Below are 57,671 nucleotides of genomic sequence, written 5' to 3'. Positions count from 1 at the left end.
GGAATCTGGGAAGCTTCCGCGATGAAGGGAGCGGACAAGGTGTCCGTTCAGCTCGACTATCAGGGAAATGTTACAAAAAAGGCTATGTAATTTAACTTGAAAAATCATTTAATTAAGGGAGATTAAAATGCGAACCGTTACAGGTCTGTTTGATGTTTATTCATCAGCTAAGGTAGCTGTTTCAGAACTCGAGTCTGCTGGTATTCCATCGTCCGACATCAGCATTGTTTCACGCGACCATGAGAAAGAAAGCAATGCTGCTGAAGGTGCTGGCGTTGGTGCAGGTATCGGTGCTGCAGTCGGTGGTGCGGGTGGATTGCTGACTGGTCTCGGCATTATGGCCATTCCAGGTGTCGGACCTGTCGTTGCGGCAGGTTGGTTAGCGGCAACACTTACTGGCGCAGTTGGAGGTGCCGTTGTTGGTGGTGCAGCAGGCGGATTAATCGGTGCATTCACTGAAGCGGGAGTGCCTGAAGAAGACGCACATCTCTATGCAGAAGGTGTAAGACGTGGCGGCACTGTGGTCACTGCAAAAGTGCCTGACGATCGCTACGCAGAAGCAGAGGCTATTCTCTCCCGTGCAAATCGCGTCGACCTTGTAGAGCGCCGCCGCGTTTATACCGAAGATGGGTGGCAGCGATTTGATACGGCCGCAGCACCATACACGGCTGATGAAGTACAACGTGAGCGCAGTCGTTATCTATAAAGCACGCGATCATAGACCATATCGATGGTCAAAAACTTCTGACCATCGATATGAAATAGAGAGTTGAAGGCTTCTTGGTCAATTCTCATACCAATCTTCAGTCGCTCTTATACCGAAACCATCAATTGATGCTTCTTATGACTAAGAGCGGTGAAAAGTTATCAGGAGAACCTATTATGGATCACAGTAAACATACGCGCCTTTTATCAACAGAGCTGACACCTTCCATTCTGGAGGGGGCAGTTGTTTATGGAGCCGATGATCAAAAAATCGGTAAAGTAGATCACGTCCATGGTATGGGTTCTGCAAGTCAAGTGATTGTTGATGTGGGAGGTTTTCTTGGTATTGGAGCTAAGCCCGTGGCGGTAGCTTTAACCGATCTTGATTTCATGCGCGATGAAAGCGGAAATGTTCACGCTGTGACGAACTGGACCAAAGACCAGCTAAAAGAAATGCCAGAGCATCGCGATTAATCGCTACAATTAAAAACCCGGCCTATTGCTGGGTTTTTCATTTAAAAGGTCTCTTGGCACGCGGCTACATAGTGTAATTGAATTTATTGCGATTATTTGAATAATCAAGAAATTCATCCCATCCAAATACAAAATATAGTTCTCATTATTACGTAATAATAATAATAAATTTTATTTAAAAACAAGTAATAACTAATTATTTGTATTTTTCCTGATATAAAATTGTTAGATATTAGGTGAGATAAATTTTATAAATTTGAACTTATAGACTTAAGAAATTAATTTCTACAATTTGTTGATATCCATTTTTTCAGCCCTACAATTATATACTGACAGATTTGCAGGCAGGTATGTCCATACGAAAGGAACCGCTGATGAAGAGGTTATTGCGCGCCGTTTTGACAGCGGCCACTCTGGTTCTGGCTTCAGCGACATTTCACGCTGGCGCGCAGACACCGCCCGATGTTCTGATCGTCGGGCAGATTGCTGAACCGCAATCGCTTGACCCACACACGGTCACGGCGACCAATGATTTCCGCATCCTTGTGAACATCTATGACGGTCTGGTGCGCTATAAGGATGGCACTCTGGAAATCGAGCCGGCGCTTGCTGAAAGCTGGACCATTTCGGACGATGGCAAAACCTATACATTCAAGCTGCGACAGGGCGTGAAATTCCACGACGGTTCGGATTTCAACGCGGAAGCGGTCAAATTCAACTTCCAGCGGATGCTGAACAAGGATCATCCGTTCTACAATACCGGCCCGTTCCCCCTCTCCTTTAACTTTGAATCCATTGAAAGCGTCAATGCCGTGGATGCAAACACAGTCGAGTTCAAGCTGAAAGAGCCGTTCGCGCCCTTCCTGTCTAACCTCGCCTATCCAACCGGCCTCATCGTTTCGCCAGCCGTCGTCGAACAATATGGCGCTGAATTTGGTCGCCATCCGTCGGGCACCGGCCCATTCAAATTTGCCGAATGGCAGTCTGGCCAGCGCGTGGTCGTCGAGCGTAATCCCGACTACTGGGATAAGGCTTCGACCTTGAATGCAATTGTTTTCCGTCCCATCACCGACGCCAATACGCGCGTTGCTGAAATGATGGCAGGTGGCATCGACATCATGGTCGAGGTGCCGCCGGATAATCTCGTAACCTTCAAGCAGGATGCAAATTTCGCCGTCGCAGAACAGGCGGGGCCGCATGTCTGGTTCAGCATTCTCAACACGAAAAGCGGACCGTTCGCCGACAAGAAAGTTCGTCAGGCTGCAAATTATGCAGTCAACAAACAGGGCCTTGTCGATAATGTCCTGCAAGGTTCTGCAACAGTCGCGGCTGGTCCCGTGCCGCCTGCATTCAACTGGGTTGATGATAAGACCGAGCCCTATCCTTACGATCCGGAAAAAGCCACGGCCTTGTTGCAGGAAGCAGGCGCGACCAATCCTGAACTTACATTCTATGTGACAGAAGGTGGCTCGGGGATGCTTGACCCGATCAATATGGGCGCAGCTATTCAGGCTGATCTTCAAGCCGTCGGTTTCAAGGTGAAGATTGAAACCTACGAGTGGAACACCTTTCTTGGTCGTGTGAATTCCGGCCTCGATGGCAAGGCAGACATGGCTGAAATGGCATGGATGACCAATGATCCAGACACGGTTCCATTTCTCACGCTTCGCACAGAAGCCCTGCCGGACAAAGGCGGCTTTAACTCGGGCTATTATTCCAATCCGAAAGTCGATGAACTGCTGACCAAGGCCCGCACATCGACCGATCAGGCAGAGCGCGGCAAGCTTTACGGCGAGATCCAGTCTATCGTGCACGACGATGCGCCATGGCTCTTTGTTGCCAATTGGAAACAAAACGCTGTCACCACAGCTGCAGTTCAGGGCTTCAAGCTCCAGCCGTCATTCCTGCTGCATCTCAAAGATGTAACCAAACAATAAAGCTTTGTGCCAGAGGTCAAAGGCCGCTGGCACAATCTTGCCTGCGCATTTTAATCAGAAGCGAAACCCGGTTTTGCACAAAATGCGCCCCAGATGAAGCGGAGGAGGGCCAATGCCAGCCTATATCTTCAAGCGGCTCATCGCAGTCGTTCCCGTACTTTTCGGGCTGTCCATCATCGTGTTTTTGGTGATGGCATCAATTCCCGGCGATACTGCCACAGCGCTGCTCGGCTCTTATGCAACGCCGGAAAATGTCGAGCGTATCAATCGTGATCTCGGCCTCGACAAACCACTTGTCCAGCAATATTTCATCTGGATCGGCAATCTGTTGCACGGCGATTTCGGTCGCTCCTTCGTGCTCAATCGTCCTGTTCTTGATGAGGTGCTGGAACGCTTTCAGGCAACGCTCATTCTGGCAGGAGTTGCTCTCGTGCTCTGTTCGATCTTCGGACTTTTCGCAGGCATTGTCTCAGCCGTTCGTCAGTTTGGCTGGGCAGATCGCACTATCACTTTCATCGTTCTGGCAGGCATTTCGATCCCGTCATTCTGGCTTGGCCTTCTACTGATTTATCTCTTTGCAGTGCATTGGCGCATCCTCCCGGCATCAGGCATGTATGCCGTCTATGGCGGCGGTGACCTCAAGGACCTTATCTGGCATCTGATCCTGCCAGCATCGACGCTTGCCGTCGTTGCTGCCGGTGTGATTGCCCGGTTGACGCGCGGCGCAATGCTTGAAGTGCTGCGTCAGGATTATATTCGCACCGCACGCGCCAAAGGGCTCAATGAGCGTCGCGTAATTTACGGCCACGCCTTTCGTTCAGCCCTTGTCAGTGTCATTCCCGTTATCGGCATTCAGGCAGGCTTCGTGCTGGGCGGTGCGGTCTATATCGAGACCGTGTTTCAATGGCCCGGTATCGGCGCCATGCTTGTGAAGGCAATTTCGACCCGCGACATCCTGCTTGTGCAGGGCGGCGTGCTGATCGTGGCGGCCAGCTATGTGCTGTTCAATCTGCTCGCCGATGTCCTTCAGACCATCCTAGATCCGAGGATACGCACATGAGTGCCGTTTCGGAAACCTACGCGCCAGCCACTTCTGCACGCCTGTCGTCATGGCGTCTGCTGATGAGCAATCGTCTGGCAGCTTTTGGCTTTTTTCTGCTCGCGCTCATCTGCGTGCTGATAATACTCGTGCCAATCCTTCCATTACCCAACCCGAATGCGACAGCACCTGCAAACCGGCTGCAACCCGTCTTCTCTGCAGGTCATCTGCTGGGCACAGACCAGCTTGGACGCGATATTCTGAGTCGCCTTCTCTGGGGCGCACGGGTCTCGGTCGCGGTTGGCTTTGCAGCCACGCTGATTGCCGCCGTGATCGGATCGGCTGTCGGCATCGTCGCAGGCTATGCAGGCGGGCGCACCGACAACTTTATGATGCGCGGCATCGATATGCTGATGGCCTTCCCCTATATCCTGCTGGCTCTTGCAATCGTTGCAGCGCTCGGACCGGGATTGATGAATGCGCTTTATGCAATTGCTGTCGTCAATATCCCGTTCTTTGCACGTAATGTGCGCGGCACAACACTCGGCCTTGCCAATCGCGAATTTGTGGATGCTGCCCGGCTTTCTGGCAAAGGGCACATTTCAATCCTGCTTACCGAAGTGTTGCCCAACGTTTTGCCGGTTATCGTCATCACCATGTCGACCACGGCAGGCTGGATGATCCTTGAAACGGCAGGCCTCAGCTTTCTGGGTCTTGGAGCGCAGCCGCCACAGGCTGATCTTGGCTCTATGCTCGGAGAAGGCCGCGCGCAGATGTTCACGGCACCACATGTTTCCATCGTGCCGGGCCTGATGATCTTTCTGATTGTCATCAGCCTCAATGTGCTGGGCGATGGCATCCGCGATGTGCTTGATCCCCGTTTGCGCTCCGGTGCTCTCGCACGCCCAGGCTCGGTAACGGCAATCGCCAGGAACAGAACCGTGCCCAAGCCAAGGACGCTGGATGCAGCCCTCGCGGTCGAAAAGCTCGAAACAGGCTTCGTCAACAATGGCATCTACACGCCTGCGGTCAACAGTGTTTCCATGCATCTTAATCGCGGTGAATGTCTTGGCCTGATTGGCGAAAGCGGCTCAGGCAAAAGTGTCACCGCACTCTCCATCATGGGGCTGGTGGCCTCACCACCCGGTTTGATCCGCAACGGCGCCATCTATCTTGACGGCGAAGATGTACTCGACATGAGCGAAACCGAACTGACCGCCATGCGCGGCAGCAAGGTCGCCTATGTCTTTCAAGATCCGTTGACCACGTTGCACCCGATGTATTCAATCGGCAAGCAAGTTGAAGAGGCAATCGCTGCGCATAAATCGATCAGCGCATCCGAACGCCGGGCGGAAGCTATCGCCTTGCTGGAGAAAGTGGGTATTCCGGATGCAAAGGAGCGTGCAGATCATTACCCGCACCAGCTTTCCGGTGGTCAGCGTCAGCGTGTCGGCATAGCCATGGCACTTGCAAATGATCCCGACATCATCATCGCTGATGAACCGACCACCGCACTTGATGTGACCGTACAGGCGCGCATTCTTGAGCTTTTACGCGATCTCCAGCGCGAACGCGGAATGGCGCTTTTGTTCATCACTCATGACTTCGGCGTCGTCTCCGAAATCTGCGATCGCGTTGCCGTCATGAAAGACGGGGTGATTGTCGAGACAGGGACCGCCAGAGAGGTGCTCGCCAATCCGCAACATAGCTATACCAAGGGGCTGATTGCCTGCGTGCCGGAACTTGGCAACGGCAAGGACTTCTATGAGCGCGTAGCAAAGCTGTTCAGTCGCAAACAGACGGAGGCCGCCACATGAGTCAGGCTGCAATCAGCGTCCACAATCTGAGCAAAACCTTTGGTGGCGGACGCACATTTTTCGGCAGACAGCGCCATGCTGTTGAAGCGGTCAAGTCTGTGTCGCTCAATCTCGCGCGCGGCGAAACACTGGCAATTGTAGGCGAAAGCGGATCAGGAAAAAGCACGTTGGCGCGAATGCTGGTGGGGCTTACAGAGCCGAGCGAGGGCACGATGAAAATCGCCGGGCAGGATGCCAGCGCGCTTCGCCGCTCTGGTCCGCGGGCTTTTGGCAAGGTGATCCAATATGTGTTTCAGGACCCGGCGGCGTCGCTTAATCCGCGCAAGACCATCCGGCAGATACTGGAAACACCCCTGAAACTGCTGGGTGAACTTGATAGTCAAATGGGCCAAAAGCGGATGGAAGAACTGCTCGATGCCGTTAAGATGCCAAATGATACTCTTCTGCGCTATCCGCATGAATTTTCCGGCGGGCAGGCACAGCGTATCGCCATTGCCCGCACACTTGCAGCAGATGCCGAAATCATCGTGCTGGATGAGCCGGTAAGTGCGCTTGATGTCTCCGTTCAGGCGCAAGTGCTGCTGCTGCTCGATGAGCTCAAACAGCAGTTCGGACTGTCCTATCTCTTCATCAGCCATGATCTTGCGGTGGTGGAAGCCATCAGCGATCGCGTTGCTGTCATGTATTATGGAGAAATCGTCGAGGAAGCGACCGCCGGGGACCTTTTTGCGAAGCCACAACATGCCTATACACGTCAGTTGATAGACAGCGCGCCGCGCATGAAAAGAGATTAGCAGACAAGTAGAAAAATTAGGAATAATAGTCTTATGGAATTTAGGTTACAGATGAGAGATCGACGGCGTGACGTTTCACATGCCGCTTCAGAATGAAATACCGGCATTGAATTTCCTCCTTAAGCCCACCATTTGGTAAGCGATGCCAAAAGAAAAAGAAGGCGCAAGTGTCGCCACTGAGTTGATCAAAACATGGGAGTTGCCGTTATCGGCGACACTCGGTTCTTCTGTACGCGCTAAGGGTATTTTACAGGACATTAGGGCCAGACTTCCCATAACGGTCCGCAAAGCCCTTACTCTGGACTCAAAAACACTTATCTTGACTGCATCCTACAATTTGCGAACGACTTTCCGTGCTGCAATAACGATTGTGGATGAAGCGCTCAAAAACATCGCTGTTTTACCCATTATTCCGCGTGAAATTGAAGATATTCTAGTAATCACGAGTACGGAAAGGCGCAGATGGTTAAATGATGGGCGCCTGTCGAGCGCAGGGACCCGCACAGTCCGATTAAGAGGTCGGGCAAAAAAGATAACCTTCCATGTTTTTGATATCGAGTTAATCGAAGATATTCTGGATCGCGATATGGTAATGATTTGGCGTGAAGAAGATTTGGTGACTGCGTCTGAAAACAGGCGACGCGCGGCAATGAAAGCGAAACTTCTCCGGGCTACTAAAATTAAAAAGGCTAGTGCACTTAATTCGGAAGCAAACATTGCAGAACCGAAACTGCAAGGCTGGGATGAGTTTAATCTGGATGGATTTTTAAAGTAAAAATCAATTCGATAAATGCTCTTCGTGTTATATTCTGAATGCCGCTTCGCTTACTCAAGACTTGTTAATATTTCCCGATCCAGCTCGTTGCTCCCTATGTAAATTGTTCTTCACACGATATTGAATCAAGCGCGGTTGGCACTAAGTCATCAGTAATATCATTGGATGGCAAAAATGAAAAGCAAAGCATTCGCAATTCTATTGCTTTCTGCTCTTACAGGGTGTGTCGGCAATGATGCCCTCAATAATCAAACACGCATTGTTCCGGTAGAAAACTTTGAAGCAAATCGCTATCTCGGAAAATGGTATGAGCTTGGTCGCATAGAGAATAGCTTCGAGCGTGGCATGACAAAAACAACTGCCCATTACTCGTTGAATAAAGACGGAACAATCAAAGTCATCAATGCGGGTTTTGATCCTGCAAAGGGGGCATATCGCAGCGCTATCGGTAAAGCAAAGTTCGCCACTACACCAAATGTAGGCGCACTCAAGGTCTCGTTTTTCGGACCGTTTTACGGTGGTTATAATGTGGTCGCACTCGATAAGAATTATCAGTGGGCAATCATAGTTGGTCCGAACCCTGATAAATATTTTTGGATTCTCTCGCGGAAACCCAAGCTGAATAGTTCTCTTAAAAGCAAGGCATTATCTGTTGCAAAAAATATGAGAATTAATCCTTCAAAAATAATTTGGGTCTCACAAAATTCGGCTATTAATTAAATAGTATTTCCCGGTTTTTTATCTGTACTATGGAGCAAATAAAAATATGGTATATAGACTTGGAAGCATGAGGACAAAATATTATTTTCTTACTCCGAAGATACCGTTGAATTTTTCTCAATCTCCTTAGCGATATGATCCTTACCGTTAGAGAATAATGCAAGTGTGACAAGAGCAAAGACCATTATAATAATTGCCACATCGAAGGCATTAACAGCGCAAGCGATGCCAATGGCACCGGTAGACCAGAGGCTTGCTGCAGTAGCAGTTCCCTTAACTGAGGTACTCAGGCGCAAAATCGCTCCGCCACCTATGAAACCCATGCCTGTAATAACCCCTTCTATGATGCGAGCCATCGCTTCTGGATTATCCGCAGTTAAGCCTTCAGTGGCTTGCACAAAGCCACAACTCGCGACTGCCACAAGCGGAAATGTTCTGAGACCTGCGCTGCGTTCCTCTCGCTCGCGATGCCAACCAATTGGCAAAGCTAATATGTACGCAGCAGCCAAGGTTATAACATGCGGCCAGACATTAAAATTATCCGCATTCAAGACTTCATGAAGTGCCGATTGAAACTGATCCATCATTTTCCCACACGCGACTATTTCGCGTGCTTAACGATTATTTTTGAATAACGTTCCATCATTAAGAAGTGGTTCGGTTTGTCTGAACAGTTTCGGGCGTTTTGTTAAGTGGACTTCCGCCTCGCTTATGCCGCCACCATCATTGGTGTCAGCGCGTTAAAGTAGACCTGATCCGGTGTTTGTCGGTCAAGCGATGAATGTGGGCGTCGGCTGTTGTAGAAATTCAGATATCTGCCGATGCCAGTGCGGGCCTCGGACACGGTTTTGTAGGCGTGAAGATAAACCTCTTCGTATTTGATTGATCGCCAGAGCCGCTCGACAAAGACATTGTCCCGCCACGAACCCTTGCCATCCATCGAGATGGCGATCTCTGCCTTTTTCAACACGTTAGTGAAGTCGATGGACGTGAACTGTGATCCTTGATCGGTGTTGAATATTTCCGGCTTTCCATAGCGGTCCAGAGCTTCCTCAACCGCTTCGATGCAGAAGTCCGCCTCCATCGTTATCGACAGTCGCCATGACAGAACCCGGCGGCTGAACCAGTCGACGACAGCGCACAGATAGACAAAACCACGAGCCATCGGAATATACGTTATATCCATTGCCCACACCTGATTGGGTCTGGTGACCGCTAGCTTGCGCAGGAGATAGGGATAGATTTTATGCCCTGGCGTTGGCTTGGAGGTGTTTGGGCGACGGTAAATCGCTTCAAGGCTCATCTTCTTCATCAGTGTTGAGACATGCAGCCGCCCAACCTCAAGCCCTTCTCCTTTCAAAAGCCCCTGCAACATCCGACTTCCCGCGAATGGATATTCCAGATGCAATTCATCGATCCGGCGCATCAGTGCCAAATCGCCATCCGATACAGGGCGCGGTGAATAGTAGACACTGCTACGGCTGAACCCGAGGAGCTTTGCCTGTCGGGCGACCGAAAGCTTGTGAGCGCGGTCGATCATTTCCTTCCGCCCAGCAATCCCGCCTTGCTGAGCGCTCCGGCTAAAAAATCGTTCTCCAGAGTTAGCTCACCGATCTTGGCATGCAGCGTTTTAACGTCGACGGTTGGCTCTGCTGGTTCCGCCTTGGTATCGTGGCCGAAAACACCGATCGCCCCCTCAAGAAGCTGATCTTTCCATTGCTTTATCTGGTTCGCGTGCACGTCAAACTGCTGGGATAATTCCATTAGCGTCTGCTCGCCTCTGATCGCAGCGACCGCAACTTTTGCCTTGAAAGCTGGGCTATGGTTTCGGCGTGGTCGTCTCGTCATGGTATCTCCTGTTCCCGGCATCTAAGCCGAACTCAGGCAGAATTTCCACTTATCCTGGCTGTGCAGATTTCCCGAGCCACTTCTTTAATCACTGTATTGAAATAGCTGCGACGAGTCGGTCATATCGTCTTGCATAAATGAATGCATCAAATTTAAATTCTTTCTTAGGGATCGAGCCATTGACCTATTGTGCAAGTTAAGCGTCTCAAGGGCCCTGTTACCTTAACCTAAGCGTAAGCATCAGTGGCGATAACGGGTGATTACCGAACCACTTTTTCTTCGCTTTATCGTCGCCACCGTTATCCCGTTGAGATAATTGCCGAAGCTGTATGGTTGTATTTCCGCTTTCCATTGAGCTTTAGCATGGTTGAAGATATGCTGGCATATCGCGGGATCATCGTCACATATAAGACTTTCCGCGAATGGGCTGAGAAGTTCGGGCAAGCCTATGCCAATACCATCCGTCGTCGTACGCCCCGGCGAGGTGACGAATGTGTGATATCCATCAAAGGTGAGCATCACATTCTTTGGGTAGCGGTTGATCAGGATGGCCTTGTACTGCATGTCCTTGTTCAAAAACACCGCAACACTAAGGCAGCCAAGCGTTTCACGCGCAAACTAATCTGTGCTCAGGGCTGCGCACCACGAATTATGGTCACCGATAAACTAAGATCATATGGCGCTACCAGACGAGCAATAGGCCTTGGTGTTTGCAATCATCGCCAGCATAAAGGTTTGAACAATCGGGCAGAGAACTCGCATCAGCCGTTCCGACGACGAGAGCGTGTTATGAAGCGCTTTAAATCAGCACGACATTTATAAAAGTTCGCTTCCATTCACGATCCTATTTACAACCTGCATTGCTTGATAAGAAATACTTTCAGTCCCGACTGATCACCGTGAATTACGACAAGCCGCAACAAGCATGTGGTGCGAAACTGCATGCTTGAAATCTGCATAACAGGGGAGCCAAAGAATGACTTACGTCTGTACTCTGCTTAACGTAACAGTGCCCTGCCCACTATTACGCCGCCTGTTGGTTGGCGCTTACGGTCAGGTGGATACCAAGGGCTTTCATCACACCAAGGAGTGTTGAAAGCTTAGGGTCGCCTTTTTCGCTCAGGGCTTTGTAAAGGGCTTCGCGGGTTACGCCTGCTTCTTTCGCAACATTGGTCATACCAAGAGAACGAGCAATGTCTCCGAGAGCCATAGCAATATCCTTGCTATCGCCATCTTCAAAGGCGGCTTCGAGATAAGCAACTCGATCCTCTGGTGTTTTCAGGTAATCGAGAATGTCAAAACGGGAGGTTTCGAGGGGCATATTAAATCTCCTTTGCCATCTGCTTCGCCAGTGAAATGTCTCGGCTTTGTGATGACTTATCGCCGCCGCACAACAGCACAACAATGGTTGACCCCATTGTTACAAAATAAATCCGATAACCGGGGCCGCAGGTAATCCGCATTTCGCTGACACCTTCTCCAACGGCTTTCACGTCACCGGGATTGCCAAGCTCCATTCTACGGATGCGTGTGTAACAATCCTTAGACGAGCATTGTTGTCCCGAAGCTCGGCGAGCCATTTAGCAAATGTTGTGGTTTTGCGAACTTCGATCACGCGTAATCTTTAGTTTACAAAGAAGCGTTTGTCAATAGAAATGTGAACTTTAGATTACATCAGCATTATGTAACGAAGGGGTGATGGCGTTATCCCTGCCTGCTCAGGCTACTGCACCCACGACATCATCCATTTGCCCATGTCGTTCGTGAAGCTGATTTCTAGCCACCACCCCAAGAACAATAATGCTGAAATCAAACTCAGCGCTGTCACCGTCGATATCGCTTTGTTCAAATAAAAATACCCCACCGAGTAAGCAAATAAGATGGCCGGTTTGCGTGAGGGGAGACAATACGCAGTGCGCTGGAGAATTGTAAATATGACAAACATCATTTCGCAAAACATGGTTGTCACTACGGCGTAGTCGGGCACGAGTGACAAGCCTTGGTCTGCGTGGCGCAATTATGTGAACCGTGGCAACGTGGTCGCGGTGTTTGAAGATGCGCTTCACCCGGCAAGCAATCTGGGAAATACGAACACGGCTCTCGTTTGGCGCTCAACCTCACTAGATAAACAGACCGTCGATATTGAGCTGGGCGGTAGCGTCCCGATTGGTGGTGTCATGTCTGGATGGCGCCCGTTTGGCAGTATGATTTTGGTGATGATTTAGCTTTGCGGGTCGGGTGCAGTCATGTCTTCGGCCTGGTTATGCAGCACGATATGATCGCTGGCCCTGATGCTTTCCGCGAGAACAGATCCTTATCATAGGTATTGCCAAGTTGTTTGAGGTAGGCCGCAGATACCCGTTGGGCACTGTTAACCTTAACTCCGGTGTAATATTATGTGACGATAATAGGGCATGACCGAACCTCGTTCTTCGCTTTATCACCGCCACCGTTATCACGTTGAAATAATTGCCGAAGCTGTATGGTTGTATTTCCGCTTTCCTTTGTGCTTTAGCATGGTTGAATAGATGCTGGCATATCGCGGGATCATCGTCACATATAAGACTTTCCGCGAATGGGCTGAGAAGTTCGGGCGACTAACTACCTGATAGTCCACGTTTTCGTCCGCACCCCCAACTTAAATTTTTAAAAAATGGCCGGTGAAAAAAGGATGTCTCACCAGCCACAGCAATGCTCAATAGGACTTAGAATTTTACGCTAAGCTTGGCCTTACCCGAGTTCTGATTAAAGCTCGAACCATGCTGACCAGAATATTCAAGACCCAGTGTCGTATGGTTACCGAGATCGATATCAAAACCAGCCTTGATAATCGCAGTATCCTTGGCAATTGGTGCGCCAGCCACCTCAAATACTGTTCCAGCATCAAACGCAGCAGCCGCAGTCGGTATAGTGTCGCCATAGGCGTGCTGCCAGCCGACTGCTCCGTTGAGTCTGGCATTCATGCTACCGAACACGACAGGAGCAGAAACACGAAGACCAAGCGTAGTAAACGTAGTTGTCGTTGTTTCTTTTCCAATCTGAAGCGCAGCATTGCCACCCTGCTCGTTGAAGCGGTCTGTTTGCAGACGCACTACAGCAACATTCGCAAATGGCTCAATCGCAGTTCCATTCAGATCGAAACGATGTGAGAGCTCCCCAAAAGCCTGGAAGGTATTTGCGCTGTAATCCGTATCAAGACTTTCTGCAAAGCCCGGGAAGGCGACAAAGCGATCCGTTTCGATTTTGTGCCAGCTATAGGCAACGCCTGCTTTGAGCAGTGTCGCGTCCCATTGACTGCCCCCATAGATGCCCAGATGATAATTATCGCTGTGACCTGACGAGTCGCGATCATTCACATCGAAGCTGGTGCGGCTATATCCTGCGAGTGCACCCAGTCTCCAGTTTTCGACAACTTCCGCATCATAACCTGCAACGAAGCCACCCGTGGATTGCTTCAACCTAGCCGCATTTCCGTCAGCTCCGGTTTGACTCCATTGACCAAGCGCCTGCCCCCAGATTGCTGCGCGAGCTGCGGAAATCTGAGCTGAATCGGCATCTGTTGCGACCGACGAGGATGCAGCATTTCGCTCACCACCAAATGCTGCGCCAATGCGATCCATAACTGCATTTCGAACAATGGAACTGTCATTGATGATCGCAGTTCGCGTTGAAGCATGAACTTCACCCGAAAGAGCATTGAATGCGCGGCGCGCATTATCTTCGCTGTCCTGCATGACGACCGTATCGTAAACAGCGTTGTCAGCACCAAGCTCTTCCACAGCGAGGGCTACCGACTTCTGATTACTTGTCTTTGCTGTGGCAATGAAGTCGACATCGTTACGAGCGATATCAAGGTAAACCGCATTGGCGTCATAAGCCAAACCGAGATCTACAAAAGGCATGTTCTGGCTCATATCGCCAAATGTACCTGTGATGCCGCCTTCAGCACTCAGAATGGTGTAACGCTTGCCCGGCATATAGGTGCCAGCAGCCTTTTCTACATAAACCTTAGCGCCACCAAGCGCTGCGGTTCCACTCACATCGATACGGTCACTTTTACCGGCGGCATCAATTTCAGCAACATAAGTAGCTCCCGCATCAAATTCCAGGTTGCCAGTAACCTTCAGCGTGCCAATTGAATTGCCCGGCGCTATGATACTGCCAGCACCAGCGTAAAGTCCGCCGATGAAGCCAGCACCACTAAGATGTGCGCCGTTTTCAACGCTAACCGTGCCGCCAAGGAAGGCACCTGAATGGGATGCATCACCGATGACCAGACCGCCTTCTTTTACAGTTGTACCACCTGTATAGATGTTGGCACCATTAAGAACCAGAACACCTGTGCCGGACTTCGTAAGGCTACCAGTACCGTCCATGTTGCCGTCAAAACGCGTATTGGCAGACTGGTTTACAGTCAAAGCTGCAGAGCCAAGGCTCAACGTTCCACCCTCACCCATCAGTGACGACATGCTCACATTGAAATTATTGAGATCAAGCTTGCCACCATTCAAGGCGAAAGCCGTGTTGTTGACGAATGCACCATCTACACCAGCCTGAAGCACACCGCCTTCAACCAAAGTTCCGCCAGTATAGTTGTTTGCCTGCCCAAGAACGAGCGTACCGGGTCCACGCTTGAGAAGAGCGCCCGCGCCCGTGGCTTGCTGCAACAATGTCACGCGGTTGTTTGCATCAGCGATGTCGATCCATCCAAGCCGTTCAAGCGACACGGTGCGATCCAGTGTTTTCATATCGCTGCCGGTTACGCGCAAACCGCCATCAATGAGACGCAGGCGAGCAACGGCATTGCCAAGAGCTGCATCTTCGCTGACGAGAATCGTTCCGCCGTCGGTGACTGCTGTTTCACCAATGAAGGAATGATCATCAATACAATAGTCCTTGATGGCCTGCTGGAAGCGCGCATCGGTGCTATCGCAGTTGAGCAATGTCTTCTTCTCTTCAAGCGTCAGATCGTTCAGGATTGGTGTGCCATTGGCATCCGAAATCTGGCCAAGATAGAGATCTGTACGATGGTTGTTTCGCGTAAGAACAAATTCCTTGTTCTTGTCCTCAAAACCATAAGCATTGGCACCCCAAACAAGGCGTGTTTTCTGGACTTGGTTTTCCGAATAGGTCTGCAACTGAGGCCCGACCCAGCGGAAATCGTGCGCAACGGGTTCATGATCCGAGATTGCTTCTGGCTGGCGGCCCGGCCGAGTCACTTTTACGTCTTTAATCACCCCGGTATAGGGATCATTGGGATCATCTACAATCTCATACCACTTCCCGAATGGTCGCGAGACGAGGAAATGGTCGATCTTGGCGCGGTCCCAGCTCGCCCAGGTATTGGTTGCGTCTTCGCCTGCCGATGGCCATGTGGTGCTACCATCGTTTAGATCATGTGGCTTGAAACCTTCACGGGCCGCATCAGTCTGAAGCAGCATATACTGCTTCTTGAGAACATTCATGGTAACTGGCGTGTTGTTATCAACCGCATAGGTTTCTTCTTGCAGACCAACATCCTTACCAGCTCTGTAGGCGACTGAAAGAGCGTCACCCCATTGCTTCCACGACAGGCTGTCGATATTTTGTCCAGCATATGCTTCCTGTATGACCGCGCGCATAGTCTGCTGATTGGCGTTGAGAACATATTGCCGTGTCAGGTCGCGGTAAAATGGATTGCCGTCAGACTGCTGCATCAGTCTGATTTGTGCATCAATATGATGAAGTCCACGCTCAGAAACATCACCAGCATTGAAATCGCCAAGAACGATGATTGGCTGATTAAATCCCTTTGCCCATGTATTGAGGGCTTTGGCTTCGTTCAGGCGACCAGTTGAACCATCTGCATAATCAAGATGAACCGTACCGATCATTGTCTGCGGGCGGGAACCTTGGGCATCCAGCTGAGTGTAGCTGACATAGCGCCCCTGCGTCGATCCACCCAGATTAAGTGTTCCAAACGTGCCTGGCAGACGCGAAATAATACCCACATCGCCGACTTGCACGTTGCCGTAAGTGCCACGACCAGCGGTTTGGAGAAAATCGGGGATACGCGTAACGTAAGTACTACCGTTGATTTCCTGCATACCGAGGACATCAAAATTGGCGGCTGCCATAAAATCCGCGGTCAGTTCCGGGCTCTGTTTGAACTTGTTCCAAATATTGAGCGTCATGACACGAATGTCATAGCTATCGGCCGCGCGTGCCGGAACGGCGGCTATACCTGCAACTGCAACACCACATAAAAGCTGCGCAGTTAAAGCAATAAGTTTTCGGTTACGTTTGGTTGTCCCCGGAACCATCCCTTAGTCCTTTTCTTGGAAAATACATCCATTTCATCAATGTGACAGCCGGATTGATCATCCAACTTCACCTGACGCTGAAATGACAGAGTTTAATGTCACTTTTATTACATTTTACTCTAGGGCGGCTTTGGAAGACTCAATTTCCTCGCTCCATGAACAGTAAATGTCATTAATATTACATTTTTATTTGCTATAGCCTCTGGGAGTTCTTGTGGCCTAAGCCCACAATTTCCTTGCCTATTTGAACCTGGGAATGAGAGATGGATCTGAGCAACAACGCGCATAAGGATGCGACAGCAAATATGAGCGAACTTTCTGGTTCCGGTGGCAAAAAGAAAGAAATCCGGCAGCAAATGCTGCTTCAGTGGATTGAGAACAGCCATTATGTTTCGTTGGAGGAGATCGCTGAACGATTTCGCGTTACTACGCAAACAGCCCGACGTGACATTGCGGATCTGGAGCATCAGGGCAAAGTCAGAAGGTTACATGGTGGCGTATCACAGCTAGCTCCGCTGGACCCCATCACCTATCGTCAGCGCAGGCATGATAGGGCCGATGAAAAGGCTCGAATTGCTGAAGCAGTGGTCGCGCTCATTCCCGATAACGCCACTATTTTTCTTGACACTGGCACCACATGCGAAGCAATTGCCAATGCGCTTGTAAGCAGAGAACGCCTGCATGTTGTCACATATAGTCTGAGATCCGCCGCCATTATTAGTGAGAAAACGGATTTCACTTTAGCAGTTCCTGGTGGCTTTGTTCGACCTATCGATGGTGGCATGTTTCAGGAAGATACACCGGAATTCATCCGACGCTTCAAGTTCGACTATGCAATCATTTCCGTCAGCGGCGTTGATAATGACGGCGATCTATGTGACGACGACCATACGGAAGTGGCCGTCGTTTCAGCCGCATTGCGGCAGGCAGCACACAAGTTACTGGCAGTGGACAGTTCAAAATTCGGTAAACGTGCAATGGTCAGACTTGGTTCAATTCACGAAATAACTGCAGTCATAACAAATGAAATGCCAGCACCGATTTTGACAGGCCTACTTGAGGAAGCCAATATCTCTATTATTCTCTCGTCGTAGAAGCATTTTTGCTGGCTCCCTAAGACTCATGAGAGACTGCTCCAAAAAGGATTGAACGATTCATTCGATGGGGATCACGATAGCTTAGACTGCAGCCGCTCGTCGACAGTATGAACGTCGGAACTCGCGTTACGCAAGCGATTTAACGGATGCAGAACGGGTTGCCATCTGCGTGTTATGTCTGCACCGAGCCGTCTTGGGCGCCTCGCAAGACGGATTTGCGTGAGGTGTTCAACGGGCTGCTTTATCTTGCTTCATCAGGTGGCGTATGGCGGTCTTTACCATCGGTTTTCCACCATTCTCCACGGTGCAAAATACTTTTATCGATGGCGAGATGAAGGGATGTTGCGCAGGATCAACAACGCGCTCGTAACGGCAGCGCGCGAGTTGGCCGGGAAGCAGCCTAGCCTTACCGTTGGCGTGGCTAATTGCCAGTAAAGATTCTCAATTCCAATTCAAGTCCGTCGACCCGTGTATCACTAAGAAGCGTGATGGATATTAGAAGCCCATTGTCGACCTCCTTAACTTATAATGCAAGGTATTCAAAGCACTTCGACATATAAGATAACCTCGAGCTTTTGTCTTGTTGTCCGCAACTCAAATTGTTAGAAGTTAAAATAGATAATTTGAGGAAGATCAGGGTAATGATCAATAAATATGAGCCGCGGCCTCGCACCAGGGGCAGTCTTGTTGTCAAAACAAGTGACGAGCTTAAAGAGGCGATCCAAGCTGGCACTTTTAAGCCAGGAATGAAATTGCCAAGTGAAGCGAAGCTAACGGAATCTATGGGTGTGAGCCGTACAGTCATTCGAGAGGCTATCGCAGCGTTGCGCGCAGACGGTCTTGTTGAAGCACGACAAGGAGCAGGTGTGTTCGTGCTTGAAGCGCAGCCGCAAGAGACATTGCCGTTTCAAAACCTGAATTACGAGCGAATTTCGTCTGTTATTGAGCTTCTTGAGCTGAGAACAGGCGTCGAGATCGAAGCTGCCGGACTTGCTGCCGTAAGGCGCTCACCGCAGCAGGAAGAAAATATATTCATTTGCCACCGACAGGTTCTGTCCTGCCTTGAAGCTGGACAATCCACGGCCGAGGCGGATTTTGCATTGCATATTGCCATAGCCGACGCATCCAACAATCCGCGGTTTCGAGAGTTCCTGACGATGATCGGTAACGGCGTCATCCCACGCGCAGCTCTTCAGCCTGGTAATGATACAAGTTCTGGCAATTATATCGCTCACCTGCATAAAGAACATGAGCAGATTATTGAGGCTATCGCAACCGGAGATGAAGATGGTGCACGAGAAGCGATGCGTAGCCACCTGAAGGGCAGCCAGATGCGGTATCGCGCAATTTTGCGGCAGGTACGCGATAACTTATAATATAAGTTGTTGACACTCATCATCTGACTCTACTACAGTCCATATGAAACTTCGCTCTAAAGGGAACTTCATATGGAACCGCAACAGATCAAACAAAAACTGGGCGCCGGATTGCTGTCTTTTCCGGTCACGCATTTCGATAATGAAGGACGGTTTGCGCCTGAAAGCTATAAAGCGCATGTCGAATGGCTATCAAGTTTCGACGCGCCGGTTCTTTTCGCAGCCGGCGGAACAGGTGAGTTTTTCTCACTGCGTCCCGACGAAATTCCTGCGATTGTATCTGCCGCCAAGGAAGCTGCGGGCAACAGCGACACCGCTATTGTTTCGGGTTGCGGTTATGGCACTGAAGTCGCTATCGATATTGCACGATCGGCGGAAAAAGCTGGTGCAGACGGTATTCTGCTTTTGCCGCATTATTTGATTGATGCGCCACAGGAAGGCTTATACGAACATATTAAACGTGTTTGCCAGTCGATTGGAATTGGCGTCATGGTTTACAACCGTGACAACTCGGTCATCCAGCCTGACACATTGGCTCGCTTGTGTGATGACTGCCCTAATCTGGTGGGCTTTAAGGATGGTGTCGGCGACATCGGGCTTGTTCGTCAAATCACTGCAAAAATGGGCGACCGTCTGACCTATCTGGGTGGAATGCCAACAGCAGAACTCTTTGCAGAAGCGTATCTCGGCGCAGGCTTTACCACCTATTCATCGGCAGTATTCAACTTCGTACCGGGTCTGGCAGTTGAGTTTTATAACGCGCTACGCGCTGGCGAACGAGCCACTTGTGAACGCATCCTGAATGACTTCTTTTATCCGTTCATGGCCATTCGCAACCGTCGCAAAGGCTATGCTGTCGCGGCAGTCAAAGCTGGCGTTCGTCTGCAGGGTTTTAACGCTGGCAAGGTCCGATCGCCTCTCTCCGATCTGACACATGAAGAAGAGAGAATGCTTGAGGCTTTGATCGGCAAATATGCTCGAAAGCAAGCTGCCTGAGTCACAATAATAAACAAAAGCCGCAGGTTATCACCTGCGGCTTTTTCAGTTTAACGTACTCTTCTAAGTTAGAGAGGCAACCATATCTCTCAGACGCGAACATGCTTGAATCAGTTCTGCATCGGAAGCTGCAATCGATAGCCGAATAAAACCCGGCGCACCAAACGCGATTCCCGGAACACTCGAAACGCCAAAAGCATCAAGCAAATAACTTGCAATGTCCGTATCATCGTTGAGCGTTACGCCCGACGGCGTTTGTCTTCCAATCAGCTGTTCCACACCGATAAATGCATAAAAAGCACCTGCTGGTTTGAGAAACTCAATCTCAGCTATTTGACCAATATAACCAGATACCCGGTCGGCACGGCGGTTGAAAGTGCGCGCTGCATCCGCAACAAAATCCTGATCGCCATCAAGTGCCGCTTTTGCCGCTGCCTGTGCAATACCACAGACGGATGTGACGCTTTGAGATTGCATTTTATTGATCGCAGCGATCAGCGCCCTGGGGCCTGCCGCATAGCCAACACGCCAACCAGTCATGGCATAGGCTTTGGAAACACCGTTGACGATCAGCGTGCGCTCACGCAATTGCGGACATACACCTCCAAACGAGACAAAAGGCACTGCGCTTAACAGGATATGTTCATAAATCTCGTCGGAAAGAATGAGAATTCTTTCGTGCTTTTCGAGTACAGCAGCCAGTTGCCTATATTCATCGGCACTATAAACAGCACCTGTCGGATTGGACGGTGAGTTGAGCATCAGCCAGCGCGTGCGCGGGGTGATCGCGGCTTCCAGTTGCGCTGATGTAAGTTTAAAGCCAGTTTCCACTCCGCAGTTGGCGAAAACAGGTTTGCCACCGTGGAGTGAAACAATATCGGCATAAGAAACCCAGCATGGCGTCGGAATAATAACCTCATCGTCCTCCTCAAGGGTCGCAAGAAATGCGTCAAATAGGATCTGCTTCGCACCATTGGCGACTGTCAGTTCGTCGAGGCTAAAATCAAGCTGATTATCTCGCTTAAACTTGGCAATAATCGCGTTACGAAGCGCTTCAGTTCCCGCAGCGGCCCCATAACGAACGCCCCCTGCTTTCACCGCAGCACATGCAGCATCGACAACATGGGCTGGTGGTTCGAAATCCGGCTCTCCCAAAGATAAATCGATAATATCACGGCCTTCGGCGCGAAGCTTTTTGGCGGCCATCGAAACTGCCATGCTGGGTGAAGCTTTTACACCTGCCGATCGGCGGTTTTCATAATTCATTTTGAACGCTCTTTTCCAAACATTGAGACAAAAGAAGCCGCCCATGCGGCGGCTTCTGAACGTCTTGCAATTACCGGCTTATGACATAGTCAAATTCGAGATCACGTTGCGCGGCCTCTTCAGACCGCTTCTCGACGGGGCCATAACCGCCGCCGCCGGGTAGCTCCAGGATAAGACGGCGACCAGCGGGTACGTGCTGTCTGCCCTTGGCATTAAGAACCGTGCCATCATCAAGAACGACTGCGCCGGCAGCACCATTCTCACCACCCTCACGACCACGCGGCGGATGCTTGATGCGATCGAACATGGCGTTGAAGTAAATTTCATGCCCTTTGGTCGGCGCAATCTCAACAACCTGCCCAAGACCACCACGATATTGACCTGCGCCACCAGATCCGTCGCGCAATTCCTTGCGCCAGAATATAACCGGGCCGACATGTTCGGTGGCTTCAATCGACATCGAATGAACGCCACTTGGAAAGGCGGTGGCACTTAAGCCGTCGAGTTGCGGACGCGCACCCGTTCCACCACTATTAAACAATAGCACTTCGGCACGATGTCCGCCGTCTTTTGGTGCATCTTCCCCGGTCAATGGCCGCGCACTGACATGAAGGTTCCACAGAGCACCGGATCCTTCCGCCGGAATTTTGCCCGGTAACATCTTATGAACCGCACCAAGTACCGCATCCGGCACGAGATGACCAAGAACGTGGCGGACTGATACAGGCGCTGGACGCTGCGCATTAAGAATGCAGTCTTTCGGCGCGGTCACCTTGAATGGCAACAACGAGGCATGATTGTTCGGAATCTCCGGCGCAAGGGAGCATTTCAGACCATAGCAAGCATAGGCTGCTGAATAGATCAGCGGACAGTTAATCCCCTTAGGGCTTGGCGCGGATGTACCAGAGAAGTCGGCCAGGATATGATCCGAATACACATCAAGGCGCACAACGATATCGATAGGATCAAGATAACCGTCGACCCTCATGACATTGGAATATGTTCCATGCGGCAAGGCAGCAAGCCGTTCCAGCGTCGCATCATAGCTGCGCTTGAAAATGAATTCGGCCAGACCTTCAAGGTCGTCAAGATGAAATTCATCCATCATGTCCATCAAGCGGCGATGACCGATTTCGTTACATGCAGCAAGCGAATAGACGTCACCAACAACCTGATGGCTTTCGCGCACGTTGTTACGCAGAATATTGACGAGGTCTTTGTTGACCACACCGCGTTCCGCAAATTTCATGATCGGCACAAAAATGCCTTCCTCATAAACTTCATTTGCGTCGGGTCCAAAGCCACGGCCACCGACATCAACAACGTGTGCCGTACAGGCAAAAAAGCCGGTCAGCTCGCCTTTGCGAAAGCTTGGCGACACAACGGTAAAGTCGTGGAGATGTCCTGTGCCCTTCCAAGGGTCATTGGTAATGTAAACATCACCCTCAAAAATATTGTCACGGCCAATGTCATTGATGAAATGGCCGACTGCTTCCGCCATTGCATTGACGTGTCCGGGTGTGCCGGTGACGGCCTGAGCGATCATCAAACCAGCGCGGTTGAAAACACCCGCCGAAAGATCGCCGGATTCACGCACACTCGTACTGAAAGCGGTGCGGATGAGCGTGACTGCCTGTTCTTCAACAACAGAAATAAGTCGGTTCCACATGATCTGCATATGGACGTCTGAAATAGGTTTCTTTGTCATGATAACATTCCTCAAGCAGCTTTTGCGCGCAATAACAGGCATCCATCGGCCTGCATGATCACTTCGCGGCTAGCAGTCACGATGGTTGATGTTTCGCGTTCTGTGATGACAGCAGGTCCGGCGACCCAATCACCCGGTTTCATATCGGCACGTTCAACGACAGAGGCATCCAGAAAACGCTCTTCGAGAACATCGAATATCTGCCGCTGACCAGACACGAATGCCTGGGACTGTTTGTTTACAGGCTTTGCAGGCGATGGAGCGGCCGCATCTGCACTTGCACGTAACGACCAGCTCACGATTTCAACGTCCAGATCATCAATCACACGACCGAAGAAACGTTCATAGCATTCATCGAAAAGACCGCGGAAAAGGCCAGCATCTGCGTCCTGATAGTCTCGAACTTCGATAGTTACCGGCACTTCCCAGCCTTGGCCCGCATAGCGCATATAGGCCGTGCATTCGAGCGATGGGTTCGCATCAGGCGCGCCCGAACGGACAAAGGACGTTGCTTCTTCAACGAGTTCGCGAATGACCGTATTGATCGCGGTGCCATCAAAACGGCTCAGGCGACTATAGGCACTGCGGACAGATTCAAAACCAAAAGGAGCGCGCAGAAAGCCGATTGCCGAGCCGACGCCTGCACCGGGCGGAATGAGAAGATCATTAACACCGAGCTTTTCGCAAAGACGTGCCGCATGGACAGGCGCTGCTCCACCAAAGGCAATCATTGTGAATTCCGATAATTCCTTGCCGTTTTCCACCGCATGCATGCGCGCTGCGTTGCTCATGTTCTCGTCGACGACTTCACTCAAACCATAAGCAGAGGTTGCAACATCTGAACCGAGTTTACTTCCAATATCAGCTTCCATCGCCTTTTCAGACGCATTGCGTGACAGCTTCATAGCACCACCAGCGAAGCTTTCGGGATCAAGGCGACCGAGAATAACATCGGCATCCGTAACGGTTGGATGAATACCACCGCGATTATAGCATGCAGGGCCCGGTTCTGATCCAGCACTATGCGGACCAACGCGGATCTGACGCATGGAATCCACCGTTGCAATCGAGCCGCCACCGGCGCCGATCTCGACCATTTCGATAACCGGAATAGAAATCGGCATGCCGCTACCCTTCTTGAAGCGATACGTACGCGCCACTTCAAAGGTCTTCGACGTCTTGGGAACTTGTTGTTCAATCAGACAGATTTTAGCCGTTGTCCCACCCATATCGTAGGAAACGACCTGATCAAGCTTGTGATTGGCCGCAATATAGGCCGCGAAGATCGCGCCTCCTGCGGGCCCCGATTCAAGCAGACGAACCGGAAATTCAATCGCACTTTCAATGCTGATGATACCACCACCCGAATGGATCATGAAGACAGGTGAAACCAACCCCTCTTCGCGCAAACGGCCTACAAGACGATTGAGATAAGAAGCCATCAGCGGTTTTACATAGGCGTTCGCACAAACCGTATTGAAGCGCTGGAACTCGCGCATCTGTGGCGACACTTCCGATGAGATCGACACCGAAAGATCAGGTTTTTTAGCCAACAACCGATCACGGAAGCGGCGTTCATGTTCGCCATTGAGGTATGAATGAATAAGGCCGACAGCGACACTTTCATAGCCTTCCGCAATAATACGGTCGCAGAGCGTGTCGACTTCCTTCTCATCAAGCGGCTTGAGAATTTCTCCCGTTGCTCCAATACGCTCATCGATGACCAATCGGTCATTGCGCGGAACAAGTGGTGCTGGCAGGACAATATCCAGATCATATTGCTCGAAGCGACTTTCAGTGCGCATTTCGATAACGTCACGGAAGCCCCTTGTCGTCACCAGTGCAGTCCTGGCACCGCGCCGCTCAATCAACGCATTCGTAGCAAGTGTTGTGCCGTGAATAACGGTATCGATCTGCTCAAGCTTAACTCCAGCTTTTTCAGCCACTTCAACAATGGCTTTGATGATCGCGTTTTCCGGAAATGCGTAATCCGTCAGCACCTTGGTCGAATGAAGAGTCTCACCAACTTCCATCGCCACATCAGTAAAGGTTCCGCCAATATCGACACCAACCCTGATCAGTTTGCCATCTATCGTCATGTTCTGCTTAACTCCCAGAAAGAGATCAATACGGTATGTGCGGGCGCAGCTGGAAAGCTGTAGAGCGGCACGTGTTTATCGGTTCCCGCAAATATCCTTTGCGGGTTCAATTTTGTTGCATATGAGTGTTTTGGTGGTTGGTGTGCAGTTAACGCCGCACACCCTCTATTTTAAATCACGGGATAACTATTGCTTGCCCGTAAAATCCACGCCTTCAAGCTCGGTTGGTAGTTTCGGGCGATCAACACCAATCCACTTTTTATAAAGCGCATCCAATGATCCGTCGGCATTATGCCGTGTTACGAAATCATTGAGATAGTCGAGCATTTCCTGGTCGCCCTTACGAACAGCCATCGATTGAATGTTATCTGCAGCCTTATATTTGCGATCATAGTTACCGCCATTCCCCGTGCTGTCGATCACCAAACCATAAGTCAGACTTCCGAGAATAGCGTCTACCTGTCCGGACAAAAGGGCTTGCACGGTTGTTGCATCATCATCAAAACCTTTGGTTTTCGTTCCCGCTGGCGCAACCCTTCTAAGGATCGGCTCAAATGCGCTGCCTCGGTTAACGCCTATCGTATAATTTGCAAGGTCTTCATTGCCCTTAATGTCGAGGTCTTTTTTGCCCCAAACAGTGATGTCGTTTGCGGAGTAAGGCAGCGCAAACTGAATGACCTTGGCGCGTTCCGGTGTGACCGTCATAGACGGCACAAGAAAATCCACCATACCATTTGTCAGCAGTGGAATACGGTTTTGGCCGGTAACGCGTTCGAACTTGACCTCCACACCAAGCTCCTTGGCAATCAGATTGGCGACTTCAATGTCGTAGCCACCATTCTTGCCATTCTCGTCAATAAAGCCCCATGGAAACTGGTCCATCTGAACCCCAACAACGGCAACGCCCCTGGCTTTGATTTCGTCAGGTGATGCAGCGAGTGCAGCACCCGAAGCCCAAAGAGATGCAACAACACCTGCTGCCAGACTAAATGCGATCTTCGAAAACATGTTCTTACCTCTGGTTTATTTATTCTTGATTTAACGCGAAGCGTTGAGGCGCTTCTCGATCCGGGCGCTGTAGTAAGTGAGCGGAACACAAATGACGAAATACATGAGACCCACCGTTCCAAAGACCTTCATCGGCTCGAAAGTGATATTTGCCATGAGCTGTCCTGATCGCGTGAGCTCTGTCAGCCCAAGCAAAGCTGCCAGCGCGGTTCCCTTGATCAGATTGACCAGAAATCCGATGGTGGCAGGCAGACCTATGCGAAATGCCTGTGGCAGCACGACATCCTTCATACGATCAAAATATCCAACGCCGAGCGCACGTGCAGCCTCATCCTGACCGGTCGGAACAGCTTCAATACTTCCACGCCAGATTTCACCTAGAAACGCACTGGCATGCAGCGAAAGTCCGACGATCATGGCCACCCAAACATCGACACGAAGGCCCAACAGCGGCAAGCCAAAATAGACAAAGAAAAGTTGAATGAGCAGCGGTGTACCCTGGAAAATCTGGATATAGGTCGCCATCGTATAACGCAGCCATTTCATCCGGCTGGTACGCCCAAGCGCAACCATTAAGCCCGCAAGCCCTCCGAAAGTAAAAGCGAGGATTGACAACAAGACCGTCCAGCGTGCGCCTTCAAGGATGAAAAAGAATTCTCCTGAACCAAAACTACGGATCATCGCTAAGCCTCACTTCGTCGGATAGGAAAAGTAGGTTCTGCCGATGAATTGCAGAACGATGGAGAAGAACTGCGATAGTGCAAGATAGATAACGCCCAGTATGAAATAGACCTCAAAACTTCGGAACGTTTCTGAATCGATCATCTGTCCCACATAGGTCAGTTCTTCCGCAGAGATGGATGCCACCAGGCTTGAATTGAGCATCATCAGGATGAACTGGCTGCACAAAGCGGGGTAGACTGCGCGAATGGCCGGACGGAAGATAATGAAGCGGTAAATATCGAATGTATGAAGTCCCAATGCCTTACCAGCTTCAACCTGCCCAACCTTGATTGATTCAACACCACCGCGAACAATTTCAGCAGCATAGGCCGCGCAATTCAGCGTCATCGCCAAAATTGCCGCCTGTTCAGCAGTCAGTGTGATACCCATGGAAGGCATGCCAAAAAAGATAAAGAACAACTGCACGAGAAAAGGGGTATTCCGGATCAGTTCGATATAGCCAAACGCGATAAGCGAAATTGGCTTAATTGCGCTCATGCGCATAAGCATGAAAACGATACCGAGCAGCAGGCCCAAAACCATTGACGTTGACGATATTTTCAGTGTCAGGATTGCGCCATTAACGAGCGCCGGCCATGCTGCTAAGACTGGTCCAAAGTCAAATATATAGTGCATTCGCTATCTCCCACTTATTGCCTCTGTTCCCCTTATTGTCAGTGGTTGAGAATCTGCCCGAGAAACGCTTTGGCGCGCTCATGTTTGGGATAGCTGAAAAATTCGTTCGGTGGAGCGCTTTCGATAATCTCGCCGCGGTCCATGAAAATGACGCGATGGGCAACTGCGCGCGCAAACCCCATTTCATGGGTCACGCAGATCATCGTGATGCCATCATCCGCGAGAGATACCATAGTATCAAGCACCTCTTTGACCATCTCGGGATCAAGCGCCGAGGTCGGTTCGTCAAAAAGCATGATCTTGGGGTCCATGCAAAGTGCACGTGCAATGGCAACGCGCTGCTGCTGCCCACCGGATAGCTGAGCTGGATATTTGTTGGCCTGATCCGCAATATGAACGCGGTTGAGAAAATGCATTGCCTTTTCTTTAGCCGACGGCGTCGACGACTTGTGCACGCGGCGCGGAGCGAGCATGCAATTTTCCAGCACGGTCATGTGGGGAAACAAATTAAACTGCTGAAAGACCATCCCAACATCGCGGCGAATATGATCGACATTCGCTCCTTTGTTGCCCAAACGGGTTCCATTCACATCAATTATACCATCTTGTATTTCTTCGAGAAAATTAATGCAGCGTATCAGCGTGGATTTTCCAGAACCGGAAGGACCACACAACACAATATGCTCGCCGCGATTAACCTCCAGATTGATGTCTCTAAGTACATGAAGCTGGCCATACCATTTGTTGACCGCACTCATCTTGATGGCTTTGTCAGTCATCGAACTCTCGCTTCGTTATATCAGCACAATGGAAACAGCGCTTTAAGGCCGAACCTCAAAAATCGCATCGACTTCAACGGCGAACCCGCGTGGCAACGACCCTGCACCCAAAGCAGTTCGCGCGTGGCGACCTTTCTCGCCCAGAATTTCGACGAGAAGATCAGACGCCCCATCGATTACAGCTGGATGATCTTTAAAGTCTGGCACTGCATTGACAAAACCGCGCACCTGCAGACACGCAGAAATGCGGTCCAGATCGCCTTCAAGCGCAGTGGACACACGAGCTAGAATATTAAGCGCACAGATGCGGGCTGCCTGATAAGCCTGTTTCACATCCATCGTACTGCCCACCAAGCCAAGATAGCAATCAATACCGTCAACGCGCGGAACCTGCCCCGAGATATAAAGCGTATCACCGCTAAGCCTGAACGGAACATATGTGCCGCTTGGTGCCGTGATCTCTGGAAGAGTAATACCGAGTTCTTTCAGTCTGGATGAAACCGATCCCATCATGTTTCCCCTTATTGTTTTCCGCATCTCTTATTTTCATCATCTGTTATGCGACGAAAAGATTGTGATATTATCACTTGCGGTTTTGTTATGACATCAAATTCGCGGAAATATTACTTCTTGTCAAGATGGTTTATTAGATGTCGTACAGCGTTGGCGAAATATTCACTAACTGCATTTTATTGTTTTAAAATAACAACTTATCAATTTTCCATTCCGTATAATTGATTCCGATCTAATAAATTTTTTAATGAAATCTCTTTCTGAAATGCACATCTTGCATTTGATTTTCTTAGATTCAGCAATCTGTATCCATGGTAATTTTAACCAAAAGAGAAATAAATTTGATAAGAGATAATATCACTGCATGAATGATACTATCTTGCATATTCCATGAAGGCATCGTAACAAAGCTGAGAGATGAGGAAATGAATTGAGCGGGATAGATTTTCATTGAAAACACTGACATCGCGAACGATTGACAATCTCAAGGCGCTGATTACCGATGGGACACTCCAAAATGGAGACAAGCTCCCCACCTTGGCAGAGCTCGGCCACACACTTGGCGTCAGCCGAACGGTTATTCGCGAAGCGATTGCAGCCTTACGCTCAGACGGATTGCTGGAAGCCAAACACGGGGTGGGTATCTTTGTTCGCGATCAGGACAAAGCCAATGCCGCACCCGGCGAAGCTTCCACCATTCTGGAGCCGCTCGGTCTTTTATCCCTACCCTTTATGGACTTGCTTGAATTGCGAATGGCATTTGAGGTTCATGCTGCGGGGTTAGCCGCTCAGCGCAGATCATGGGCGCAGGAAGCTAAAATGTGGGAGGCTCTTAAACAGTTTGAGAACTCGCAGGATGACGAAGCGGCATTAGATGAACTCGATTTTGCTTTCCATCGATGCATAGCGGAAGCTACAAACAACCTCGCTTTCATCGAATTTTTCAGCGTGATGAGCGTGAAAATGCTACCGCAGCCAGCATTCTCACGCAATCTCAACCCCGCTCTGATCACGCCGGAATATATTCAAAACACGGTTATAGAGCATCACGCTATTTGCGAAGCGATCAGCTCAGGCGACACTGAAAAAGCCCGCAATGCGATGCAGGCCCACCTCAGCCGCAGCCATCAGCGCTATAGAGGCTTTTCGGGGAGTGTTGGTTCACCATTGAGCAATATTACCGAAGCTTAGTTATCAAACTTGCCCGCAATTTAGCTTTCATGGCGGAAATTGCACATCTACCCGGAACTGCATTCGGTAATATTGCAATTAAAGAATTTGCACTTTCGCTGACGGATTAATTTTCAATATCCGCTTAGGGTAATCATGCATCATTGCTCCGTCGCTTTACGTGCAGCCTCAGCCAAACGCGGCACAAATTTGGGAAAACTATAGGGAATGGAGAGAACGCTTAATGCCGATGTCGACCAAACCGCGACAGGATCATCGAGTGCCACATAGGAGCCGCGCTTCACGGCACTTAGTGCTGCAAACAACGGCTGTGCTTGCGCTGCAGCACGCGCACCCTCCCCGTACCACATGATCAAAACATCAGCGTCTATGCAGCGCATCTCAACCCTTAGAACCCCGTGCGTCTTTAGGAGCATGAACCCGGAATCTAAGTTTTATCTTTTGCATAGATTCTCAATTTCACGCCGATAAGTTAGAACTTATAGGAAATTCCGCCTGCGATCGTGCGCGCTTTGCCATACGAACAGGCGTATGCATGCTTGGTGCAGGTTTTAGCGCCGCCGCCTTATTAATTTGGGGAGGAACGCTTAAAATACCGCTTAAGCCTGTCACCACCTATCGAACTGACAGTCCATCTGCAGCTCTGAGCAAAGAGGCACAACCGCTAATAGATCTGTGAGCTTGAGATCCAGTCAAGAATCGGCGGCTCTCTTAATCGTCTTCCGTGACACTTGACTGGAGTTCAGCAAATTTCGTAGCCATCGTTGGATTGCCACGCGTCAATCGCTTGACTGTCAAATCCTCAGCCTTGTCATTTGCAAGCCGCAAGTTGTTTGCTGACTTGTGAAGTGCTTCTTTCGTCTTTTCCAAATCTTTGATAGCTTCATCAATACGCTTGATTGCTTCTTCAAAACCGTCTGAGGCCAGACGCCAGTTTCTCCCGAAAGCTGATTTGAAATCGTCAAGCTGGCTTTCAAAATTGGTGATGTCGACGTGTTGTGCTTTTACCAAAGCCAGTTCAGTCTTGTACTTCAATGAGTTCATTGCCGCGTTTCGTAAAAGCGTAATGATTGGAATGAAGAATTGTGGCCGCACCACATACATCTTTGGGTAACGATGAGATACGTCTACAATGCCGGTATTGTAGAGTTCGCTCTCCGGTTCCAGCAGTGAGACCAATACTGCAAATTCACAGCCCTTAGCGCTGCGATCCTTGTCCAGTTCTTTGAAAAAGTCCTCGTTCTTTTTCTTTGTAGCAGTCTGATCATTTTCATTTTTCATCTCGAACATGATCGAAACGATTTCAGACGCGCCATCATCTATATCGCGGAAGATGAAGTCCCCCTTGCTACCGTTGCGCGCGTCATTGTCTTTCTCAAAATATGCACGGGGGAAGGCCGTCGCTCGAATTCGGTCGAACTCGGTGGCACAGTGTTGTTCGAGCGTTTCTCCGATCATCTTTGTCGACAGCTTTGCTTTCATATCTCTCAAGCGTTCAATAGCGTCATCGCGATCCCGGAGTTGTGTTTCGTACTTGTCCTTGAGAGCCGTTTCAGCCAGCTTCTTTTCGAGCTCTACCCGGGAAAGACCGTTCTTCAGCTCCTCGCGTTCTCTTTCAATCGCGCTGACCGCTTGTGTAACAGCGAGTTGCTGCGAAAGTTCTCCCGCATCAAGTCTCGCCTTTAAGCTCTGGATTTCAGCGTCCTTAATTGAACCAGCTTTTTGCAACTCTGAAATGAGCTTTGCCTCGGCGAGTTTCGACATCGCTTCCTGATCACGTCTGGCATTATCAAGATCGTTCACCAGCTTATCACGCTGCTTTTCAACGTCGCTCAAAGCCTCAGCAACCGCTAGTTTGCGCGCAACTTCGCCTGCCTCAAGTTTCGCGCGCAATTCCTGGATTTCAGAATCCTTCGCAGAAGTCGTTTTCTGTAGTTCACTAGCAACCTTAGCCTGTGCCAGTTCCACTGCGTTGCGCTTGTCCTGCTCGGCCAGATCCAAACGCTCATGCAGTTGCTTCTCGAAATCTCCGTCTCTAACCTGCTTTAAAATGTCAGCATAACCAGCCTCGTCGATCTTGAAGGCCTTGTTGCAGTGAGGACAAATGATTTCATGCATGATTATTTTTGTTAGCCTTGATTTGCACTGAAGGGAGAGCAAGCGATGGAAGCGATTAGTCGGTCATCATGTGAAATATTCCGATCCAAGCGGTCAAGGCCAATTTCCAATCGCATACTCAATCCGCTAAAGTCCAAATAGCCGTGCTACTCGCCAATTGAGCAATACCTTAATACCTGAACAGGTGTGCAATGAAACGCGGCCGGTCAGACGAAGTCCCCTTGTTGTTTTCGCACCATATGCAGGCCTTCAATACCGCAAAGCGTAAAATCGGCCGCGGCTTCGGACTTAAAGTCGAAGATAGAGCATGTGCAACGCTTGATTCCGCACTGATCACGCTGAGTGCGATTATTAAGATACTTGCTGGAGCGCCCGCAATGATGGCGCTAATCTGTCTGAGCCGGTTCCATTTGCGTATAACGAGAAGCTTCATTGTAGCGTTCAAGCAGTTTCGGACTGAAATACATAACTCAGCGATACATGTGAATATCAAAGAGCTCCGATTTTATCTTGGAAACCGTTGGGCCTCCTCAAGAATATTCAAATCCATGTGGTTGCGCATGTAGCGCTCCGAAGCCTTTTGAAGCGGCTGATAGTCCCAAGGGTAGTAAGCGCCATTGCGAAGCGCAGTGTAAACCACATGCCGGCGCGCTTGACTGGCCCGAACCTGCTGATCATAAAGTTCTAAATTCCAGCGCTTCTCTGCCTGTGTCTTAAGACGTTTAAAGACGTCCTGATATTCAAACGCATCGGCGAGGTTCGACAGTTCGTCCGGGTCTTCTGCAAGATTAAACAGTTGCGGTGGATCAGCCTCGCACAGATTAAGTTTCCACTGCCCCTCTCTTACCGCGACCATGGGCGCGATAGTGCCCTCCGCAGCATATTCCATTGGCACCACGCCGCGCGATTTAGCGCCTGATGCGACATCGACCAATGACGCCCCATCGGTCCAAGGCATGATATCGCTGAGATTTATTCCAGCGAAGTCAGCAAGCGTCGGCAATACATCAAGCGTTGATACAGCTTCTTCAATCCGTCCCGGCTTAAGCTGCGGCGACGCGATCATCAAAGGCACACGCGCAGAGCCATCAAAGAAGTTCATCTTAAACCACAGCCCGCGCTCACCGAGCATATCTCCGTGATCTGACGTAAAAACAATAATTGTATTTTCAGCCATCCCGCATCGATCAATCACATCAAGAATGCTGCCAATTTTATCATCGACATAGGAAATATTAGCAAAATAGGCCTGACGCGCGGCCCTGATCTGCTCCCGGGTCAGATCATAATCTTCCGCTTTGCAAGCCCGTAGCAAACGTTCGCTGTGCGGATCAATTTCACTTGCAGGCAATGGTCCAATTTTTGGATCAAGCTCGGGAATATCTGCATAAAGATCAAAGAACTTTTTTCTCGCCACGTAGGGATCATGTGGATGCGTAAAGCTCACAGTGAGGCACCATGGGCGGTCATCATGGCCGCGAGCCAGATTATAGAGCTTGGTCTCAGCCTGATAAGCGACCTCGTCGTCATATTCGAGTTGGTTTGTTATCTCAGCTGTTCCAGCCCCCGTGATCGATCCAAGATTATGATACCACCAGTCAATCCGCTCACCCGGCTTGCGATAATCCGGTGTCCATCCAAAATCCGCAGGATAAATATCTGTCGTCAAGCGTTGCTCAAAGCCATGCAATTGATCAGGGCCAACAAAGTGCATTTTGCCTGACAAAGCTGTTTGGTATCCAGCATTCCGCAAATGATGCGCATAGGTCGGTATTTCTGACGAAAACTCAGCCGCATTGTCATAAACGCCGGTGCGCGATGGCAATTGCCCCGACATAAACGAGGCACGTGCCGGCGCGCACAACGGGCTTGCCGTATAGCAATTCGCAAAACGTGCAGATCTTTCGGCCAGCTTTCTTAAATGTGGGGCATGAAGAAACTCGGCCGGTCCGTCAGGAAAGAATGTGCCATTTAGCTGATCGACCATCAATATCAGTATGTTCGGCTTTGTCATGGGAAGAACCATCAATGGAGATAAAGTACAAACGTCAAACGACGGGCGCAATCAACGCCCGCCGAAACCAAGACTGTCGTGCGACTTATAATCCGAGCTTTGCCTTCACTGCGGCAGCGCCCGGTTCGCCCTTGAGCGTGGTTACACCATCAAGCCATTTATCTATCTGAGCCGGATTGGATTTGAGCCATGCAGTTGCCGCAGCAGTGCCTTCAGTTCCCTCGTTAAGGATCTTGTCCATCAGCTCATTTTCGAGATCAACCGTGAACGTCAATTGCTTGAAGAATTTAGCAGCGTTTGCACAATCGTTCGCCCAACCCGTGCGTGAAAGCGTGTAGACTTCAGCGCCACCGTAATTCGCACCAAAATAATCGTCACCACCCGCCAAATATTCGATGTTGAGTTTGGTGTTCATCGGGTGTGGCGCCCATGCGAGAAACACAACCCATTGCTTATCGCGGTTCTTGCGGTCCACTTGAGCAAGCATTGCCTGCTCGCTTGATTCCACAAGGTTCCAGCCCTCCAGCTTGAACTTTTTATCTTCAATAATTTTCTGAATGTTTTGGTTCGCGGGCGCACCGGGTTCGATGCCATAGATCTCTTTGCTAAACTTATCAGCATTCGCTGCAAGATCAGCGAAATCTTTCACACCCTCTTTAGCCACGTAGTCAGGAACAGCCAATGTGAACTTTGCGCCTTCAAGGTTCTTTACCAAAACCTCAGCAGCATTTGCTTTATCGAGATCATCCCGGAATTTCTGCTGCGCGGGCATCCAGTTGCCAAGAAAAACATCCAGATTACCGGTTTTGAGTGCCTCATATCCGATAGGAACTGACATTGTCTTCACGTCAGGCTTATAGCCAAGACCGTCAAGAAGCACGCTGGCGATTGAATTCGTTGATGTAATATCCGTCCAACCCGGATCAGACAGACGAATTGTTTCACACGCCGCAGCATCAGCCGCAGAGGCTCCATTCGACAAACCTGCAAAGCTCGCAAGTGCAATTGCTGTCATTGTAAGGTAGCGCATATCTGTCCCCTATCTGTATTTAGCGAAATGATTTTCAATCAAAATTCGTTATGTCTTGCATTCCTTGTTTAAGAAAAACATCTTTAGGGATAAGGGAAAAGACACTGATTTTTTATCACAGTCATAAAGGTTATTTATGGTTTCTCCATCCTGGGATATGGGCAGTCTCGGCGTTTTTGAAGCTGTTGGACGATTAGAAAATCTAACTCTCGCAGCGCGTGAGTTAGGCATGACACAACCTGCTGTCAGTTATCAAATAAAACGCATGGAAGATCGATTGGGCGTATCGCTGTTCGCACGACGAGCCCGAGGCGTCGAAATTCTCCCGGAGGGACGCATACTTTATGATGCTGTGCGTCGCGGCCTTGACGGTATTGAAGATGCGATTCAACAAATTAAACGCAGACAGCGGACTCCCGGCCTGCGCATTGCAACAGATTACGGCTTCGCTGCGTTTTGGTTGATGCCGCGTGTAGCGAAATTCCGCCCCAGACATCCTGATGTTGACGTTCGTATCACCGCATCTTCTATGATCAAGCCGCTGGATTATCGCGAAGCCGATGTTGCAATCTTGTTTGGAGCAAAGGACGACGTCCCAAAAGACTCTATTGCATTCATCGGAGAAGCTGTTGTCCCTGTCTGCTCTCCTGCATTTTTAGAGGAACATGGCCCTTTCCCGAATGCGGCGGGTATCAAATCATCGGCACTTTTGCACCTGGATACATTGCAAGGCGATCGCTGGTACACGTGGCCAACATGGCTTGAGGCTATCAACGAAGAGATTGATGAGGGAAATTACGGGTTGATTTTCAACACTTATAACCTCGTTTTGGAAGCAGCTATGGCCGATCAGGGGATCGCGCTTGGCTGGGTGGGACTTATCGATAATGCAATAGCGCGCGGGAAGTTGGTCCACGCCTGCGATGTGACACTGACAAGCGCAAAAGGCTATTGGCTGGTTTTTAGTCCAGACATTTCAAACGATGCCCGCGCCTTATGCATGCAGCTACTCGACATCACAGCGTAATGTTTGGATGAAACAATGGAGTATGAACCTCTTGCCCCTATTACTGGATCGAGTGCTGACTGCAAGTCAAGAAACTGCCCCGCGCAGAATATTGCTTTCCGTTTTCCAGAGTGCCAGTCGAGATTGTTGGTTCCGATTCCAAACAATCAACGCAAGGTGCCAAATGGGTTGGAAAGAGATGAACAGCAACAAATGTGCCTGGAGGTGACATTGCCGAAAGCAAGTTGTAATTGAGGCAGGCTCTCCAAAACACTCGCTAACTCATTTTTTTGTATGATCGCATTCAAAAGCAAGACTATTATGGGCTTGACGGCCAATTCAGCTCAGCAAGGGTAGAGCGAACTGTTATGATGCCTAGGAGAGAATCTGCGTCACAGATCGGGTAGCTGAAATCATCATCGGTACAAACTGGCGCGTGATGGTATTTTCATCATATCGTAGATTAGACGCAGCAAGCACCACGGCAGCGGTCGTGTGACCATCTGGCAAATGGATTGGTGCGGCCAAGGCAATATCGTTGGCATAAACCTGCTCTACAGCAATAGCAAACCCCCGCTGGCGGGTCTCATAAATACGCTGCCATATCTGCTCAGGCTCGAAGATCGTTTTGGGCGTGTAAGCACGCAAGTCACTTCGCGCCAGAATATCGTTAATTTGGTCGTCTTGTAATCCGGCTAGGAAAACCAGCCCTGCCGCAGAACAATAAGCCGGAAGCTTACTGCCAACGATCACATCGTTGTCGAGCGTATTGGTGGACAAATAGCGAGCAAGATAAATAATATCGGTGTCATCACGCAATGTAAGGGAGATTGTCTCTCCAGTGCTGCGATTGAGATGCATCAAATAAGGATGAGCGCGCTGCACAAGCTGACTGGAACGCGTATAGCGGTAACCCATATTCAACGACTTGGCTGAAAGCTCATATGTCTTCGCATTCGGTACTTTTTGAAGATAGCCAAGATACAGTAACGTATGCGCAAAGCGCTGCGCAGCAGAACGGTCGATCCCTGCGCGCTGAGCAAGCTGTGTCAGGGTTTGACGAGAATGAAGCGCATCAAAGGTTTCGAGTACGCGAAACGCCTTTTCCACGGCCCGAACCAACATTGGATCGTCGTGTTCTTCGTCGTGATACGCCATTTCAAGCCATCCCTCCGCCTTGTATCAAGGCATCCCCGATATCATGCATCTAAGCAATAATGCTCACTTGATATGAATTAATTACAGAATTTTCTATTGTTCTATAGGTATATATCTGAGGCGGAGTGCTCGCTTAATTGCAAAAGGTGCCGTAACCGGCACCTTTCTTGTTGAATATCCGAAATCAGAAACGAACGCCTTCAGATAGCGCGGATGTATCCATTCCCGCATCCTTGAAGCCTTCAATCAGCAATGGAACGATTGCCTGACTTGCACGGTTTTCTTCTGCCCACTTCTGGAGAAATGCCTGAACGCGACCATCTTCATCGATCCGCGTTGCAGCCGAAACAGGAATGCCATGTGGTGGCGTCGGAACCGTATAGCTGGAGAACACAGCTGGAGCTGTCGAGAATGTTTTGACGCAAATCGGCAGCTCCTGGATCATGTAATCTGCACGTCCGGACTGAACAGCCATGATGGCTTCGCTCATTTCCTTCAAGCTCATGATCTTCGCTTTTGGCATGCTTTCTTTAATAAAGTTGGTCTGCGCTGTTCCTGTCACCATAGCAAAGGTGACGTCTGGGTTGTTATATTCTTCCCATGTCGCCATTGGTTGCTTTGCTTTCGAACCGATTACGCAATCGGACATCTGCCAAACAGGACCAGCCATAGCCAGCGCCTTTTTGCGCTCTTCCGTAGCGGTCATGCCGGGGAAAATATCCAAACGGCCAGATTGCAGGTCAAGAACAATGCTCTGCCACGTGACTTCACGCCACTTCAGCTTCAGGTCTTTACCCATAGCCTTGCCAAGATCGGCAGCCATCTGACGGCAAACGCGCGGACCATAGCCAGCATATTCGAGTTCACCACCAACATGAAAAGACGTCGGTGGGTAATTACGAACGCCGCCGCAAACAACTTCGCCGGTGCGTTCGATCTTGTCCCATACAGATTCTGCCATAGCCGGCGCGCTGGCAACAGCTGCCGAACAGGCCAATAAGGCAGCTACGATCATCCTCATCATGTCGATATTCCCTTCGTTTGCTCTTCTATAGAGAGCTTCAATTCAACCAACAGCAGCATGTATTTTTCTATCAGAACAAGACAAGCGAAAAGTTTATTTTTCGTTCTTTATGCCTGTTAAAACCGTAGTTATACGAGTATTTATCAAATTAAGATCGCATAACAATCAACAATAATCGCTGTACGATTAAATATGCATTTTTATCTTGAAAATGCTTTTCACTGAATCCGAATCGCGTTAGCGCTTAAGAAAAAGGCCGCCTGATCGGGAATGAACACGGTCGCAAAATGGGAGTGCATGCAGATGTACCAATTTGACTGGTCCGTTATTCTCGACGGACAATTGTGGCTTAACGCTATCGGTGTGACCGTTGCTTATGCAGTCGTAACATCTCTCGCTGGCCTACTCATCGGCGTCATCCTTGGTCTTGCTCTGGTGTCGCGCATACCCGTGCTTAAATGGCTGATAAACGCCTATATCCATCTGTTTCGCTGCACACCGCTTCTTGTTCAGATTGTATGGTTCTTTTATGCTCTGCCGATGCTGACAGGCTACACCTTGCCAGATTGGTTCGCCGCTGGCTTGGGTCTCACGCTCTATATGGGCGCGTTTGCAGCCGAGATTTTCCGTGCAGGCGTTATCTCCATAGAACGCGGCCAATGGGAAGCATCAACTGTGCTCGGCTTCTCCTACTTCACGAAAATGCGCCATATCATTCTACCACAAGCAACACGCAGAATGATCCCACCTATCGTGAGCCAGACAATTCTCCAGCTTAAAAATACGTCTCTTCTATCCGTCGTTGCCGTGCCAGACATTATGTACGCGGCAGGAAGTCTGACGATGGACACTTACAGGCCGCTGGAAGTCTACACATTCGCGGCACTGCTTTATCTCGTCATTTTGACACCCGTAACTTTGATCGCCAATCGCTTTGAAATCAAACACTAGGGGTGCGTCATGATTAATGTAAAAAATCTGCGAAAAACATTTGGCACTCATGAAGTTCTCAAGGGTATTGATCTCACTGTAAATCGCGGTGATGTAGCCGTTCTGATTGGCCCATCCGGTTGCGGAAAATCAACTTTGCTCCGCTGCCTTGATTTGCTTGAGCAGCCAACTGAAGGCCATATTGAAATCGCAGGTAAAAGCCTCGAATTTTCGCCGAAGAGTAAATTCTCCGAACGCGTGCAAGCTGACTTTCGCGCAAAAACAGGCATGGTCTTCCAAGGTTTTCATCTGTTTCCACATATGACCGTCTTGCAAAACGTTATGTCGGGGCCGCTGCTCAACAAGCTCAAAACCAAGCAGCAATCCAAAGAACTGGCGATGTCGCTGCTTAAGCGCGTCGGACTGGCTGATAAGATTGATCTTTACCCTCAGCAAATCTCAGGCGGTCAAGCGCAGCGTGTTGCAATTGCACGCGCACTGGCCCTGGAGCCGGAAGTCATGCTGTTTGATGAGCCGACATCCGCCCTTGATCCTGAGCTTGTCGGAGAAGTCCTCGATGTGATGCAGGGACTGGCAGCCGATGGAACGACCATGATTGTGGTTACCCATGAAATGAGCTTCGCGCGCAATGTGGCATCAAAAGTTATCTTCCTGGAAGGTGGGCATGTCGTCGAAACTGGCGCACCGGAAGACGTCTTGCGCAACCCGCAAACTGATCGGCTGAAATCCTTCCTGTCCAAGGTCGAACATTAATTACATCCAATCAAAATGGGATATTTGATCATGAAACATTCTGACTTGCAGGGTATGTATCCTGCAATTCCAACACCGCTGACTGATGATGGAAAACTCGATGTCGCGAAACTGGAAACCCTGATCGAATTCAACCTGGCTGGCGGAGCAAAAGGACTTGCACCGATCGGCGGCACAGGCGAATTTACAGCCTTGTCATCGGAAACACGCCTTGCTGTCGTTCGGGAAACCGTTCGTATCGTCAATGGCCGGGTTCCGGTTGTTGCTGGTGTTGTATCTCCCGGTTGGGCAGAAGCTGTCGAGCATGGAAAGGCATTTAAGGAAGCGGGTGCAGACGCTCTTCTTCTCGTAACGCCCTTCTACGTCATTCCAAGCCAACAGGGTGTCATTGACTATTTCCACGCCTATCGTCAGACAGTCGATCTGCCTATCGTTTACTACGATGTCCCTTCCCGCACGAGCTTTGTGACGGCTGTTGAAACACTCAAAACATTGGGTGAAGACGGAACGATCATCGGTGCCAAAATCTGCAATACCGATGCCTATTACTTCAATCGCTTGTCGGCGGCGATTGGCGACAAAATCGCTCTGCTGTCCGGCGATGATATGATTTATGCCGTGCATATCATGTATGGCGCGACAGGCGGCATACTTGCCAGCGCGCCGATGTTGCCAGCATTTTGGACACGTATTCACGACACGCTTATCAGTGGCAATTATGCTGAGGGTATTGCGCTGCATCGTCAGCTGCTCCCGACTTTTGCAGCACTTTTCAACGAAGTGAACCCCGGTCCGCTCAAGTCCATGATGGCTGATCTCGGCAGGCCTGTCGGTCCAGTTTCATTGCCGCTTAGAGCGCCGAATGAGATGACCCTCAGTCTCATTTCCGAGGCTATTGAAGGTCTGAAAGCGCAAGGGATCGCATAAGCAATGGCAGGCGGGGCGGAGTTTCTGGATTTTGCAGAGGCGAGAGAAAAGGCAAGGTCTTTTCTGCCCCGCGCTCTATTTGACTATATTGATCGGGGCACGGAAGCGGAAGACGCGATTGCAGCACTTCATCGTGGTTTTAAAGCAAAACGCATCGTTCCCCATGTGCTGCGCCCCGTCGCATCACCTGATCTATCAACGCGCTATCTTGGTCACGATCATAGTTGCCCCTTCGTAATTGCTCCTACCGCGTTGGCTGGTATGGTTCGACACAATGGCGAGGTCGTTATGGCGCGGGCAGCACAAGCGGCAAATCTGCCTTTTGTGGTCGCTACCCAATCCTCAACAAGCATAGAGCAAATCGCGGGCGGCGCACCGGGAAGCGAACTCTGGTTCCAGCTTTATGTCTGGAATGATCGCAACGAGACATGGAAATTACTGGAACGCGCCAAATCATGCGGTGTCGAAACACTCGTATTGACGGTGGATACACCCGCATCACCCAAGAAAATCCATAACCGGCGCAATGGCTTTGGCGTTCCGTTGCAACCATCTGCAACTCTGGCGCTCGACCTGATGACGCGCCCACGCTGGACGCTTGGCGTTATGGGACGTTATGCGCTTGGCAATGGATTTCCTTCCTACGCGCACTACCCCGGCGAAGTCGCGAAAGCCGTTACGCAATCCATTCGTGATCCGCGCTTCGCTCTCGATATGGTTCTGGACCTTGAATTCCTCAAAGAGCTTCGCCGCCGATGGCCACATAAGCTCGTCATCAAAGGTGTTATGGCCATCAGCGATACACTCACCATGTTTGAAGCAGGTTGCGATGGAGTGGTCATCTCGGCGCATGGTGGCCGCAATATGGACAGCGCAACGCTTCCTTTGGAAGTTCTTCCGAGAATACGCGACGCTGTCGGTCCCGATAAGACGCTTTTTGCAGACAGCGGCGTCAGGCGTGGTTCGGATGCAGCCAAGTTACTTGCGGCCGGTGCTAACGGTGTCTTCTTAGGGCGCGCTCCACTCTATGGGCTGGCTGCTGACGGGGGCGATGGCGTCGTTCGCATAGTCGACCAACTCCGCAATGAGCTTCGATCATTTCTCGCTTTCGCAGGCGCCCCCACCATTCGAGATCTTCGACAATCTGAGTGGATTGTTTAGCAGCCCACACTTTTATTCAACCAACTCTATTTCAGGCCAGTTTCATGCAATTCAAGTCCGATAATCATGATCAATTACTCGCAACCCTGCGTGAGGTGATTGGCGATCAGTATGTGATGACGGATGCGCATGATACTGAGCCTTATCTTACCGATTGGCGTGGTTACGAAACAGGCAATGCACTTGCTGTTGTGTTCCCCGCGACGACTGAAGAAGTATCGCAACTATTGCGGATCGCAGCCGAATATCATTGTTGCGTGGTTCCTCAGGGCGGCAATACGGGCCTGGTGCAAGGCGCAATCCCGGTAGGAGATAGCCGCGCAATTGTTCTGGGCCTTCGTCGTTTGGATCGTGTCCGCGAAATTGACAAAGCATCCAATATTATCGTGCTGGAAGCTGGTGTCACCCTTTCAGCCGGACACGATGCCGCTGCAAGCGTTGATCGCCGTATACCGCTGCATCTTGGCAGTGAGGGCAGCGCGCAAGTCGGAGGCCTCGCAGCTACAAATGCTGGTGGCACAAGCGCTCTGCGTTATGGTCCAATCCGCGAATTGATTTGCGGTATAGAAGTCGTTTTGCCGGATGGGCGTATTTTCAGCGACTTAAAAGCGCTGCGCAAAAACAACACGGGCTACGATCTGAAAAACTTATTCATCGGATCAGAAGGCACGCTCGGCGTCATCACCGCTGTAGCGTTGCGTATGCAGCCTGTTTTGCGCTCATCAGGCCATGCATGGATTGCGTTGCCCAATGTTGAAACAGCCGTCGAAATTTTGATCGGAATACAAGACCGCTTTGACAGTGCCGTACAAGCTGTTGAGCTTTTGTCCGGCAATCAGGTTGACCTCGTTTTGCAGCATATACCGCGCTCTCGCCATCCACTGGAAAGCCGGCCTGAATGGTCACTTTTGGTAGAGTTGGGAAGCACGGATCCCAAAGCTGATCTGCACAATGCTCTTGAAGAATGGCTTAGCGAGCTATTTGAGGAAGGCATTGTTGAAGATGCATTCATCGCGCAAAGCGATGCTCAGGCTGCCGACATCTGGCATTTGCGACATTCGGTTTCCGAAGCAAATAAGCTCGAAGGTCATAGCCTGTCGCACGATATTGCCGTTCGTCCGGCACTGGTTCCCGAACTCATTAAGCGTGCGACAGAAGCAGTTCATGAGCTGCATCCAGATGCGTATATTCTCATCGTTTCCCATATCGGTGACGGCAATGTTCATTTCATTGCGCATTTCAAACATGACCAGTGGGCCAGTTTTGAAAACCCGAAGCTCGTGGCTTCGGAAATCATGACACGCGTGCATGATGTTGTTGATGAGCTCAATGGAACGTTTTCTGCTGAGCATGGCATTGGTCGCAAGCTAACCGCAGAACTTAACCTGCGTACTGACTCAGTGCGCATGGAACTGATGCGTTCAGTTCGGGATTTGCTTGATCCAAACCAAAGACTGAATCCTGGCAGTGTCGTTACGTTAGCCTGAGAGCAAAAATATTCATCGAGCGAGTGATCTGCTGTTAGTTTTCGTTTGAGTTTGATCCATTTTTCCATTCTGCCGTAATCTACTTACGCCTAATAAAACTGTTGTCGTTCAACTCACTACCACGGATCTGGGTGGGCTAACGCGAAATGGAAAGACAGTTTAAATCCTGGTGAAACTCGACACTCTCATTTATGCACGCCCAAAAAGTCACGTCGTGAGCGACTTCTTGCTTTAGTGAAAATTCCGGCTCTTCACCTTCAGCGTGTCGATGTGAAGATCCGGTATAAAAATATCTCGAATGGGCATCGCCGGCTTCTGGGTCTCGCGCTGATCAGGCCCGGCCCCATGCTTGATCTGGTCGCCTCGCCCATGCCGAAGCGGAAAGTCACTGTCCCGCTCGCCAAGGCTTGAGAGATCGCCGGAGAAGTCGAACAGCCTTTGGGCCACGAGATGGACGACCTCGCCCTCACGTTGGATCTTGCCGTGGATCCCCATCATCGAAGCGGTCATCAGCACCCGGCGCTGGCGCTCAAACAGTGACGGCCAGACGACAGAGTTGACGATCCCGGTTTCGTCCTCAAGCGTCAGGAACATCACCCCCTTGGCCGAGCCTGGGCGCTGGCGGACAAGCACGAGCCCGGCTGTCCACAGCCAGCGGCCATCACGCTCGGACATGGCTTCGGTGCAGGTCACGATCCGCTTCGCTCGCAGCTCCTGTCGCAGGAAACTCATCGGGTGTTGGCGTAGCGTCAGGCCGGTATGGGAATAGTCCTCAACGACCTTCCTGCCCTCGGTCATCGATTTCAGGGCAACATCGGGCTCAATCGCTTCCGAAGCCGTCCGCGCGTCGCGCTCGTCTGCCGCAGCCCAGAGCTCGAGCGGCTCGTTGCGCAACGGTTTGATATCCCAGAGCGCCTGCCGGCGCTCCAGGCCGAGGGATGGCAGGAATGCGTCTGCTTCGGCCAGCTTGACCAGCGCTGCTGCCGGCACGCCGGATCGCCGCCACATGTCATCGGCCGAATGGAACGGCTCCTCGCCGCGGGCGAGAACGATCCGGGCAGTGTCATTTTCAGAGAGCCCTTTCACCAGACGCATCCCGAGCCGGACTGCCAAGCGCCCTTCCCGACCGGTCGGCTCCATCACGCAGTCCCAGCGCGAGGCGTTGACGCAGACGGGCCGGATCTCGACACCATTCTTCCGGGCGTCCTGAACGATCTGCGCGACACTATAGAAGCCCATGGGCTGGCTGTTGATCAGCGCCGCACAGAAGATATCCGGGTGGTGGCACTTGATCCAGCAGGAGGCATAGGCGATCAGCGCAAAGCTTGCGGCATGGCTCTCCGGAAAGCCATAGGAGCCGAAGCCTTCGAGCTGGCCAAAAGTCTGTTCGGCGAATTCGCGGGCGTAACCATTCTTCAGCATGCCGGCGATCAGCTTGTCCTTGAACTTGCTGACGCCACCGGTGAACTTGAAAGTCGCCATGGATTTGCGCAGCTGGTCGGCCTCTCCAGCTGTGAAGCCGGCACAAACCATCGCAACCCGCATCGCACTTTCTTGAAACAGCGGCACACCCAAAGTCTTGGAAAGAACCGCTTCGAGTTCAGGCGTCGGATAAAAAGGCTCCTCCTTGCCCTCGCGTCGGCGCAGATAAGGATGCACCATGTCACCCTGGATCGGGCCGGGGCGGACAATCGCAACCTGAATGACGAGATCATAGAAGGTTCGGGGTTTCAGGCGCGGGAGCATTGCCATCTGAGCGCGGCTTTCGATCTGAAATGTGCCGAGCGTCTCGGCCTTGCGGATCATCGCATAGGTCATTGGATCCTCCTGCTCGACATCGGCAAGACCCATGGGCAGGTTCTTGTGTTCGGCCAGAAGATCAAAGGCGCGGGCCATGCAGGAGAGCATGCCAAGGCCGAGCACGTCCATTTTCATGAATTTGAGGACTTCAATATCGTCCTTGTCCCATTCCACCACTTGGCGATCGTCCATGGCTGCAGGCTCGATCGGCACGAGATCGTCGAGCCGGTCCTGGGTCAGGACAAAGCCGCCCGGATGCTGGCCAAGATGGCGGGGCGTGCCGATCAGCTGGGCGGAGAGTTCGAGCGCCAGGCGCAAGCGATAATCTGTGGCGTTGAGGTTGTTGTCCTTCAGTTGCTTTTCGCCGATCGCTTCGCGGCTGAAGCCCCAGACACCGGAGAGAAGCTGGCTGATCAGGTCCTCCGGCAGACCGAGGGCCTTGCCGACATCCTTCATGGCCCCTTTGGTCTGGTAGCGCAGGACGGTGCAGCAGAGCGCCGAGCGCGACCGGCCATAGGTCTTATAGATCCATTGGATCACTTCTTCGCGCCTGTTGTGTTCGAAATCGACGTCGATGTCCGGCGGCTCGTCGCGTTCCCGGCTGACAAAGCGTTCAAAGAGAAGGTCGGAGGTCTCCGGATTGATCGAGGTGATGCCGAGGCAATAACAGACGGCGGAATTGGCCGCTGAGCCGCGACCCTGGCAGAGGATGTCCTTCGAGCGGGCGAAGCGGACGATCGAATAGACGGTGAGGAAATAAGGCGCGTATCGCATCTCGCGGATGAGTTCAAGCTCATGCAGAATGGCTTTGCGGACCTTGTCGGGAATGCCTTCGGGATAGCGGTCGGCCGCCCCTTCCCATGTGAACTTCGTCAGCGACTGCTGGGCATCGAGGCCGGGCACGATCGCTTCTTCCGGATACTGATATTGCAGCTGGGACATGTCGAAGCGGCAGCGCTCGACGATTTCGCGGGAGCGGGCAAGCGCCTCGGGATATTCAGGAAAGAGCCGGTGTATCTCTTCCGGCGCCTTCAAAAACCGGTCGGCATGGCGTTCGCGGTCGAAGCCGACATCGTCGATTGTCGTATGATTGCGGATGCAGGTAACGATATCCTGCATCTGACGGCGGCCCGGTTCATGGAAGAGCACGTCATTGGTGACGACGGTCTTCACTTTGTGGCGCGCGGCGAGGTTTGAGAGATTGTGGAGGCGCAGTTGATCATTGGGACGCCGGCGCAGGCAAAGGCTAACATAGGCGCGATCGCCGAAGATCGCCGCGATCTTCCGCAACTGTCCGGCATAGGTATCGTCAGCCTCGTCGGGCACGAGAATGGCGATCAGGCCGTCGCTATAGGCTTCGACATCGGTCAGATCGAGAATGCAGCGGCCCTTTCCGCCCCTGCCCTTACCGAGTGAGAGAAGCCGGGTCAGCCGTGAATAGGCCGGTCGATCGGTCGGATAAACGAGGAGCGACATGCCGTCGGTCAGATCAAGTCGGCAGCCGACGACAAGCCGGATCCCGGTCGCCCGCGCCGCCTCCCAGGCGCGTACGATACCGGCCAAGCTATTGCGATCGACGATACCGAGCGCCTCGATCCCGAGTGCAGCCGCTGTCTCGAACAGTTCCGGTGCGGAACTGGCACCGCGCAAGAAGGAGAAGTGGCTGGTTACTTGAAGTTCGGCATATCTCATCCGAAAACTCCATGCAGGAACCACCGATGCGCGCCGGTCTCCATGTGGACGCCATCGCCGGTGCGAAACACCCAGTAGCGTTCACCCCGCTCGTCCTCGACAACAAAGTAGTCCCGGACCGCCTGCTTCTCAGCCGGACGAATCCACCATTCGCCGAAGATGCGCTCCGGTCCGTCAGCGCGCCTCACTCGCCGGCGCTTGCCGCGCCAGGTGAAGACAGCTGGCGGATGGTCGGGAAGCACGTTCATCACCTCGATCGGATCGGGAATGGCGAGCAACCGGGTGGGGCGCGGCCATTTGGCCGCCCAGTCGGCGCCAGTTTCTGCGGCCGTCGGCGCGATACGCGCGATCGACCGCTCCGGCACATCCGAGGCGATCGGCGTCACCCTATAGAGGCGCTGGCCGCGATTGCCGAGGATATCGACGAGCGGGGTGACATCGATGACCTCTTCCTCGATCAGAGAGGAGGTGGCCTGCTTTTCTTCCAGCGGCTCGGCCATGATCGCGACCAGTACCATCCGCTCGATGCCGAAGCCCGGATCGATCGCCTCGATCCGGTCACAGATGAGCTTCGACAGGCGTGCCGGATCGCGCACCGGCTTGGCGAGGCCGGCGCGGATCGACTGGCGGGTATTGTCAACGCGGTGGATGATGAGGTCCGAGCACCGGACACCGAGGCCGCGCGCCTCAAGTTTTTCCGTCAGCTGGGAGACCAGCCGCCGGACATATTTGGCGATCGTCTCCGCCGCGCCGATCGGCTCCTGAAAGTTGCGGGCGACCTCGACAAGCGCCGGGGTCCGCAAAGGCTCGATCGGCTCGGAGAGCCGACCGAACATCTGATCGAGCCTCCGCCCGACTTCCGGGCCGAAGCGCAGGGTCAGCGGCGGGCGCGGCATGGCCGACAGTTCACCGACAGTCTCGACGCCGAGCACACGCAACGCCTCGATCGTGTCGATGGGCAGCCGGAGGCACTGGATCGGCAGGCCAGTAACTGCCCCTGCGATCTCACCAGCCGCGATGATACTGGTCTCGGCCCGCCGCATGCGGGCAATCGCATGCGCGGCACCCCAGGTGTCGGCGACGGCCGCCCGCGCGGTCAGGCCCTTGGCCCGCAGCGAATTGACGAAGCTGGCGATAAGCGGCAATTCCCCGCCGCGCAAATGATCGGCACCTTCGGTGTCGAGGATCAGCCCGTCGGTGCCATCGACGGCAACGACAGGGCTATATTGGCGAAGTGCCCAGAGCACCAGGCGTTCCAGTGCCGCCGCATCTGCAGCCAAATCCGCATCGAACATCACGAGGTTGGAGACAAGCGCCTGCGCCTTGCTGGCCGGCATGCCGACGCGCAGCCCAAGTTTGATGGCCTGCGGTTCGACGGCGGAAAGCCAGCGCTTGGCGCCGGATTTTGAGACGACGACAAGCGGCTGGTCAGCCGGCACGCTGTCCCCACCGGTGCGCCGGATGCGCTCCGTCGGCAGATACGGGAAGAAGACAGATACGGCCCTGGGCATCACAGGCTCCAATTTCGAACTCGGCACACTCGCCCGCTTTGACGCGCATCAGCTCGGCCAGCCAGCGCGCGCGTCCGACGCCGGCGACGGGTAAGGGGTCGGACGGCAGGACGCTGACCCGCCACCTGGTCGTCGATGCCGTCGGCTGGCCGTAATCGGAGGCTTCGGTCTGCCGGCGCCAGCGGCGGAGCGCCAGCCCCACCGTACCGGTCTTCTCGGCGGCGAGCTGCAGGCGCCGTGAGGCCGTCATCGGCAACCGGACCAGTTCGCCCACGACAGCGCCGAGCCCGCCGAAGGCAAGCCCCTCCTCCATCGAAGCCAGGACATCCTCCTCCTTATCGGCCTCGCAGAAGATGACGCGATCGGGATGCAGGCCTGCCTGCGAGATCGCCGGGAAAAACAGATCCGGTCGCGTCAGGCACCAGAGAACCTTGCCTTTCGAGCGCGCCGCGACGCCAGCGACGAACAGGGCGGCGGCGGCGCCATCGACGGTCCCCGCCCCTCCTCCGGCAACCTCGTGCAACGCACCGAAAGCAAGCCCTCCGCCGGGGAGGTGCCTGTCGATCTCGGCTACGCCGAATGGCAAGACCGCGGCCTTGCGGTTCGCCGATCCCTCAAGGTGAGCAATCCTGTTTCTCAAGTCCTCGATCATCCGAGGAGTATGGGCGCGTGACATCGTTCACGGACCTCCTCAGGCTCGCGTTTTAGGTTTTCATGTCCAAAGGGACGAAGATGTTCCCTTTTTGTTCCTAAAGCCAGAAAGAGTCAAGCGGGCGGATTCTACCGTCCACAGTCGTGAATTGGCTGCTTAAACACGATTCACGAAGAGAATCATGGATATAGCCTTGTCATTCATGGAACGGGGAAGTGAAAATTCTCCTATTCAGACTTTCCTTAAATTGAAAAGACCGGGACCATCAGATTCCAGAGTGTCAGAAAACTGTCTATATTTCTGACAGGAGAATTGTTATGCAAAGACTAACAACACAGATCATGGCTCACGCCGGGCAGCTGCCCGAGGGAACGGCGCTTTCGGCAAAGGTCTTCCTGCATTTGGGAAATCGTGCCGCGGTAGACCAGGCATTGTCACGTCTGCATGAACGCGGCGAGCTCGTACGGGCAGGTCGTGGGGTCTATCTGAAGGCGATCAAAAGCCGCTTCGGTATCCGATCCCCGACGGTAGACCAGGCCATAGAAGCGGTTGCGCACCAGCGCGGTGAGGTGATCGTTTCAAATGGTGCTGCGGCTGCAAACTCGCTGGGGCTGTCCACTCAGGTGCCGATCTGGTCCATCTATTTCACATCCGGCCGGAGCCGAACCATGACGGTCGGAAGCCAGACTGTCGAGCTGAAGCACGTCCCGCGCTGGCAGCTCGCCCTGGGGAACAAGCCTGCCGGCCTTGCAGTCCGCGCGCTTGCATGGCTTGGTCCTGAAAAGGCAGAAGAGGCACTTCTGAGCATCAAGCAGAAGCTTTCCGCCGAGGCGTTCAGCGAACTCGTCGCGGCTACCCCCCAGTTTCCCAGCTGGCTTGCCCGCAGCGTAGGAAAGGCCGCCCATGGCTGAACAGTTTTTGCAGCTCTCATGAGACGATCGGAGAGATGTTCTTGCGATCGCTGCAGAGAAGGCCGGGCGGCCAATCCATCTTCTGGAAAAGGACGCATGGGTCGTCCGGGCTCTGCAGACCCTCTGTGGGACGACGCTCGGCCATGACCTCGTTTTCAACGGTGGCACGTCCCTCTCCAAAGCCTACAAGGCCATCCGCAGGTTTTCGGGTCGGGGTGCAAGCCAAACGTAGGCTATGCGTGCACAGATCGTCGAGAATATTTGCAATATTGTCGCCCACTTGAGCTAAAGCTCGTGGTTGAAAGCGCCTAAGCAACAGAAAAAGCCGATTATGTTCTAAAACTTCATCGAGATGCAATTAGCCAAGGCCGGCTGTTTGGACGTCCGCTTCCGATTGTGGAATTCCATCTAAACGAGCCTGTAATATTAAGTTGACTATTGTAATCATATATAAGACTAAGAGATAATTGAGCAGCATGAAGCTGCCAATTCGGTGGGCGACACTCCAAGCTCGGCCGCTTGATCGGCATCACGTATATTCCGAATGAGTTCTATTGATGTGGAACCTGAAAAGCCTTTTCCAGAGTCATGCGCGAGAGCTTAATCGCTTTTTTCGGCGCAGAGGACACAATGCGGAAACGGCGGCCGATCTCACACAAGATACATTTATACGTTTGATGTCTGCCACGCCGTCGGCCAGAGAGCATAATTCTCGCGCATATCTTCATCAGGTTGCACGCAATCTCTCAATCGACCTTTATCGACGCGAGCGCATCGTTGAATTTGTCAACATGCCGGATGAGGAATGGCGGCGGCTGGCGGATAGTACACCGACACCGGAAACGATTGTTTATGATCGGCAGCGACTTGCTATTATTGAAAAGGCATTGCTTGAATTGCCTGAACAGACGCGCCGCGCCTTTGAATTACACCGTCTCGACGAAAAAACCATAACCGAGGTCGCTGGCGAACTCAGCCTGTCAGTATCCCGGACATGGACCTTGATCAAACGCGGATATATGCATTTGCGTTCTCGCTTAAACGAAGACAATCCTTCTTATTAAAGCGAGAGGATGCCTGATTTGCATCAGACGAAATGCTCTGGCTCTTTTTTATTACGCATATCTTTTTCCGAAAACCGGTTTCCGTTATTCGGGATGTGCTCTGGGACAGAAAATTTCTCTCTCTTAATCGTTATAGCTTGTACGAGTTGATTTTCTAAAGCCGTTCAGCAAGCGAACCAGCTGGACAAAAGGACTAATGCTTCATGGATGAGAAAATTTCGCAGGACGAAAGGCTTTTCGAGGAAGCTCTCGATATTGTCATGCGCATTCAGGAAGACCCTGACAATCCCGTTACGCTTGAGCTCGTCAGTCGATGGCGCGCACGCAGTCCTGATCACGAAGTCGCCTGGCGTGAAGCCATGGAAATTTACGGCATGACAGGCAAGGTCATGCGTGACCAGCGTCGCGCCACATCGTCAAAAATATCACGACGCTCTTTGCTAACAGGCAGCGCAGCAGGCCTTGCCGTTATTGCGGCCGGAGCATTGTTTGGACCGCAGCTGATCTTGCAAGCACAGGCTGATTTCATGACGACGTCAGCTCAGCTAAAGGACGTATCTCTTTCTGACGGCAGTCAGGTAACGCTTGGCCCAGATACGGCAATCCGTTTGCAGTTTGGCGAAAGCGAACGCCGGGTAGAGCTTCTTGCTGGAATGGCATTCTTCGATGTGAAGTCAGACCCTGCGCGTCCGTTTAATGTGCAGACGGGTGATCTTACAGCGACGGCTGTTGGGACGGCTTTTGATGTGAGCAATGATGCGGGTTATCTCACCGTGTCGGTTGATCATGGACTGGTTGCAATCAGGCCAACAGGCGCAAATGATGCGCCCACACCGCTCGGGCAAGGCGATTGGCTATCGTTTAATGAACAAACGCACAATTTTGAACGGGGCAACCGAGATGCCTCGCAAATCGCGGCATGGCGACAGGGTTTACTCGTTGCTGAACGTGATACAATTGCCTCTGTAGTCGCACGTATTGCACGCTGGCAATCAGGCAGGGTCTTATTGGCACAGTCCAGTTTTGGTGCTCAGCGCATCAGTGGTGTATTCGATCTGAACAATCCTGCCGCCGCTCTGGAAGCCGTTGTTGAGCCGTATGGTGGCCGCGTGCGACAGGTCTCACCATGGCTCACTATCGTTTCCTCAATTTAATGAATTTATTTTTTTATGGGGGGAGAAAATTTTGAAACCCTGCTCGTTTTAAACATCAGGGTCGGAAGTTAGCCGCTGCCATACAACCGCCTTTTCACTACTGCGTCAGCCAAAATCGATCCCGGTTTAGGAGAGAACGATGCGTAGATTCGAGGGATTAGAGCGTATTTGATGCGTCCACGAAGGCGCACGACGTTCTGGGTATTGGAGTGGTTGAGCGATGGGGCTTCGGGTTAATAAAAGTGCTGCGCGACGTTTCGGAACACGGGTTCTGACAGCTGCATTGATGGGATCTGTGTGTGTTTACGCACTCTCCCTTTCCACATCTGTTCAGGCTGAAGCGCAGACTTCACAGCAGATTTCATTCAACATACCCGCTGGGTCGCTCGCTGCGTCGCTTGCCAGTTTTGGCCGACAAGCAGGCATGCAGGTCACATACCAGCCGCAGATTGCAGCATCAAAACAGGCACTAGCCGTTTCGGGCACGATGTCACGCCAGGACGCACTTGCGCGTCTGCTGTCCGGTTCAGGTATTTCCTATCGCTTCACCGGAACAAATACCGTTGCTTTGGGTGATCAATCAGCAGCGGCGCAAGCTCCATTATCAGCTGACGGTACAACGCTTCTCGATACGATTACTGTTTCTGGTGGTGCGGGTATCACGCCAGCTGACGCCCCTTATTATACCGCAGCACCAACCAATTATATTTCCGCTCAAACCATTGAGCGTTTTCGTGGCTCAAGCCCGGCCGATATTTTCCGTGGCACGCCGGGTGTGATGTCTGGTGAGGCACGCAATGGTGCGGGTTCGATTGACGTTAATATTCGCGGCATGCAGGGCATGGGGCGTGTTGCGACCACCATCGATGGCGCTGAAAACAGTGTCACCGTCTATCAAGGTTATCAGGGCCTATCCAACCGCACCTATATCGATCCTGACCTGATCGCAGGCGTCGACATCAATAAGGGATCGGACGCATCATCACGCGGCATTGCTGGCAGTGTCGCGATCCGTACCCTTGATGCCGATGATATTGTTAAAGAGGGTGACGGTTGGGGTATGCGCGTCAAAGGCGAGTTTGGCGGCAACTCCTCCACGCCTCAGGCAGGTGCACTGGGCGGGTATAAGTGGCCAAATTCACCTTCAGCTGCGCCTGTTGCGATTGGATCGCCCGACGGGATGGATAGGCCTTCCTTCCTGAAGCCAACCAATGGCTCAGCAAGCATTATCGCGGCAATCAAAGAAGAAAATTATGATTTCTTTGCCGGCTATACTTATCGAAAGCGCGGCAATTATCATGCTGGTAAGAACGGCCCGGCGGCAGATCCAGTGGATACTGGTCCAAGATCAGTTTGTAACACCACCGGAACATGGTGTCAGAACTGGCCGAACTATCTCGAAAACGGTGGGCTCACAAACTATCGTGCTGGCGAAGAAGTTCTCAACACACAGCTTGAAACCAAATCATTCCTGACCAAGACAACATTGCGTTTTGATGGCGGTCATACGCTCAAGCTTGGATACACAGGTTTTCGTGGCGAGGCAGGTGATCTGCTGGCATCGCGCTTTACCAGTGATAAAACACAACCGACACAGCAGGAAGTTACCTCTGGCTCTACGCTTGATACCGGCACACTACGTTACAGCTGGGATCCAGATGACAATGATCTGATTGACCTGCGCTCCAATCTCTGGATCACAAAGCTCCAATTGCGCAATCCGCGCCGCGGCAGCACATTTCCAACGTCAGAATCTGTTGGCCTACCAAAAAACTTCCGAACTGGATCGGATACGGTCATGTGGGGTTGGGATGTCACCAACACATCCAAATTTTCACTGGGAGACTATGGTGACCTCGATCTGAATTACGGTATTTCTTATCTCAACGAAGATACGCGCCCGAGCAAGCACACCAATGAGCTTGAAGGCTGGCTCAACCTGCGCGATGCTGATCGTGATGAACTTGGTCTGTTCACTAAGGCAGCCTATAAGCCGGTTGATTGGCTGACACTGAATACAGGCTTGCGCTATTCGCATTATTGGTCGAACGATCGCCGCACAGAAGCCAACAGTGTAGAACAGCTCAACCCGGAACCAAAACGTGATTCAGGTGGCCTAAGCCCTTCGGTTGGCGTAACTGTCGAGCCGTTTGACGGAAGCCAGCTCTATGTCAACTACTCAAACGCGCTGCGTTATCCGAGCATGTTTGAGTCAGTTTCAGCCTTTACGGTTATTCCAAATGCTATGCTTGAACCTGAGCGTTCCAGCAACTGGGAGGTTGGTGCCAACTTCACCAAGGAAGGCCTGCTTGGAGGTGATGACCGTGGCATGGTCAAGTTGAGCTACTTTAACTGTGACGTTAAAAACTACATCGCGCGTGCTTATCGAGAGTTTTACAATTCTGCAGGCGAATTTTCGTTCACTGGTATGCAGGTTTATAATATTGACCGCGCACGTTTCTCTGGCCTTGAGTTTTCAAGCCGCTATGAAGCTGGTGGATTTACCGCAGACTTGTCAGCCAATTACTATCTTGGCGTAGAATTCTGCCGCACATCAAATACATGCGGAGAGAAGTCGCTTTATGGCGATTATGCCACCAATCAGGTGCCGCCTAAATACAGTGTCGATCTAACCCTGTCGCAGAAGATGCTGGAAGACCGGCTGACATTGGGCGGTCGTGTTTCCTACATTGGTAAGCGTGCAATTGGTCACGGTGATGTGACGGCGGTCGGTGCGAGCCAGTTTATCGCACAGACGAAATGGGATCCGTACACGCTGGTCGATGTGTTTGCGGAATATAAGGTCAATGACAGCCTCACAGCGACATTCCGTGTCGAAAACCTGACCGACCAATATTATGTCGACCCGCTTGGCCTGGTAAACCAGCCTGGTCCGGGACGCACATTCTATGCAGGTCTGACCAGTAATTTTGGTGGCGACCAGCGTTTAGCGCAGCTCTCGCCATTCTCCCGCACGCAGGGCGGAGCAAATGCAATCAACTGGACCGGCTTTTATGGCGGCGTTCATACTGGGATGAATTCAGGCAGCACGTCGTCAACAACGACAGCACTGGATGGAACGACTGATCCGATATCCAGCAGCGAATCCTTTGATCACGGCATCGGTAACTCCGCGATGTTTGGTGTTCAGGCTGGCTATAACTATCAGTTTAAAAATCGCGTCGTTTTCGGCGTGGAAGCTGACGTCAGCAAAATTCGCATGAAGGGATCAAACCTCACCTATATGGAACCAGAGTGGATTGGCCCGCGCAACGATATTGCTGGCATTCAATCCAACACGAATTATGAACTCGATTGGAAAGGCTCCATCCGTGGGCGTCTCGGCTACGCGTTTGATAATCGCTGGATGGTTTACGGAACAGCCGGTGTCGCCTTCGCACATCAAAAAATGTCACGCGACCAGTATCGCTTTGATGAAGTTTCTTATTCTAAGAACACACTGTTTTTCATAGAAAAAGATTCTGGTGTACGCACGGGTCTGACCGTTGGTGGCGGCGCTGAATATGCAATCAACGATCGATGGTCAATTTCTGCCGATTACACTTACAGTCGCTTTGGTAATAAAAGCTTCAGTTTTGATAATGCCCGGTCCGGCACCGGCTTGGATTACTATCAGCCTGTGCAAGTTGGTACGGAGATTATTCCGGTCGATCCATGGAACTGTGAGGTATTAGGCGGTGTGTTCTGTGAACCGATGGAACAACCAATTATGGAATACGTTCCTCAAACTGGTAGTTCAAATGTCGTGAATGGCCGCAAGTCATCCAACTCCCTGGACACGCATACAGTTAAGTTAGGCCTTAACTTCCACTTCTAGTACCAAAATGTGCAACATTTTTTGCCGAGCCGTTTTTTTCGCCTCGGCATTGCAAAAAATGGGGCGCTCAAACGTCTTAATAAACAGAGAGGTCAATGTCCGGTTCGAACCGAAGACATGCCAGATAACAGGGACACACGATATGACTGATGCCGCCGTACCTGAGCAACCCGTTGCTCTTCCCCGCTCGAAACGTTTAAAGGCGCGGACCACAGGAAGGCATGAACGCCTTGATCAGAGCATCATGGCCGGCAAACCATTTTCCAATCGTGAGCGCTATGCAATGTTTGTGCAGGTGCAGTATCAGTTCCAACGCGATATCAATGCTCTTTACGATGATGCCGCTCTTGATGCGTTGCTCCCAGATCTGAAGGGTCGTCGCCGTTTCGAACAGGTTGGTCAGGATCTTAATGACCTTGGGTTTGAACTACCTGCACCTGAAGCAGCACCTGCTTTTGCAGAAGGTACTGAAATCGATCTGCCAACTGCGCTTGGCTGGCTTTATGTTGCTGAAGGTTCCAACCTCGGCGCTGCTTTCCTACTCAAAGAAGCACTGAAGCTCGAACTGACAGAAGAGTTTGGCGCACGCCATCTCGCTGGCGCGCCTGAAGGTCGTGGCTTGCAATGGCGTACATTTACCGCAGCACTGGACGAAATTGACCTCACCGAAACTGAAGAAGAACGTGTTGTTGCGGGAGCAGAAGCTGCTTTCCGTCGCGTTCATGCACTGGTGCGTGAAATATTCGCTTAATCCTCACATATCGTAATGGCCCCAATCTGATGGGGTCATGTTTCTGAAAAGGGTCACACCAGAAAAGATTCATGTGATGCGATTTACCAGACAAGCCGAACTTTCGATTGAATTGCTCGTTCTCTGCGCCCGCAATTTGGGCCGCCAAGCTGTCACGACACGTGAGGCTGCAGAAGCAACGGGCACGACGAAGGATCATGCAGCGCAGATCGTCTCGGATCTCATTCATCACGGCTTTCTGGTCGGAACGCGGGGGCGCGGGGGCGGCATTCGGCTTGCTTGTGAGCCCCGTGCCATCAATGTTGGAACCGTGCTGCGTTTGATGCAGCCGGGTTTCGACAATCCTATTGAAGCAGAAAAAGACAGTAATGCAGGGTCTGCCTTTGGGCATTTGTTGCAAGCTGCACAGCGGTCATTTGTTTCTGCTTTTGATGATTTTACAATTGCCGATCTTGCTTTCCAGACAGAAGATGGACGCCTTGCATGTCTTGATTGTGATCTGCTTAGCATGATCAATCACGGGCAAATGCTTTCACATTTTCGCCGTAAAGAGAAGGTCGTTGAGATGCCTGTATGGGCGGAGCTGTCATGAACGGCAATAGCGACAACCACGATCTGCGTGGTGGCGTGAGCGAGTTAGCACTTTGGGCGGGAGCATGTCTTGTGGTGCTTTCGGTTCATGTTGCAGCTGTGATGTGGCTGATGCGTGAGCCGGAAATGGCAATGGCGGACGATACGCCTCCGGCAGCAATCATGATTGAACTGGACTTGCCCTGATTTAATGGAGAGGTTCTGTCACTAGTTTACGTTTTATCATCTCGAACTGGATCGGTGATTTATACCCGAGTGCAGAATGTCTGCGCACA

The 57,671-nt window shown here is 51.5% G+C and carries 48 protein-coding genes and 4 pseudogenes (1 of these 52 running past the window's edge); 30 read left to right on the top strand and 22 right to left on the bottom strand.

Annotation, left to right across the window (positions count from 1 at the left end):
* From WH356_RS22030 to WH356_RS21990, 9 genes are all read left to right on the top strand, one after another.
* Positions 1-90: the 3' portion of a PepSY domain-containing protein gene (locus WH356_RS22030; RefSeq protein WP_339514705.1), read on the top strand. Its footprint begins 225 nt before the window's first position; the window shows 90 of its 315 coding nt (coding positions 226-315); its start codon lies beyond the left edge, outside the window; the stop codon is at positions 88-90.
* Positions 91-127: 37 nt separating this feature from the next.
* Positions 128-706: a hypothetical protein gene (locus tag WH356_RS22025; protein WP_339514703.1), complete on the top strand. Its 579-nt coding sequence runs from the start codon at positions 128-130 to the stop codon at positions 704-706.
* 176 nt (positions 707-882) lie between these two features.
* Entirely contained in the window at positions 883-1,179 is a 297-nt protein-coding gene (locus WH356_RS22020) for a PRC-barrel domain-containing protein (protein ID WP_339514701.1), read from the top strand.
* Between the two features lie 374 nt (positions 1,180-1,553).
* Entirely contained in the window at positions 1,554-3,116 is a 1,563-nt protein-coding gene (locus WH356_RS22015) for an ABC transporter substrate-binding protein (RefSeq protein WP_339514699.1), read from the top strand.
* A gap of 112 nt (positions 3,117-3,228) precedes the next feature.
* Complete coding sequence (locus WH356_RS22010) at positions 3,229-4,176, top strand: ABC transporter permease (protein WP_339514697.1); 948 nt, start codon at positions 3,229-3,231, stop codon at positions 4,174-4,176.
* Positions 4,173-5,972 (top strand): dipeptide/oligopeptide/nickel ABC transporter permease/ATP-binding protein, encoded by a 1,800-nt coding sequence (locus tag WH356_RS22005; RefSeq protein ID WP_339514695.1) that lies wholly within the window; start codon positions 4,173-4,175, stop codon positions 5,970-5,972. Before WH356_RS22010 ends, WH356_RS22005 begins: the two co-directional genes overlap by 4 nt.
* Positions 5,969-6,766 (top strand): ATP-binding cassette domain-containing protein, encoded by a 798-nt coding sequence (locus WH356_RS22000; protein ID WP_339514693.1) that lies wholly within the window; start codon positions 5,969-5,971, stop codon positions 6,764-6,766. Before WH356_RS22005 ends, WH356_RS22000 begins: the two co-directional genes overlap by 4 nt.
* Positions 6,767-6,908: 142 nt before the next feature.
* On the top strand, positions 6,909-7,541 hold the full coding sequence (locus tag WH356_RS21995; protein WP_339514691.1) for a hypothetical protein: 633 nt from the start codon (positions 6,909-6,911) through the stop codon (positions 7,539-7,541).
* Between the two features lie 174 nt (positions 7,542-7,715).
* The gene (locus tag WH356_RS21990) at positions 7,716-8,261 is read left to right on the top strand and encodes a lipocalin family protein (protein WP_339514689.1); all 546 of its coding nucleotides are present in this window, start codon (positions 7,716-7,718) and stop codon (positions 8,259-8,261) included.
* A gap of 89 nt (positions 8,262-8,350) precedes the next feature.
* Here the strand turns inward: WH356_RS21990 and WH356_RS21985 are convergent, their stop codons facing one another.
* Both WH356_RS21985 and WH356_RS21980 read right to left on the bottom strand, forming a co-directional pair.
* Positions 8,351-8,845, bottom strand: a complete 495-nt coding sequence (locus WH356_RS21985) for an MgtC/SapB family protein (RefSeq protein ID WP_339514743.1) — start codon at positions 8,843-8,845, stop codon at positions 8,351-8,353.
* A gap of 125 nt (positions 8,846-8,970) precedes the next feature.
* A protein-coding gene (locus WH356_RS21980; RefSeq protein ID WP_265984890.1) for an IS3 family transposase occupies positions 8,971-10,109 on the bottom strand; the annotation gives its coding sequence in 2 pieces (ribosomal slippage) (positions 8,971-9,842 and positions 9,842-10,109; 1,140 coding nt in all).
* 249 nt (positions 10,110-10,358) lie between these two features.
* Here WH356_RS21980 and WH356_RS21975 point away from each other — a divergent pair.
* A pseudogene (locus WH356_RS21975) lies at positions 10,359-11,070 on the top strand (IS6 family transposase).
* A gap of 63 nt (positions 11,071-11,133) precedes the next feature.
* On the opposite strand, the gene WH356_RS21970 reads toward WH356_RS21975, so the two are convergent.
* Complete coding sequence (locus WH356_RS21970) at positions 11,134-11,430, bottom strand: addiction module antidote protein (protein ID WP_339514684.1); 297 nt, start codon at positions 11,428-11,430, stop codon at positions 11,134-11,136.
* 1 nt (position 11,431) lies between these two features.
* Positions 11,432-11,724: pseudogene (locus WH356_RS21965) on the bottom strand (type II toxin-antitoxin system RelE/ParE family toxin).
* 406 nt (positions 11,725-12,130) lie between these two features.
* Between WH356_RS21965 and WH356_RS21960 the strand changes: the two are divergent.
* Both WH356_RS21960 and WH356_RS21955 read left to right on the top strand, forming a co-directional pair.
* Entirely contained in the window at positions 12,131-12,334 is a 204-nt protein-coding gene (locus WH356_RS21960; protein ID WP_339514682.1) for a hypothetical protein, read from the top strand.
* 189 nt (positions 12,335-12,523) lie between these two features.
* Positions 12,524-12,706: pseudogene (locus WH356_RS21955) on the top strand (IS6 family transposase); the annotation flags it as partial.
* 108 nt (positions 12,707-12,814) lie between these two features.
* Here WH356_RS21955 and WH356_RS21950 read toward each other — a convergent pair.
* A complete protein-coding gene (locus WH356_RS21950; protein WP_339514680.1) occupies positions 12,815-16,411 on the bottom strand; it encodes an autotransporter domain-containing protein in 3,597 nt (1,198 codons plus the stop codon).
* A 263-nt stretch (positions 16,412-16,674) separates the two neighbouring features.
* On the opposite strand from WH356_RS21950, the gene WH356_RS21945 reads away from it, so the two are divergent.
* The 3 genes from WH356_RS21945 to kdgD all read left to right on the top strand — a co-directional run bounded on the left by WH356_RS21945 (position 16,675) and on the right by kdgD (position 19,880).
* On the top strand, positions 16,675-17,505 hold the full coding sequence (locus WH356_RS21945) for a DeoR/GlpR family DNA-binding transcription regulator (RefSeq protein ID WP_339514678.1): 831 nt from the start codon (positions 16,675-16,677) through the stop codon (positions 17,503-17,505).
* Positions 17,506-18,149: 644 nt separating this feature from the next.
* Positions 18,150-18,884, top strand: a complete 735-nt coding sequence (locus tag WH356_RS21935) for a FadR/GntR family transcriptional regulator (protein ID WP_339514676.1) — start codon at positions 18,150-18,152, stop codon at positions 18,882-18,884.
* A 72-nt stretch (positions 18,885-18,956) separates the two neighbouring features.
* Positions 18,957-19,880, top strand: a complete 924-nt coding sequence (gene kdgD / locus WH356_RS21930; RefSeq protein WP_339514674.1) for a 5-dehydro-4-deoxyglucarate dehydratase — start codon at positions 18,957-18,959, stop codon at positions 19,878-19,880.
* Between the two features lie 63 nt (positions 19,881-19,943).
* On the opposite strand, the gene WH356_RS21925 is transcribed toward kdgD, so the two are convergent.
* From WH356_RS21925 to WH356_RS21890, 8 genes are all read right to left on the bottom strand, one after another.
* Positions 19,944-21,146 carry a pyridoxal phosphate-dependent aminotransferase gene (locus tag WH356_RS21925; RefSeq protein WP_339514672.1) on the bottom strand — a complete coding sequence of 401 codons (1,203 nt, stop codon included), beginning with the start codon at positions 21,144-21,146 and terminating at the stop codon, positions 19,944-19,946.
* 70 nt (positions 21,147-21,216) lie between these two features.
* On the bottom strand, positions 21,217-22,854 hold the full coding sequence (locus WH356_RS21920; RefSeq protein ID WP_339514670.1) for a hydantoinase B/oxoprolinase family protein: 1,638 nt from the start codon (positions 22,852-22,854) through the stop codon (positions 21,217-21,219).
* Positions 22,855-22,865: 11 nt separating this feature from the next.
* Entirely contained in the window at positions 22,866-24,953 is a 2,088-nt protein-coding gene (locus WH356_RS21915; RefSeq protein WP_339514668.1) for a hydantoinase/oxoprolinase family protein, read from the bottom strand.
* Positions 24,954-25,139: 186 nt separating this feature from the next.
* Complete coding sequence (locus WH356_RS21910) at positions 25,140-25,961, bottom strand: transporter substrate-binding domain-containing protein (protein WP_339514666.1); 822 nt, start codon at positions 25,959-25,961, stop codon at positions 25,140-25,142.
* Positions 25,962-25,991: 30 nt separating this feature from the next.
* On the bottom strand, positions 25,992-26,642 hold the full coding sequence (locus tag WH356_RS21905) for an amino acid ABC transporter permease (RefSeq protein ID WP_250043421.1): 651 nt from the start codon (positions 26,640-26,642) through the stop codon (positions 25,992-25,994).
* Positions 26,643-26,651: 9 nt separating this feature from the next.
* A complete protein-coding gene (locus WH356_RS21900; RefSeq protein WP_339514664.1) occupies positions 26,652-27,320 on the bottom strand; it encodes an amino acid ABC transporter permease in 669 nt (222 codons plus the stop codon).
* A gap of 38 nt (positions 27,321-27,358) precedes the next feature.
* Positions 27,359-28,099, bottom strand: coding sequence for an amino acid ABC transporter ATP-binding protein (locus WH356_RS21895; RefSeq protein WP_339514662.1), 741 nt, complete (start codon positions 28,097-28,099; stop codon positions 27,359-27,361).
* 42 nt (positions 28,100-28,141) lie between these two features.
* On the bottom strand, positions 28,142-28,609 hold the full coding sequence (locus WH356_RS21890; protein WP_339514741.1) for a RidA family protein: 468 nt from the start codon (positions 28,607-28,609) through the stop codon (positions 28,142-28,144).
* A 453-nt stretch (positions 28,610-29,062) separates the two neighbouring features.
* Between WH356_RS21890 and WH356_RS21885 the strand changes: the two genes are divergently transcribed.
* Positions 29,063-29,803 (top strand): FadR/GntR family transcriptional regulator, encoded by a 741-nt coding sequence (locus WH356_RS21885; protein WP_339514660.1) that lies wholly within the window; start codon positions 29,063-29,065, stop codon positions 29,801-29,803.
* Positions 29,804-29,943: 140 nt separating this feature from the next.
* On the opposite strand, the gene WH356_RS21880 is transcribed toward WH356_RS21885, so the two are convergent.
* From WH356_RS21880 to choX, 4 genes are all read right to left on the bottom strand, one after another.
* Complete coding sequence (locus WH356_RS21880) at positions 29,944-30,183, bottom strand: hypothetical protein (protein WP_339514658.1); 240 nt, start codon at positions 30,181-30,183, stop codon at positions 29,944-29,946.
* A gap of 331 nt (positions 30,184-30,514) precedes the next feature.
* Positions 30,515-31,921, bottom strand: a complete 1,407-nt coding sequence (locus tag WH356_RS21875) for a DUF2130 domain-containing protein (protein WP_339514656.1) — start codon at positions 31,919-31,921, stop codon at positions 30,515-30,517.
* Between the two features lie 505 nt (positions 31,922-32,426).
* Positions 32,427-33,935 (bottom strand): choline-sulfatase, encoded by a 1,509-nt coding sequence (gene betC, locus WH356_RS21870; protein ID WP_339514654.1) that lies wholly within the window; start codon positions 33,933-33,935, stop codon positions 32,427-32,429.
* An 85-nt stretch (positions 33,936-34,020) separates the two neighbouring features.
* Positions 34,021-34,965: a choline ABC transporter substrate-binding protein gene (choX, locus tag WH356_RS21865; protein WP_445253716.1), complete on the bottom strand. Its 945-nt coding sequence runs from the start codon at positions 34,963-34,965 to the stop codon at positions 34,021-34,023.
* Positions 34,966-35,101: 136 nt separating this feature from the next.
* Here choX and WH356_RS21860 point away from each other — a divergent pair, with 136 nt between their 5' ends.
* A complete protein-coding gene (locus WH356_RS21860; RefSeq protein WP_339514652.1) occupies positions 35,102-35,992 on the top strand; it encodes a LysR substrate-binding domain-containing protein in 891 nt (296 codons plus the stop codon).
* Positions 35,993-36,346: 354 nt separating this feature from the next.
* Here WH356_RS21860 and WH356_RS21855 read toward each other — a convergent pair whose 3' ends face one another.
* Together WH356_RS21855 and WH356_RS21850 are read right to left on the bottom strand one after the other, a co-directional pair.
* On the bottom strand, positions 36,347-37,129 hold the full coding sequence (locus WH356_RS21855) for an IclR family transcriptional regulator (RefSeq protein WP_339514650.1): 783 nt from the start codon (positions 37,127-37,129) through the stop codon (positions 36,347-36,349).
* A gap of 184 nt (positions 37,130-37,313) precedes the next feature.
* The gene (locus tag WH356_RS21850) at positions 37,314-38,153 is read right to left on the bottom strand and encodes a transporter substrate-binding domain-containing protein (RefSeq protein ID WP_339514648.1); all 840 of its coding nucleotides are present in this window, start codon (positions 38,151-38,153) and stop codon (positions 37,314-37,316) included.
* 303 nt (positions 38,154-38,456) lie between these two features.
* Here WH356_RS21850 and WH356_RS21845 point away from each other — a divergent pair, with 303 nt between their 5' ends.
* Genes WH356_RS21845 through WH356_RS21825 form a run of 5 tightly spaced genes read left to right on the top strand, consistent with a single transcriptional unit; the run spans position 38,457 to position 43,432 of the window.
* The gene (locus tag WH356_RS21845) at positions 38,457-39,104 is read left to right on the top strand and encodes an amino acid ABC transporter permease (RefSeq protein WP_094510072.1); all 648 of its coding nucleotides are present in this window, start codon (positions 38,457-38,459) and stop codon (positions 39,102-39,104) included.
* A 9-nt stretch (positions 39,105-39,113) separates the two neighbouring features.
* Positions 39,114-39,857, top strand: a complete 744-nt coding sequence (locus WH356_RS21840) for an amino acid ABC transporter ATP-binding protein (RefSeq protein WP_339514645.1) — start codon at positions 39,114-39,116, stop codon at positions 39,855-39,857.
* 30 nt (positions 39,858-39,887) lie between these two features.
* The gene (locus WH356_RS21835; RefSeq protein ID WP_339514643.1) at positions 39,888-40,784 is read left to right on the top strand and encodes a dihydrodipicolinate synthase family protein; all 897 of its coding nucleotides are present in this window, start codon (positions 39,888-39,890) and stop codon (positions 40,782-40,784) included.
* Between the two features lie 3 nt (positions 40,785-40,787).
* On the top strand, positions 40,788-41,945 hold the full coding sequence (locus WH356_RS21830; RefSeq protein WP_339514641.1) for an alpha-hydroxy acid oxidase: 1,158 nt from the start codon (positions 40,788-40,790) through the stop codon (positions 41,943-41,945).
* Between the two features lie 44 nt (positions 41,946-41,989).
* Entirely contained in the window at positions 41,990-43,432 is a 1,443-nt protein-coding gene (locus WH356_RS21825; protein ID WP_339514639.1) for an FAD-binding oxidoreductase, read from the top strand.
* Positions 43,433-43,663: 231 nt separating this feature from the next.
* On the opposite strand, the gene WH356_RS21820 is transcribed toward WH356_RS21825, so the two are convergent.
* From WH356_RS21820 to WH356_RS21810, 3 genes are read right to left on the bottom strand one after another with little or no spacing between them, the layout of a single operon-like run.
* Positions 43,664-46,924: an error-prone DNA polymerase gene (locus tag WH356_RS21820; RefSeq protein ID WP_339514637.1), complete on the bottom strand. Its 3,261-nt coding sequence runs from the start codon at positions 46,922-46,924 to the stop codon at positions 43,664-43,666.
* Entirely contained in the window at positions 46,921-48,435 is a 1,515-nt protein-coding gene (locus WH356_RS21815) for a Y-family DNA polymerase (protein WP_339514635.1), read from the bottom strand. The genes WH356_RS21820 and WH356_RS21815 overlap by 4 nt, the downstream gene beginning before the upstream one ends.
* Entirely contained in the window at positions 48,353-49,111 is a 759-nt protein-coding gene (locus WH356_RS21810; RefSeq protein WP_339514633.1) for an ImuA family protein, read from the bottom strand. Before WH356_RS21810 ends, WH356_RS21815 begins: the two co-directional genes overlap by 83 nt.
* Before the next feature lie 293 nt (positions 49,112-49,404).
* Between WH356_RS21810 and WH356_RS21805 the strand changes: the two genes are divergently transcribed.
* From WH356_RS21805 to WH356_RS21770, 8 genes and pseudogenes are all read left to right on the top strand, one after another.
* Positions 49,405-49,998 carry a DUF6088 family protein gene (locus WH356_RS21805; protein WP_339514631.1) on the top strand — a complete coding sequence of 198 codons (594 nt, stop codon included), beginning with the start codon at positions 49,405-49,407 and terminating at the stop codon, positions 49,996-49,998.
* A 46-nt stretch (positions 49,999-50,044) separates the two neighbouring features.
* Positions 50,045-50,206 (top strand): annotated as a pseudogene (locus WH356_RS21800) (nucleotidyl transferase AbiEii/AbiGii toxin family protein); the annotation flags it as partial.
* Between the two features lie 349 nt (positions 50,207-50,555).
* The gene (locus tag WH356_RS21795) at positions 50,556-51,062 is read left to right on the top strand and encodes an RNA polymerase sigma factor (protein WP_339514629.1); all 507 of its coding nucleotides are present in this window, start codon (positions 50,556-50,558) and stop codon (positions 51,060-51,062) included.
* A 203-nt stretch (positions 51,063-51,265) separates the two neighbouring features.
* Positions 51,266-52,216, top strand: coding sequence for a FecR family protein (locus tag WH356_RS21790; RefSeq protein WP_339514627.1), 951 nt, complete (start codon positions 51,266-51,268; stop codon positions 52,214-52,216).
* Positions 52,217-52,436: 220 nt separating this feature from the next.
* Entirely contained in the window at positions 52,437-56,054 is a 3,618-nt protein-coding gene (locus WH356_RS21785; RefSeq protein ID WP_339514625.1) for a TonB-dependent receptor domain-containing protein, read from the top strand.
* 142 nt (positions 56,055-56,196) lie between these two features.
* Positions 56,197-56,805, top strand: a complete 609-nt coding sequence (locus tag WH356_RS21780) for a biliverdin-producing heme oxygenase (RefSeq protein WP_339514623.1) — start codon at positions 56,197-56,199, stop codon at positions 56,803-56,805.
* A 37-nt stretch (positions 56,806-56,842) separates the two neighbouring features.
* Complete coding sequence (locus WH356_RS21775; protein WP_339514621.1) at positions 56,843-57,397, top strand: RrF2 family transcriptional regulator; 555 nt, start codon at positions 56,843-56,845, stop codon at positions 57,395-57,397.
* Entirely contained in the window at positions 57,394-57,582 is a 189-nt protein-coding gene (locus tag WH356_RS21770) for a hypothetical protein (protein WP_339514619.1), read from the top strand. The genes WH356_RS21775 and WH356_RS21770 overlap by 4 nt, the downstream gene beginning before the upstream one ends.
* The last annotated feature ends 89 nt before the right edge of the window (positions 57,583-57,671 follow it).

Source organism: Ochrobactrum sp. MYb379 (assembly GCF_037479515.1).
Taxonomy (GTDB): Bacteria; Pseudomonadota; Alphaproteobacteria; order Rhizobiales; family Rhizobiaceae; genus Brucella.
Note: the sequence above shows the minus strand (reverse complement) of the source record. Positions and strands in the feature narration are given on the sequence as shown.

Bases quoted from the DNA above. Each gene is read 5' to 3' on its own strand.
- WH356_RS22025 (WP_339514703.1), top strand. From the start codon at position 128: ATGCGAACCGTTACAGGTCTGTTTGATGTTTATTCATCAGCTAAGGTA.
- WH356_RS22020 (WP_339514701.1), top strand. From the start codon at position 883: ATGGATCACAGTAAACATACGCGCCTTTTATCAACAGAGCTGACACCT.
- WH356_RS22015 (WP_339514699.1), top strand. From the start codon at position 1,554: ATGAAGAGGTTATTGCGCGCCGTTTTGACAGCGGCCACTCTGGTTCTG.
- WH356_RS22010 (WP_339514697.1), top strand. From the start codon at position 3,229: ATGCCAGCCTATATCTTCAAGCGGCTCATCGCAGTCGTTCCCGTACTT.
- WH356_RS22005 (WP_339514695.1), top strand. From the start codon at position 4,173: ATGAGTGCCGTTTCGGAAACCTACGCGCCAGCCACTTCTGCACGCCTG.
- WH356_RS22000 (WP_339514693.1), top strand. From the start codon at position 5,969: ATGAGTCAGGCTGCAATCAGCGTCCACAATCTGAGCAAAACCTTTGGT.
- WH356_RS21995 (WP_339514691.1), top strand. From the start codon at position 6,909: ATGCCAAAAGAAAAAGAAGGCGCAAGTGTCGCCACTGAGTTGATCAAA.
- WH356_RS21990 (WP_339514689.1), top strand. From the start codon at position 7,716: ATGAAAAGCAAAGCATTCGCAATTCTATTGCTTTCTGCTCTTACAGGG.
- WH356_RS21985 (WP_339514743.1), bottom strand. From the start codon at position 8,845: ATGGATCAGTTTCAATCGGCACTTCATGAAGTCTTGAATGCGGATAAT.
- WH356_RS21970 (WP_339514684.1), bottom strand. From the start codon at position 11,430: ATGCCCCTCGAAACCTCCCGTTTTGACATTCTCGATTACCTGAAAACA.
- WH356_RS21950 (WP_339514680.1), bottom strand. From the start codon at position 16,411: ATGGTTCCGGGGACAACCAAACGTAACCGAAAACTTATTGCTTTAACT.
- WH356_RS21945 (WP_339514678.1), top strand. From the start codon at position 16,675: ATGGATCTGAGCAACAACGCGCATAAGGATGCGACAGCAAATATGAGC.
- WH356_RS21935 (WP_339514676.1), top strand. From the start codon at position 18,150: ATGATCAATAAATATGAGCCGCGGCCTCGCACCAGGGGCAGTCTTGTT.
- kdgD (WP_339514674.1), top strand. From the start codon at position 18,957: ATGGAACCGCAACAGATCAAACAAAAACTGGGCGCCGGATTGCTGTCT.
- WH356_RS21925 (WP_339514672.1), bottom strand. From the start codon at position 21,146: ATGAATTATGAAAACCGCCGATCGGCAGGTGTAAAAGCTTCACCCAGC.
- WH356_RS21920 (WP_339514670.1), bottom strand. From the start codon at position 22,854: ATGACAAAGAAACCTATTTCAGACGTCCATATGCAGATCATGTGGAAC.
- WH356_RS21915 (WP_339514668.1), bottom strand. From the start codon at position 24,953: ATGACGATAGATGGCAAACTGATCAGGGTTGGTGTCGATATTGGCGGA.
- WH356_RS21910 (WP_339514666.1), bottom strand. From the start codon at position 25,961: ATGTTTTCGAAGATCGCATTTAGTCTGGCAGCAGGTGTTGTTGCATCT.
- WH356_RS21905 (WP_250043421.1), bottom strand. From the start codon at position 26,642: ATGATCCGTAGTTTTGGTTCAGGAGAATTCTTTTTCATCCTTGAAGGC.
- WH356_RS21900 (WP_339514664.1), bottom strand. From the start codon at position 27,320: ATGCACTATATATTTGACTTTGGACCAGTCTTAGCAGCATGGCCGGCG.
- WH356_RS21895 (WP_339514662.1), bottom strand. From the start codon at position 28,099: ATGACTGACAAAGCCATCAAGATGAGTGCGGTCAACAAATGGTATGGC.
- WH356_RS21890 (WP_339514741.1), bottom strand. From the start codon at position 28,609: ATGGGATCGGTTTCATCCAGACTGAAAGAACTCGGTATTACTCTTCCA.
- WH356_RS21880 (WP_339514658.1), bottom strand. From the start codon at position 30,183: ATGCGCTGCATAGACGCTGATGTTTTGATCATGTGGTACGGGGAGGGT.
- WH356_RS21875 (WP_339514656.1), bottom strand. From the start codon at position 31,921: ATGCATGAAATCATTTGTCCTCACTGCAACAAGGCCTTCAAGATCGAC.
- betC (WP_339514654.1), bottom strand. From the start codon at position 33,935: ATGACAAAGCCGAACATACTGATATTGATGGTCGATCAGCTAAATGGC.
- choX (WP_445253716.1), bottom strand. From the start codon at position 34,965: ATGCGCTACCTTACAATGACAGCAATTGCACTTGCGAGCTTTGCAGGT.
- WH356_RS21860 (WP_339514652.1), top strand. From the start codon at position 35,102: ATGGTTTCTCCATCCTGGGATATGGGCAGTCTCGGCGTTTTTGAAGCT.
- WH356_RS21855 (WP_339514650.1), bottom strand. From the start codon at position 37,129: ATGGCGTATCACGACGAAGAACACGACGATCCAATGTTGGTTCGGGCC.
- WH356_RS21850 (WP_339514648.1), bottom strand. From the start codon at position 38,153: ATGATGAGGATGATCGTAGCTGCCTTATTGGCCTGTTCGGCAGCTGTT.
- WH356_RS21845 (WP_094510072.1), top strand. From the start codon at position 38,457: ATGTACCAATTTGACTGGTCCGTTATTCTCGACGGACAATTGTGGCTT.
- WH356_RS21840 (WP_339514645.1), top strand. From the start codon at position 39,114: ATGATTAATGTAAAAAATCTGCGAAAAACATTTGGCACTCATGAAGTT.
- WH356_RS21835 (WP_339514643.1), top strand. From the start codon at position 39,888: ATGAAACATTCTGACTTGCAGGGTATGTATCCTGCAATTCCAACACCG.
- WH356_RS21830 (WP_339514641.1), top strand. From the start codon at position 40,788: ATGGCAGGCGGGGCGGAGTTTCTGGATTTTGCAGAGGCGAGAGAAAAG.
- WH356_RS21825 (WP_339514639.1), top strand. From the start codon at position 41,990: ATGCAATTCAAGTCCGATAATCATGATCAATTACTCGCAACCCTGCGT.
- WH356_RS21820 (WP_339514637.1), bottom strand. From the start codon at position 46,924: ATGAGATATGCCGAACTTCAAGTAACCAGCCACTTCTCCTTCTTGCGC.
- WH356_RS21815 (WP_339514635.1), bottom strand. From the start codon at position 48,435: ATGCCCAGGGCCGTATCTGTCTTCTTCCCGTATCTGCCGACGGAGCGC.
- WH356_RS21810 (WP_339514633.1), bottom strand. From the start codon at position 49,111: ATGTCACGCGCCCATACTCCTCGGATGATCGAGGACTTGAGAAACAGG.
- WH356_RS21805 (WP_339514631.1), top strand. From the start codon at position 49,405: ATGCAAAGACTAACAACACAGATCATGGCTCACGCCGGGCAGCTGCCC.
- WH356_RS21795 (WP_339514629.1), top strand. From the start codon at position 50,556: ATGTGGAACCTGAAAAGCCTTTTCCAGAGTCATGCGCGAGAGCTTAAT.
- WH356_RS21790 (WP_339514627.1), top strand. From the start codon at position 51,266: ATGGATGAGAAAATTTCGCAGGACGAAAGGCTTTTCGAGGAAGCTCTC.
- WH356_RS21785 (WP_339514625.1), top strand. From the start codon at position 52,437: ATGGGGCTTCGGGTTAATAAAAGTGCTGCGCGACGTTTCGGAACACGG.
- WH356_RS21780 (WP_339514623.1), top strand. From the start codon at position 56,197: ATGACTGATGCCGCCGTACCTGAGCAACCCGTTGCTCTTCCCCGCTCG.
- WH356_RS21775 (WP_339514621.1), top strand. From the start codon at position 56,843: ATGTTTCTGAAAAGGGTCACACCAGAAAAGATTCATGTGATGCGATTT.
- WH356_RS21770 (WP_339514619.1), top strand. From the start codon at position 57,394: ATGAACGGCAATAGCGACAACCACGATCTGCGTGGTGGCGTGAGCGAG.